The sequence below is a fragment of the Bacillus sp. KICET-1 genome (genome assembly GCF_027721405.1).
Lineage (GTDB): Bacteria > Bacillota > Bacilli > Bacillales > Bacillaceae > Bacillus > Bacillus velezensis.
Genome location: NZ_CP113515.1, coordinates 2652038 through 2709708, shown reverse-complemented (window position 1 = coordinate 2709708; position 57671 = coordinate 2652038). Strand labels below are relative to the sequence as shown.

The following is a 57671-nucleotide window of genomic DNA, read 5'->3' as shown; positions in this document are numbered from 1 at the left end:
ACCGCGGTTTTTCCTTGAGCCGTAAATTTTGCGATCGTGCCGCCCATACCGATCTCGACATCATCACTATGGGCGCCGAACGCCAGAATATCAACGTGTTCAGACATTCGGCTCTCCTCCGCGCACAAGATTGCGGAAATCAAATGCCCCGCCATCCAGCGTCCGGACGAGGATTTCCGCTGTTCCCATATTTGTGGCGAGCGGGATCGCGTATACGTCACACAGCCGGATCAGCGCCGAGACATCCGGTTCGTGAGGCTGCGCAGTTAACGGATCGCGCAGAAAAATGACGAGATCCAGGGCATTTGCTGCAATCAATGCGCCGATTTGCTGATCTCCGCCGAGCGGGCCGGATTGAAAACGTTCAACAGACAATCCGGTCGCTTCCTGGATTTTCAGGCCTGTCGTACCCGTCGCGTATAACTCATGATGGCTCAGTATATCTTTATATGCGGTCGTAAACTGAACCATATCCTGCTTTTTTTTATCGTGAGCAATCAAAGCAATTTTCATTTGATGTTCTCCCCCTTGCCGATTCAGTCGATAATATTTTCGAGTCCGTATACAAGCTGGTCGATTTTCATCACTTGCTCCACTGACAGCTTCACTCCTGACATAAAGGAAGCCCGGTTATAGGAATCATGGCGCAGTTTCAGCGTCTGGCCGTCCATGCCGAACATGACTTCCTGGTGGGCGATAAGGCCCGGCAGACGCACGCTGTGAAGGCGGATGCCGTTTAATTCAGCACCGCGGGCGCCCGGCAGAATTTCTTTTTCATCAGGATGGCCCTGCTGCTTTTCTGTACGGACGCTTGAAATCATTTCCGCTGTTTTCAGCGCCGTTCCGCTCGGGGCATCCAGCTTTTGATCATGATGAAGCTCAATGATTTCTACATCTTCAAAATAGTTGGCGGCCATTTGTGAGAACTTCATCATCAGCACCGCGCCCAATGCAAAGTTCGGAGCGATGATGGCGCCGATTCCTTTTTCTTCAGTCAAAGCTTGAAGCTCCTCTAAATCCGCTTCAGAAAATCCGGTCGTTCCCACAACGGGGCGGACGCCGTGTTCAAGAGCGGCTTTCGTATGTTTTTTGCCGATTTCAGGCGTTGTCAAATCGATCAGCACATCCGGTTTTGTTTCTTGGAAACATGCGCGGATATCCGTATAAATAAGAGCGTCTGAATCAGCTGACATCACTTCCCGCAATGTTTGCTGATCGTATGTATGGTCAATGGCGCCGACAAGCTCAAAATGAGGCGTGCGGACGGCAAGTTTTACGGCCTCCTGGCCCATTCTGCCTCTCGGTCCGGCAATGACGACTTTAATGGTTTCATTTGACATGGTTTCTCCTACTTTCCTTCTTCTTTTCTAGTCCAGCGGTCTTTATCACGTGTATTAAATTTATGCATGACGCGGTTATGAGCTTCCTCCAATGAAATATCAAGGGAGTTGGCGAGGCAGATCAGGACGAACAGCACATCGCCCATTTCCTCTTCCATGCTTTTCTCATTTTCCGTCGTTTTCTTCGGCTTTTCCCCATAATAATGGTTGACTTCTCTTGCAAGTTCGCCCAGTTCTTCCGTGAGACGGGCCATCATGGCAAGCGGGCTGAAATAGCCTTCTTTGAATTGGCCGATATATTCATCGACCTCAGCTTGTAAGTCTTTCATCGTTTTGTCACTCACTGTGCGAATACCTCCTGTCATCTCTTCCATGTTAGCTAATTCAAGTACATTTGACAAATGTTAAAAACGGCAGTTTGCTGTTTTCTTTTGTATCCACTATAATATTTACGCAATCTTATGGAAGGAAAAGGGGTTTGATGCAATGCTTGGAGAAATCAGAATCAAAAACATTTGCTTTATTTTAATCGGCGCCGCTGTTTTTTCATTCGGACTGGTTCACTTTAATATGCAGAACAATTTGGCGGAAGGCGGATTTACCGGCATTACGCTGCTTTTATATGCGTTATTCCACATCAGCCCTTCTATTTCCAACCTGGTATTGAACATTCCTATCTTTTTCATCGGCTGGCGTATGCTCGGCCGGACGATGTTTGTCTATACCCTGATCGGCACCGTTTCTCTTTCTGTTTTTCTGAGTGTTTTTCAGCGCTACGAAATTCATATGCCGCTGTCCCATGATTTAGCGCTGGCCGCCTTGTTCGCCGGTGTATTTATCGGCGCGGGTCTCGGCATTATTTTTAAATACGGCGGCACGACGGGCGGGGTCGATATCATCGCCAGGCTGATCAACAAATTTTTCGGAATCCCGATGGGCCGGACGATGTTTGCCTTTGACGCCTGTGTCATTCTGCTTTCTTTGTTTACGTATCTTTCTTACAAGGAAGCGATGTACACGCTTGTAGCCGTTTTTGTCGCTGCGAGATTGATTGATTTTATCCAGGAAGGCGGCTATGCCGCAAAAGGGGCAACGATTATTTCTTCGAAAAACGATTTGATCCAGCAAAAAATCATTGAAGAGATGGAGCGCGGTGTCACCGTTTTAAAAGGACAGGGATCATATACAAAAGAAGACAGGGACGTTCTTTACTGCGTCGTTCCGAAAAACGAAATTGTGCTTTTGAAAAGCGTCATCACTTCCGTTGACCCGCACGCCTTTGTTGCAGTAAGCGACGTCCATGATGTGCTCGGCGAAGGATTTACGCTTGATGAAAATAAAAATCCGATCAGACGATAATAAAAAGGCGGCTTTTGCCGCCTTTACTGTTCGTGTTTCCATTTGACAACCGGTGATTTTTTCTTTTTCAATCGGCGGGCGAATGCCGGACTGACATTGAGCGTCTGCTCGACGAAGCGCTGCGGCGTCAGTGCCAGCCATTGGTTTAAAGAGACGTCTTCGAAACGGTCGCTTTTGAAGATTTCCAGAAAGCGAAGCACGGTGTCACCGGTATTCTGAACATAATGTCCCATTGCAAAAGGAACATATCCTACGTCACCCGCTTGATAGTTAAATGTCCGCGCTCTTCCTTCCGCCGCAAACACCGTCATTTTCGCTTCTCCTGAAAGATAATACTGCCACTCGTCCGTATTCGGATGCCAATGCAATTCTCTCATGCCCCCGGGTTCGACCTCCACAAGAGCTGCGGCAATCGTTTTTGACACCTTAAACGTTTTTGAATCGACAATCTTTACTCTTCCCCCGCTGGTAACAAGGGGCTCCTGCCGGGAAAGCTTGTAGCTGAACGGCTCCAAAACGGTGCCTTCCGGGGAAGAAACTGCTGCCTGCTCGATAGGTGGAGGAGGTTCCAACTGGAACATGTAACGCTCTTTCTTGTGAATATAAGCCAACTCATATCCGGGAACACCGAAGTTCGCCTCCAGCACGCTGCGCGGGGTATGGGCAAACCAGTCCGTTACTGAAAAGGTGCTGTTTTCTGAAAAAGAGCCGTCATCAAAGACGAGCAAAAACTCACTTCCCTGCTCTAATCCTTGAATGGAATGAGGAATGCCGGAAGGAAAATACCACAGATCCCCTTCACTGACATTATCAATAAAATTCCGCCCATTTTGATCGACCGCAGTTAAACGGACTCCTCCGTTAATCACATATCCCCATTCGGCTTCTTTATGCCAATGAAGCTCCCGCACAGCTCCCGGCTTCAGTCTCATGTTCACCGCCGCGATGTTTTTGGATACCGGCAGTTCCCTGACCGTCACCTCTCTGGACCATCCTCCGTCTTCAAGCCTCATATGCGTATCAGAAAATGAGAATTTCAAATTTTGAACCGTTCCTGCATCCGTTGAAGGCGGAACGAGCATGTCAGGATTCTGGAAGTCACGCGGGAGGTTTCGCGGTCCTTCGTCAGTCGCCCCTTTTCTGCCTCTGATCGGCTGCGGGAGGTGTTTTGAAGCCAATTGCTGGATGAGTTTTTTCACTGGCTTAGCTCCTTTACAGCAATTTCTGTTTATTTAGACTTAGGATACTCACGCTTTTTCTCTTTCTTTTTTTCCGCTCTGTATTTTCGGTAGCCGACATATGTCAGCGCAGTAATAATGATACCGCCTGTTGTCAGAATGACCCAGAGCAGCGAAGGATCAGCGTCATCCCGCTCCACCTTGTCAAAAACCCGCTTTAAATCCTGCTGCAGGAGCGTCAGACGCTCAAGCTTTGTTCCTTTTGTCATCTGCTGAAACCCTTCCTGCTCAATTACCTCGATATGTTTCGCCACCGTATCAAGCTGGCCGGCCGACACATCCATTGTCAGGCTGGGATAAATTAAATCATATAATGATATAAATTCATTCCACTTTTCATTGAAATTTTCACTTCCGTTTCCGCTGACATCTTCTTTTAAGGCGCTGAATGTCGCCATAATCGGTCTTTCAAGCGAACCCCACAGCGGATCGGAGTGGTCTTCCATCGCATCCATTACCAACCTGAACTGGGCGGCTGCCCGGATTTTTTCGTTATCTGAGGCGTCTGCCTGTTTCAGAACGCGCACTAAATCATTGAAACCCAGAGTCACCTGCCTGACTTCGGCGCCGTTCAGTGAGTTTACGTGTGTCATTTTTTTCTTAAAGTAGCCAAGCACTTGCAGAGCCTCATCATACTGCGAATGCCGCGTCATTTGGAAAACGGTATCCGAAAGGTCGTTCAGTTCCTTGAGACCGCCCTCATCTTCAGCTTTGGCAGTTGTGATGAAACACATAAGAGCAAGTAAAAGACAGATCGTCAGCTTTCGTTTCATAGAGGTCCCTCCCACTCCTTCTCTTTACAGAATATGAGGAGCGGGACAAGGTTAGACCAAGATTCTATCAGTGTAAGTCAAGCTTTATCCGTCTTTTGGAAATCACCAAATAGTATGCAAGGCTGAGTGAAAATATGCTCAGCCAGAATGTAGCATAGCCGATCTCTTGCATATAGTCATTGAGCATTGAGTAGCGGGGCATCATGCCGAAAAGATAATCAATGACATCATTATGAAGCGTCCAAACAGCGGCAGCGGCAAGATGCCATAACCGGAACCGAAAATACGGGCTGTATAAAACGCCTTGAACGGCCATGGCAAAATGTGAAGCAATCAGCATGTACCCTTCCCAAGGCATCTGCCCCATTTTGGCCAGCACAAAGACATTCATTCCGACCGCCCACAGCCCGTATTTTACAAGGGTTACAAGAGCCAGCGCTTCAAACAGCGGCGCGTTTCTTTTCATGAGAAATGCCAGAAGCACGAACAGGAAGAAAAACGTCGCCGTCGGGCTGTCAGGCACAAATATCAGAAATCGGAACGGCGTGTCCGCAAGCTGAGGCACATACCAATAATAGCCGTACACCGTACCGATAAAATTAACGGCAAGAACAAGCAGAAGCATGCCGCGCAACCCTAAAAGATAAGAAATCCACCTCATACCATCAACTCTCAGTCCGTAAAAAGTATGTATCATGCAAAAAAAGCTGACATCCGGTCAGCTCTTTTCATAAAAGTATATCCTGTTATTGTCTGCTTCACAATACGTTATTTCGCTGTCGTTTCAGAAATGAACTTCGCCAGCTGATCAAGCTGTTTGTCATTCCCTTTAAAAATACCGGCTGGCATCTGCCCTTTCCCTTTGACGGCGATTTTTTTAATTTCTTCCGGGCTCAGCCCGTTATCGACCAGGGACGGACCGGCGCTTCCGCCTTGAAGATTATCCCCGTGACAGGAAATACAGCCTTGTTCTTTAAATACCTTATAACCGTCTGATTCAGTATCAATGGCGGCTTCTTTTTTGATTTTCCCTTGCTCCTCCGCCTTCGCCCAGTCATGCGTCGCGACTGACTGCCACGTTAAAAAGACCGTAGCGCAAAGCGCTAAAAGCATCATGCCGACCGCAACCGGACGCTTCCACGGCCTTCTTTCAGACCCCCTGTCGAGAAACGGAGCCAAAAGCAGCGACCCGAAGGCAAGACCCGGTATAATCATCGCGCCGATAACGGTGTAGCTCCCTGCGGCATATTCATATTTTAATAGCTGGTATAAAAACAGAAAATACCAATCCGGCAGCGGAATATACCCTGTATCCGTCGGGTCCGCCACCCGTTCCAAAGGCGGCTCGTGCACAATCGTTAAAACGAGAAATCCGACGAGGAAAACGGCCCCGACCATCCATTCTTTCAGCAGGAAGTTCGGCCAAAACGCCTCTGTCTTTCCAGGATACTCTGAATAGTCTTTCGGTATATTCGGTTTTTTTTCAGCCGGTATCCTTGAATCTCCTACAAACTTCATTCCTTTCCCCCGGTGCATGTCATCCCCTCCCTTTTATATCAGATTAGTATTAAAGCGGTCCTGAAATTCCCTGCTTGCGGATCATGACAAAGTGGGCGCCCATGAGCGCAAACAAAGCGGCAGGGAGAAAAAATACGTGAATCGCAAAAAATCTCGTCAGCGTTTGGGCGCCGACAATATCGTGGTGGCCGGCAAGAAGAGTTTTCACCTGCGCTCCGATCAATGGCGTCGCCTCCGCAATCTGAAGACCTACCTTTGTCGCAAACAGCGCCTTCATATCCCACGGAAGCAGATACCCTGTAAAACCGAGACCGAGCATCACAAAAAAGATCAGAACACCGACGATCCAGTTCAATTCCCGAGGCTTTTTATAAGCTCCCTGAAAGAAAACCCGCAGCGTATGTAAAAACATCATCACAATGACTAAACTTGCGCCCCAATGGTGCATACCCCTTACAATCTGCCCGAAAGCGACTTCATTCTGCAAATAATACACAGATTCCCACGCGTTTTTTATATCCGGCACATAATACATCGTTAAAAACATCCCGGACAGCACTTGGATAACGGTTACAAAAAACGTCAAACCGCCGAAACAATAGACAAAAGCCGAGAAATGGTGAGCGGGATTTACATGTTCCGGCACTTCATGGTCGGCGATATCCCGCCACATCGGCGTAATATCGAGACGTTCATCCACCCAGTCATAAATTTTATTCAGCATGTCACCCTTCCCCCCTAGGCTTTGCTTTTCCAAGATACAAAAAGCCGTCCTTTACTTTTTGCTCATAACGGTCAAGAGGCGCGAGCGGCGGCGTGCCCGGAACGTTCGTGCCGTCTTTTTCATACAGCCCGTAATGGCAGGGACAAAAGAATTTGTTCGGATTTTTAGGATCATTGTTCCAGTTTACGGTGCAGCCCAGATGTTTACAGATCGGAGAAAGCGCTATAATTTCATCCCCGTGCTTGTAAACCCAGGCTGACCTGGATTCTTCCGATTCGTACCAGGCGTCGACTTGATGAATTTTAAAATCAAACCGCTTCGGCTCCTTCGTCAGCTCATCCACACTGACAACCTGCACCATTTTTTGATCTCCCGTCGGTTTTAATACCGGGTCCAGCGCAAAACGGACCATGGGCATAAGCGCACTGGCGGCCATAAATCCCCCCACGCCGGTGAGCGCATAGTTTAAAAATTGTCTTCTTGATATATCTTGTTTTCCGCCCATCTCTTCCCCCCCTAAAGATTGACCAAAAATTAACTAAAATAGAAAATAATTCAGAGATTTGACACCCTCATAATATATGAATCTTTCAGCAAGGTCAACAGAGGCAAAACGGGTGTTTTGCGGGATGTATGGAGTTTTTAAGAATTGTTCCACTTCTGTAACAAAACGTTCAAAATTTCTCCGCACTTGTCATCCGCTATTTTTCTCTTTAAAGAGTCTTTCATATGTTCAAACGGAACGGCAGGTATGTATATGACATCAGACCCTATTTCAGAATCCTTCCATTTTTCGTCTGCCGTCAGGAACAAGGCGTGCCGGAAGTTGGTCATCACCTCTTCTTTGAGTTTTTGAAGCAGGGCGATTTGTGATTGGTCTATATCAACATATGTATAAGAGGGGAATAAATATACCCGTCCCTTCAATTGGCGCTCAAGCTCTTCAGAAAGCAATTGGGTGCTTTCCCCCTGTTCAACGGCCTCTTTTAAGCCTCCTGAAGATGTTATGGAAATTAACGGAATGACAGCGGTATCAATGTAATCCGCAGATTGTAAATAGGCATCGGCATCAGCGGCCCTCCATCTCATGTCTCGTTCCTCCTCTTTACGCAACAAGCCTTGCATACTCTGCAAGGCTGTCATTTATGTGAGCTGATTCAATTGGCGGGAAAGCTTTTCAAATGTTTCTTTGTCGTGGCGGTCCAGCGCCTCGTCTATATCTTTAAGCAGCTTTTCCCGCTGGAAAGTGGAAATGGCATGTTCTAATATTTTTTCAGCCATCCCCTGATCCTGTTTATTTTCAAACAGGTCTTTCGGCAGATGCGGATTTGATTCAAGAACAGCGGCATATTCCGGTGAGCTGTAGGCCGAACGGAAATTCAGCTGGATAAATAAATCCTGCTGTTTATTTAACCGGATGTCGTGAAAAGATTTTTCCGCGTCCGTAGTCATGACATTTTCTTTGTAAAACCTAAACGGCACCTCATCAACGCAATGAGTGGACATGATAATGCCTCGCGGGCAAAATTCGGCTTGTTCTACAAAATGGACTTTTTCCATTAATGAATCATGACTCATTAAATAATTTAAAATCCAGACGCACTCCCGGCGTTTAAGCTGATAATGATTTAAAAACCAACGGATAAAATCCTTTTTTTCATTGACAGAAACAGGGGTCTGCATGTAATTCCCTCCTCTATCGATCGTATAATCTGACATCACTTATACATTCAGCAAGCATGGTCCAAAATCCTGCTTATCTTAAAAATTCATCCTCTATCCGTAAGATTGTTTCTTCAAGCTCTTCGTTTGTTCCATCCATTGAAAGCACTTGTTTTAAAAGCGGCAGCGCTTCTTTCTGGAGACCCTCTTCCAATAAGAAGTGAGCGTATTCATATAAGAAATCCCGATCATCCTGATAATGGAGATACGCAGCTTCGAAGCTTTTTTTCGCTTCAGCGTATTGCTCAAGGCCTGTATAGGCACCCGCCAAATACCAATTGTATTTCGGATCTTCTTCTCCGTAGCCGCGGACTTCCTGAATCAGATCAATAATCTCTTCAAAGCTTTCTTCTTTATGATAGACGGCTAAAAGCGTATGGAGCGCTTCCACGTAACCCGGATCGAGCGCCAGCGCTTCCTGAAGAAGCTTTTTGCCTTCCTCTTCGTTGCCGAGCTTTAACGCCATTTTCGCCGCATAGAGAAAAAGCTCTTTATTGTATTCATCGTAAGTAATACCTTCTTTAGCGGTTTTTAATGCATCTTCATACATGCCTTCTGCCTCGTAGCTTTTTGCAAGCGGCATATAAAGCGATGAATAGGAAGGGTCAAGCCCTTTTAAATCAGACAGCTGCTTGATGGCTGTTTTGACCATTCCCGCCTGATAGGCTGTGAACCCGTACCCGAAAATCGTATTCGGTTCTGTATGTTCTGCCGCCGCTTTTTCATACCATGAAATCGCTTCCTCAAATTCACCCGCCGCGCTCAATGACTCAGCCAGCCTCTGATGAACATTTACGCCGCCGATTTCGTGCCGTTCTTTTGCCGTCTCTTCATAGTAAGGAACGGCTTTTGCGTATGATCCCTGAGTGAAGTATAATTCCCCCAGAGCGAAATCAATAACTGGTTCATCTTGTAACATCGCTTTCGCCTGTAACAGCTTTTGCTCACTTACTTCAAATAAGCCCTGCATCTGATACAGATCAGCCATTAAAAGAAGGCTTTCCGCGTAAGACGGATCTTCCGGAGAAATCGTCTCCAGCACCTCAAGAGCTTTTTCTTCTTCATCAATATCTATTAACAATTCGGCGTAAAAATTCGTCAGCTCAGACTCATCCGGATAAAGGTCATGCAGATCACTGATCAGCGCTAACGCTTTTTCGGCGTTTCCCCATTCATAGTAGAGCTGGGCTGCAATGGCTTTGTCTTCGTCATGAAGCTCTGTTTCAGCTTTTGAAAGCGCTTTGAGTCCCTTTTCGGTTTCACCTGCTTCAACTAATTTTATGGCTTCTTGAATCAATGTATTCAAATCAGACCGGTCCTTTCTTTTCCTATACCTCATCAACCAAATGAAAAGGGTTTTTATTCGGGTTATTCTTATCATAATTCAGACAGGGCCTGCCCGCAAATAAGATGCTTCACCCGGCATTATAGTTTATCAGAAAATGGTTAAGAGGAAAACGGCAAAAAAGGGGACGGCATCTTTATACGCAAACAGCGCAATTTGTTCCGGCTGTTTCTGTAACGAAAACGCATTCCCCCTTTCTGTTATTTTTCTGTTTAAGACAAGCTATGTCAAAGCCCAAGATTTTATGACACATGAAGAAAAAAGCCCGAAGAACAGTCTTCAGGCTTTTTTGGCTAATTGATCTAAATGCTCAAAAAATGTCGGATATGAGACATGGATCGCCTCTGTATCACGGATGTCAATCGGCTCTTCTGTCAGGCATGAAGCGATACCGAGCATCATGCCGATGCGGTGGTCGCCGTGGCTTGACACATCGGCTCCGCCCGCAAGCGTTTTTTTGCCGTGTATTTTCATGCCGTCTTCAGTCGGTTCAATGTCTGCGCCGATTTTCCGGAGCTCTGATACGACGGTGTCGATCCGGTTCGTTTCCTTCACCTTCAGCTCCGCAGCGTCTTTAATGACAGTTGTGCCTTCAGCCTGCGTTGCCAAAAGGGCGATAATCGGGATCTCGTCAATTAAACGGGGAATGATTTCTCCGCCGATTTCTGCCGCTTTCAGAGCTGAGGTTTCAATAACCAGGTCTCCGTAAGGCTCTGCGCTGTCCGCTTCTGAAGGAATCACTTCAAGTGAAGCCCCCATTTGCTTTAAGACATCAATCATCCCCGTGCGTGTCGGGTTCAGGCCGACGTTTTTCAGCACAATCCGGCTTCCGGGAACGACAGCGCCTGCCGCGAGGAAAAAGGCCGCTGAAGAAATATCGCCGGGCACGAAAATATCAGCCCCCCGAAGCTTCTGACCGCCCGTTACGGAAGCGCTCGTCTCCGTTTCCGCAAGCTCGGCGCCAAAAGCGTTCAGCATCCGTTCCGTATGGTCTCTTGATTTATGAGGCTCAGTGACGGTCGTCGTCCCTTCAGCCTGCAATCCGGCAAGCAGCACGGCGGATTTGATCTGCGCGCTTGCAACAGGGGAGACGTAATCAATGCCTTTCAATTGTCCGCCTCTTACGGATAAAGGCGTAAATCCTCCGTCCGCTCTTCCGTCAATCGCGGCTCCCATCTGTTTTAAAGGCTCCGTCACCCTCTTCATCGGACGCTTTGCAATACTTTCGTCGCCCGCTACCGTACTGTGAAATGGGCGTCCGGCTAAAATGCCGAGCATCAGGCGGATGGTCGTGCCGGAATTTCCGACATCAAGAAGGCTGTCAGGCTCACAAAGTGCGTCAATGCCCTTCCCGTATATCGTTACATCACTTCCGTTTTGTTCAATGGAGACACCCATTTTTCTGAAGCAGGCAATGGTGCTCAGACAATCGGCTCCGGGCAAAAAGTTTTTTACCGTTGTCGTTCCTTCCGCAAGCGCTCCGAACATAACAGAACGGTGGGAGATGGATTTATCCCCCGGAATATGAATTTCACCGTTTAAAGACGTCACTTTTTCTCTTTTCAATGTTTTCCACCTCAGTCAGCGTAAAATGTGTCATATTTAGCGCGGGATTGAATGCAGGTTTCCGCCCGCTTCCTGTCATCATCAGTCTGGAAACTGATTCTGAGAATTCCGTTAATATCTTCTCTTGTTTCGATAATGCGGATGTTGGTGATACTGATTTTTTCTTCTGCCAATATCGCCGTAATTTCCGAAATGACCCCCGGATGATCGGGAACATCGACATAAAGGTCATAAAAGGACGGGATCGCTCCTTTTTGACGGAGCGGCAGACCGTCGCGATAATCTTTCGCTTTTTTAAAATATCCGAACAGGCTGTCCGCATCTTCATTTTCTACATAAGATTCGATCGTGTCAATCTCCCGTTTCCATTCTTTGAAGCGGTCAAGCAGTTTATCTTTGTTATGAAGAAGTATGTCCCTCCACATCGCCGGACTGCTTGAGGCGATCCTGGTGATGTCCCGAAAACCGCCGGCTGCGAAACGTTTCAAAAACGGATAATCTTCTTCAGCATGATGAGCCTGATGTACGAGGCTTGCAGCAACGATATGAGGGAAATGGCTGATGACGCTCGTTACGCCGTCATGCTCCTCGGGAGTCATCTCCACAAAGTGGGCGTTTGCCGCTTTCAAAAGTTCCTTCAGATGCGTTACTGACTCTTTAGAAGTTGATTTTCCGGGTGTTAAAATGTAAAACGCATTTTCGAATAAAAATTCTTTCGCGGCAGCGGCCCCGGATTTATGAGATCCCGCCATCGGATGGCCGCCGACAAATTGATAGTGAGCCGGAAGCACTTTGTCGGCGTAGCTGACGACTTTCTGTTTCGTGCTGCCGACATCCGTAATCAGGAGTTCATGGGTGATGTCTGATTCGGCCAGCACATCGAGCATTTTCAGCGTTTGGGCGACAGGCGTGGCGATAATGACAACAGACGCTTGCTGCGCCCCTTCCGTAAATGAGCCGGCCCGCTCGTCAATAATTCCGAGCTTCAGCGCGGCAGTGAGCTGTTCTTCCGAAATATCCACACCGATAATCCGTTTATGCGGATGCTCCTTTTTGATGGCCAATGCGATCGATCCGCCGATCAGCCCGATCCCCGCAAGCAATATAGTATCCTTCATTTCACTCATTTCCTTTTTCAACTATTTTAATAGAGCAAAGAGGTGATGCCTGATCACCTCTTATAATATTGCAGCTAAAATTGTGAGAATTTCCTCATTCTGCTCTTTCGTACCGACCGTAATCCTTAACGCTGTCGGAAATCCGAGCGCCTGCCCTGAGCGGACGATATATCCTTTTTCCAACAGGGCTTGGAACAGTTCATCCGCCGGGCGGTTAAAATCAATGAGCACAAAGTTGGTTTGTGAAGGATAACAAGTTAATCCGTGAGTTTCTGCAAAATCATAATACTGCTTAAGGCCTGCTTTATTTTTCTCGACGCATTCCCGAATAAATGTCTGGTCATCAAGCGCTGCCAGTGCCGAAGCCTGACCGATTCTGCTCGTATTGAACGGCTCTCTCGCCGGTTCAATCTGGCGGATCAGCGCTTCGTCCGCAATGCCGTATCCGACACGCAGCGCGGCAAGTCCGTACGCTTTAGAGAAGGTGCGGAGGATCATGACATTCGCATATTGCTTTAAAAGCGGAATGCTTTCTGGGTAATCTTCCGCCGTGACATACTCGTAGTACGCTTCATCAAGTACAACGAGTATATGCTCGGGAACTCTGTTTAAAAAGGCAATTAGCTCTTGCTCAGAAGTATATGTCCCCGTCGGATTATTGGGGTTGCATACCCATATGACTTTCGTCTTGCCGTCAATTACTTCCAGCATCCGGTCCAAATCATGAGCCCCGTCACTGCGGAGCGGCACCTCGCGCACCTCAGCGCCTTCAATCACCGCATTGTGTCTGTATTGCGGGAAAGTCGGGGCGGCGGTAATCGTGTTTGCCTGATCATTTAATAAAGAACGGCAGATAATCTGCACAAGCTCATCAGAGCCGTTGCCGAAAATGATCGAAGATTCACTGACCTGCAGATGCTCACTGAGCCGCGTTCTCAAAGCGGCACTGTAACCGTCGGGATACAGCGCAAGCTGCTCAATCTCCTGATGCAGCGCATCTTTAGCGGCCTGTGAACAGCCGAACGGATTTTCGTTAGAAGCGAGTTTTACTACTTTCTCAAGCCCGTATTCCATTTTCACTTCTTCTATTGGTTTGCCCGGCTGATACGGTTTCAGCTGCCGCAGCTGTTCTTTAATCTGCAAATCCAGTCACCTCATTTTACACTGTACAGTCGTCCGAACGTCTTTGCGTATTCTTCAAATTCAAGAAGCGCATCAGCTCTTGTGCCGGGATTCACAAGCTTTGTTTTAAGCTCTTCAACTTTTTTGACAAGCGCGCTGCCGACAACGACACCGTCAGATATTTCATTCATCCTGTCAACCTGTTTGCGGTTTGAAATGCCAAAACCGACCGCCACCGGAACAGAGCTGAATTCTTTCACCTTACGAATGAAAGAGTATACAGACGGATCGAACTCGCTGCGTACGCCCGTCACTCCTAAAGAGGATACACAATACACAAAGCCGCAGGCCTGTTCAGTAATTATTTTCAAACGGTCTTCACTTGTCGGCGCAACCAGTGAGATATAAGCGATGTTCTCCTTTTTGCATGTCATTTGCAAAAGGGCGCTTTCCTCTAATGGAAGGTCGGGTACAAGCAGACCGTCTATGTCGTTTTCCCGCAGTAAAGCGAAAAAGCATTCTTTATCTAATTGTAACACAGGATTATAATACGTAAAGAGGATAATTGGAATATGAACACCGTTTTTTTTCATTTTGCCGCCAAGTTCAATTGCTTTTACGATATTCATTCCGTTTTCCAGAGCCCGTTTTGAAGCCCGTTGTATGACGGGTCCGTCCGCGAGCGGATCTGTGTAAGGAACGCCGATTTCAAGGGCAGAAGCGCCTGCATTCTGCAATGATATTGCCAGCTCAACAGAAATGTCAGGAAGCGGATCGCCAGCTGTAATAAAAGGGATAAATAATTTTTCAGAATCTCGCAGATTAAACATGTGTCTCCACCCCGTTTTCCAAAACATTCATCAGCGTATGAACGTCTTTATCTCCTCTTCCCGATAAACTGACGAGAATGATTTTATCTTTATCCATGTCTTTTGCCATTTCAAACGCTTTTGCCAGGGCGTGGGCAGATTCAATAGCCGGAAGAATACCCTCTGTTTCAGAAAGCAGACGTAACGCGGCAATCGCTTCATCGTCTGTCACGCTTTCGTACGTTACACGGCCGCTTTTATGCAGATAGGCGTGCTCAGGGCCGATCCCCGGGTAATCAAGGCCTGCTGAAATGGAATACGGTTCGATAATCTGCCCGTATTCATCTTGTATTAAATAGGTCATTGAACCGTGAATCACCCCGAGCGTCCCTTTTGCGATCGTTGCCGCATGCAGCGGCGTATCAATTCCTTTTCCGGCCGCCTCGGCGCCGATCAGCTCAGTATCTTCGTCTAAAAAGGCCTGAAAAATGCCCATCGCATTGCTTCCGCCGCCGACACATGCAACAACCTTATCCGGGAGCGTTCCTTCAACCCGGCGGAGCTGTTCTTTCGCTTCCTCGCCGATGATTTTCTGGAATTCGCGAACGATATACGGATACGGGTGCGGCCCCACTACAGAACCGATAAGGTAGAAATGATCTTCACAATGCTGGACCCAATACCTGATTGCCTCATTCGTCGCATCTTTCAGCGTGCCGTTGCCGCTTGTGACCGGCACCACTTCCGCGCCGAGCAGTTTCATCCGGAATACGTTCAGCGACTGGCGTGCAACGTCTTCTTCACCCATAAAAACCGTACACTTAAAACCGAATTTTGCGGCGGCTGTCGCGGCAGCCACACCGTGCTGTCCCGCACCGGTTTCGGCGATGATTTTCGTTTTGCCCATCTTTTTGGCAAGCAGAATCTGGCCTAGCGCGTTGTTAATTTTATGAGAGCCGGTATGGTTTAAATCTTCTCTTTTCAGATAGATTTTCGCCCCTCCCAAATACTCTGACACCCTGTCTGCGAACGTTAATGCGGTCGGTCTTCCGGAGTAATCAAACAATAGCTTTTTATATTCGGCATGAAAAACGGGATCATTCTTTAATTCTGTGAAAGCCGTTTCGATTTCCTCAAGGGGCCGCATCAATGTTTCAGGGACAAATTTGCCGCCGAATTCGCCGTATCTTCCGATTTCATTTGGATATGGATACATAGTGATTCATCCTTTCTTCTAAAAGCCGGATCAGTGTTTGATCCTTTTGTCCGTTTTTTTCAATTCCGCTGGCAAGATCTATACCGCACGGACGCGATCTCAGTAAGCCTGTAATCGTTTCAGGATTAACGCCGCCCGCGATAAAACAGCGCTTGTTTGCATTTTGAGCCTGCTTTCGGTACAAGGGGACACGGGCCCATGAAAACGCGATTCCCGTGCCGCCTCTCATTCCTTTTACTGAAGAATCAATGACATAGCCGTCGACAGCAGGTGCAAATTGAGCCATCTGACGGAGCGTCCCTTCCCCGTGATGGAGCGCTTTCCATATTTCCGAGCGCACAAGCGAACGGAGGCGGCGGGCATCCTCAGGCGATTCATCACCGTGAAGCTGGATGACGTCAAGTGCCAGATCAGAGGCGATTTGCGCGATGTTTTCTATCGTTTCATTTACAAATACTCCGACATGTTTCTTGTCTGTCCGGACCTGCTCTTTCCATTTCCGGACCTCATCCGGCGTTACTCTCCGTTTGCTTGCGGCAAAAATAAATCCCAGATAATCCGCTTCTGAAGCTGCCGCAAGTTCATAATCACGCTTCGATCGTATTCCGCAGTACTTTAACTCAGGCTTTTTCATATCGTCACTCCCCGAACAGTCCGCGGATCGCCTTTTGCTGCGAATCCTCTCTCATTAAGGATTCTCCGGCCAATACAGCCTGCGCCCCGTGCTTGTTGACAAATTGCAGGTCAGCCAAAGAACCGATGCCGCTTTCGCTGACCAGCAGGCAGCCGTCCGGTACAAGCTGCGCTATTTTTTCCGTTTGCGAAACAGAAGTACGGAACGTTTTTAAGTCCCGGTTGTTTATGCCGAGAATGTCCGGCTGAAACACTTGTAAAATCCGTTCAAGCACAGTTTCATCATGGACTTCAACGAGAACGTCCATGCCCTTCTCGCGGGCTTCCAGATAAAGCTCATGAAGCTCTGAAGGTTCCAGCGCTTCCCCGATCAGCAAAATGGCATCGGCGCCGATCCTGAACGATTCCTCCACCTGAAGGGAATCAATAATAAAATCTTTTCTCAGCACGGGAAGAGACACGGTTTGTTTAACATCTGTCAGAAATTGATTTCTCCCCTGAAAAAAACGGGTATCCGTGAGAACTGAAAGGGCGTCGGCTTTAGCCGCTTCATAATCCGCCGCAATCGTTTCCGGAACAAAATGCTCTTTAATCAATCCTTTAGACGGCGAAGCTTTTTTCACTTCGGCAATCAGCCCGATAAAACGGTTCGGGTTCAGGAGCGCTTTTTTAAAGGATCTCCGTTCAATTTGACAGGTTTCCGGCAGCACGATGGATTTGATTTCTTCTTTTTTCTGCTGAATGATTTGATCAAGCATACATTTCTTCCTCTTTCTGTTTCAGACGTTCGAGCTGCCTTTTGGCATCTCCGTTTTGAATCGCTTCTAAGGCGGTTTTCGTTCCTTCTTTCAGATCGTTTGCAAGACCTGCCGTATAAATGGCCGCGCCCGCATTTAAGGCGGTAATATGCAGAGCGGATGACGGAGCTTTATTTGCAAAAATATTCTGAATGAGGAGCGCGCTTTCTTCCGATGAACTCACTTGAATATCCTTCAATGAACCTTCTGCAAAACCGAATTGTTCAGGTGAAACGGAATATTCCAGACGTTCACCGTTTTTCAGTTCAATGATATCGGTCGGTGCTGAGATGGACAATTCATCTAATCCGTCACGGGCAGAGACAAGCATGACGTGTCTGACATCAAATTGTTCCAAAGCGCTTGCCATCAGGCGCGCTTTATCAAATGAATAGACGCCGATCACCTGCCGCTTCACCTGCAGCGGGTTGCTGAGCGGGCCCAGCAGATTAAATACGGTTCGGAAGCCAAGCTCTTTTCTTGCGGCGGCGACGTGCTTCATTGACGAATGAAACAGCGGCGCAAACAAAAATCCCATTTGTTTCATTTCAATGCTGCGTTTAACGCTTTCTGGAGTGGCTTGAATGGAAACCCCCAGCTTTTCCAGCACATCCGCGCTGCCGCTTTTAGACGAAACGGAGCGATTTCCGTGCTTGGCAACTTTAGCTCCGGCGGCAGAAGCTGTAATCGCCGCTGCCGTGGATATGTTAAACGTAGAAATCCCGTCTCCGCCTGTTCCGCACGTATCAACGACATCCGCCAAGCCACCTGATGTCTGTGCCCGCGCCCGCATCACTTTTACAAATCCGGCAAGCTCCTCCGCCGTTTCACCCCGGTGGGCTAATACCGATAAAATCCCGCCGATCTCAGACTGCGACATGTCCCCGTTCATCATCATCTCCATCAGCTTTTCGGCTTCTCCAATTTTCAGCGTACGGCCATTAACGCACGATTGCAGAAATTTGTTCATCCGTCTTCTCCTCCCCGCCAGAAAAGATGTCTTCTGCGATTTGAATCGTTTTTAAAAGCGCCCCCGCTTTGTTACAGCTTTCTTCATATTCGGCTTCCGGGACGGAATCGGCGACTATTCCTGCGCCCGCCTGCACCGACGCCGTACCGTTTTTGACACTCATGGTGCGGATGGTAATACACGAATCAATTGACCCGTCAAATCCGATATAAGCGATACATCCGCCGTAAGTTTCTCTGGAAGTCGGTTCTAATTCATTTAAAAGCTGCATCGCGCGGATTTTCGGAGCGCCCGTGAGTGTTCCTGCCGGGAATGCCGACATCAGCGCGTCAACGGGATGGACGCCCTGTTTTAAACGGCCGGTTACAACAGAGATGATGTGCATCACATGTGAAAAAGAAACGACCTTTGTGAATTCCGGAACGGCTACGGAACCGTACTCCGCAACTCTGCCGATGTCATTGCGCGCAAGATCGACGAGCATGTAATGTTCAGCTTTTTCTTTTTCGTCATTCATCAGCTCTTTTTTCAGGCGTTCATCTTCTTTTTTTCCGGCGCCCCTTCTTCTCGTTCCGGCAATCGGATGAATTTCCAGGTGCCTGTCATGCACGCGGATCAGACGTTCAGGCGAACTCCCGACAATGTCTCTGTCAGGCAGTTTGATATAGTACATATAGGGTGAAGGATTGATGATGCGAAGCACCCTGTACAGCTCAAATGAATGTCTGGATACCGGAATGTCAAACTTTTGCGAAAGCACCCCTTGAAAAATGTCTCCCGCTTTTATATATTCTTTCAGTTTATTGACGCCGGCCATAAACTCTTCTTTCGTATAATTGGATGTCACATCGGCAAAACTTGGCGTGTCAAACGTTTCTTTAGAAAAAAACGGCTCTTTCATATCTTTCGATTCTGTCAAAATACCGATAAGCTTACGAAGCTCCGCGCAATTTTCTTTAAAAACGGCCCGCTTTTCTTCCTCCGTCTCCCGGCCGTTAAGCTCCGCATATTGAATGAAATGCACTTGTTTCGTTTCGTGGTCGTACGCGATGATTTTCCGGCAGACAAACAGCATGCATTTTTCGAAATCTGTTTCTTTCGCGTGGCTTGGCACGGAAGGCTCAATCAAAGGAATCATGTCATAGCTCAGATAACCGACCGCCCCTCCCGAAAATGGGATATCAAGCTCGGGTGTTTTAATGCGGAAGCTCTCATTCATCCAGTCAAGCACGGCTTTTAATTCTCCGCCTTCAAACAGCGTATGCCCATTTGGATCAGCGGCAGTGAATGTGTCATGACTCTCTTTAATGGTGATAAAAGGATCGAGGCCGATAAAAGAGTATCTCGACCAGCTTGACGACTCATCCTTGCTTTCTAAAAGATACGTAATGTTTCTGTCCAGTTTTTCAACCATCTGAATGGGTGTGATCGTGTCGACCGTAAAAGTCTCTGCGATTGGAATGGTGCGGTGTGTCAGACTGTCCTTTAAAAATAAAGAAACATCCGATTGTAAATTCATGATTCTCCTCCTTACGGTAAGGAGAATGAGATGAAGAGTGAGAGGAGTCTTGCGTATAAGAAATAAACCCAAAAGAAAGGCTTCTTTTGGGCAGAATAAAAACGTGTTTATCTCAGCTCAGCTAAACTCATTCTCTGCTACCCTATTCTAAACTCAACTGTTCAATATCTTACTTACCAGCTCTATACACACTCTTGTGTATTTCTAAGCTTTGTTTATCGTATTACATGTCAGTATTTTTTGTCAATGATAAATCCGGCCTTAACACAACGGCTTTTTCTAAATAGACATGCTTGATTTCATCCTGAGGCGTATCCGTCTGAACCGTCATCAGGACACGGATACACTTTTGCAGAGCGCCGGTGACATCCATTTCCTGCATGCACGTCACCGGGACGTACTGCCACCCGGAAAGGCGGCGGACCGCTTTTGCCGGAAATACGGAATGGATATCAGGCGTGGCGGATAACAGGATCTGCACAACGTCTTCCGGCTTGCATCCATTTTGTTCAATGATTTTTTCAAGCAGCTGCTGTGTTTTTTCTAAAATTTCTTGTTCAGTGTCTTGTTCCACCGTTGTTGCTCCGCGAATGCCGCGTATCATCATGCTGTTTCCTCCATTCGCCATTTGTTCAGCAAATTTTCAAGCTCATCTTTTGAAAGCATGCAGTCCTGCGCTTCGCCTAATTCCTTTAACACGATGAACTGTGTCATGCCTCCGCGCGTTTTTTTATCATTCATCATCCGGGCGGAGAGAACCGGCGTTTCAATATCTTGTCTGATGCTTCCCGGGTAGCCGAGCCCAATCAGCCATTGTGTGAGTTCTTTCCTGTTCATCTTGCAACCCGCAACCTGTTCACTCACGTAAAGGGCAAACTGCATGCCGAGGGCGACCGCATCTCCATGTGTAATCCGGCCGTAGCCGTATTCCGCCTCAACGGCATGGCCGAGCGTATGGCCGAAATTCAGAAAAGCTCTTATCCCCTCTTCCTTTTCGTCCTCACGCACGACGGCCGATTTGATTGAAATTCCTTTATAAATCATTTCATTCAGCTCAGCGCTTGTCAGTCCTTGCAACGTGTCAAACGTGAGAAGTTTTTCTAAAAAAGCATGATCGGCGATAAACGCGTGTTTGATCACTTCAGCCATGCCCGATCTCAGCTCTTGTTCCGGCAGGGTTTTCAGAAGCTCCGTATCGTAAATCACCGCTTTCGGCTGATAAAACGCGCCGATTAAGTTCTTTCCGAGTTTATGGTTGACGGCCACCTTGCCGCCGACCGCGCTGTCATGGGCAAGCAGTGTCGTCGGCATTTGAATGAAATCAATTCCTCGCATAAATGTTGCTGCGCAAAAGCCGGCCAAATCACCCGTCACGCCGCCTCCGAAGGCGATCATACATGAGGAGCGGTCCATATGGAAAGCGATCGCTTCCGTTTGAATCCGTTCATACTCTTTTAGAGACTTCGCTTCTTCTCCGCTTGGAACGATTACTTTTTTCACGGGCCATGTTTCGCTTAAAAGCCGGAACATCTCATCGCCGTAAAGCCGGTCAACTTCAGCATCGATGACGAGAAGGATCTTTGTCAGCGGCCTGTTCAGTGAAGACAAAAGAGCAGCGGCCTGTTTCCTTATGCCTTCACCGATATACACGGGATATGCGGAGGAAGCTGTCCGAACCTCAAGCTCTTTCATCAGAATTCCCTCGATAGTTTTTTCATGTTTTCAACATTTTCTTTAATGCGGTCGATCTGGTCAAGCCCGAATTGCTCTACGACGGCATTTGCGATTTCCCAGGCCACTGCTGCTTCAGCCACTACGCTTGCTGCCGGAACCGCGCAGCTGTCTGAACGTTCAATGCTCGCTGTAAACGGTTCTTTCGTTTCAATGTCGACGCTTTTCAGTGGCTTGTACAAAGTAGGGATCGGTTTCATAACGCCGCGGACGACAATCGGCATTCCCGTCGTCATACCGCCTTCTAATCCTCCGAGCCTGTTTGTGGCGCGTGTATAGCCTTTCTCTTCATCCCATACGATTTCATCATGAACTTCACTGCCGTTTTTGCCGGCCGCTTCAAAACCGATGCCGAACTCTACGCCTTTAAACGCGTTAATCGACAGAACGGCAGCAGCAAGCTTGCTGTCCAGCTTACGGTCATAGTGGACATAGCTTCCGACACCGACCGGCATACCTTCGACGATCACTTCAACGATTCCGCCGATCGAGTCGCCGTTTGCCTTCGCTTCATCAATGGCTGCCATCATTTGACGGCCAGCTTCTTCATCGTAGCATCTGACCGGTGATTCTTCCGTTACCCGTTTGAGATCCTCAATGGATGTGTAATCGGTTTTCTCTGCTTTTACGCTGCCGATTTGCAGGACATGCCCGGCGACTTTAATGCCAAGCTCCGCTAAAATCTTTTTAGCGACGGCTCCGGCAGCCACGCGAACCGTTGTCTCACGCGCGGAAGATCGTTCTAACACATTTCTCATATCACGGTGATTATACTTAATAGCACCGTTCAAATCTGCGTGTCCCGGTCTCGGTCTTGAAATCTGGCGTTTCATTTCACTTTCTTCTTCTTCTGTAATCGGTGCGGCGCCCATGATTTTTGTCCAGTGAGTCCAATCTTTATTTTCTACAACGAGCGCGATGGGTGAACCGAGTGTCCGGGCATGCCGCACGCCGCTTGTGATCTTCGCTCTGTCCGTTTCAATCTGCATACGGCGTCCGCGGCCGTGCCCTTTTTGACGTCTGGCAAGCTCAAAATTAATATCTTCTTCAGTTATATAAAGCCCCGCAGGCACACCTTCTATAATTGTCGTCAGCTGCGGACCGTGTGATTCTCCGGCTGTTAAGTATCTCATTTCTTTCTTCTCCCTTCATCGCATTAACGCTTTTAAGTAAAACTATACCATAAGTTTTCATTAAATGTCTTCTATCTTTTTTGATAAAAAAATGTATCAGTGCTCTCAAGGCCGAATTTTTCCGGGCTGAAAATCTGCTCTGTGCTTCCGACAAACAGAATTCCGTTCTTTTTCAGGCTGCCCGCCATTTTCACATACAGCTCTTCTTTTGCTTTTTCAGTAAAATAAATAAAGACGTTGCGGCAGACGATCAGATCAAAATCCTGTTCATAGCTGTCGGCGAGCAGGTTGTGCCGCTTAAACCGGATGTTTTTTTGAATCTCTTGTTTTACTTGATAACTGTTGTCAGCCTGCTTGGTGAAATAACGGCTTTTCACGGAAGCCGGCACCTCTTGCAGCGAGCGTTCCTGATAGATGCCCCGCTTGGCTTTGCTTAGCGCCTTTTCATCAATATCTGTAGCCAATATATCAAATCCGGCCAGCCCCGTCTGCTGATTGAGAATCATGGCCAAAGTATAGGGTTCCTCCCCCGTTGAACAGGCCGCACTCCATATTTTTAACGGTTTGTTATGCTTTATTAACGGAAGAATTGAGGTTTCAAGAACTTCCCACCGTTTATAATTTCGGTAAAATTCAGAAACATTGATCGTCATTCTGTCCAATGTTTCATTTAATAAAAGCTTGTCTTTCTCCAAAGCGGCGGCAAATTCCTGAAAATCTTTGAATCCCTTTTTTTCATAAAGGGACGTCAGCCGCCTTTTCATTTGTGCTTCTTTGTATAAAGATAAATCAACACCGGTTATTTGTTTCCACTTGGTGATAAAAATTTCGTAAGGCTCCATTGCTTCTCTCCCAATCTCGCTGTCTTTTGTCCTAGTATAGCCTGTTTTCTTTCTAATTTGTACGATTTCAATAAAAAAATCAGCCCGCAGGCTGATTTGTGAGAAATGAAAAGACAGGGCAGCGCAGCCTCTGTCTTTCTTAAAATATGTAAACCTTTTCATAACAAGAGAAAAAGAAAGGCTGACGGCTTAGTACACCCAGTCGGCCATTAATTTTTGATACGGTACAAGCTCTTCCTGTTTGAAGAAAATGTCAATTTCCCGTTCAGCGCTTTCTAAGGAGTCTGAACCGTGAATGATATTTTTGCCGACAAACATGCCGTAGTCACCGCGGATCGTGCCCGGCAGTGCATCTTTCGGGTTCGTTTTCCCGATCAGCTGTCTTGTGATCTCTACTACATTTTCCCCTTCCCATACCATTGCAAATACGGGTCCTGATGTAATGAATTCCACAAGCTCGCCGAAAAACGGCTTCCCTTTATGTTCAGCATAATGGTTTTCAGCCATCTGTTCTGAAACTTGCATTAGCTTGGCTCCTGCCAATTGTAAGCCCTTACGCTCAAATCTGGATAAAATCTCTCCGATCAGCTGGCGCTGTACGCCGTCCGGTTTTACCATGATAAAAGTTTTTTCCATAAGATTCTCCACCCCATCATTATGTATAGGCTTTCAAGTTGCACACCGAAATCGTAACATCTTTCTGACAATTAATCAATCCAGGGCGGAGAATGTTCACATCTTGTTCGTAAAAGGAATTTAAAATTTCCGTTTGCCGATATATTTGGCGATGGCGGCCAATGATGAGCGCGCACGTCCTCTCGGCAGTGTATTCAGTTTTTCAAACGCTTTTTTTAAGTACCTGTCACTGACGGCCATTGATTTTTCAATCGCGTCTGTGCGTTTAATATTTTCAATAATGGGGGCGAGCTGCTCCTGTGTTGTTTCACTGTTAATTAATTTCAGCTGATTTTTCAATTCAGGCTGACGGAGCGCGTACAAAACGGGCAGAGTGACATTTCCTTGCAGCAGATCCCCTCCGACCGGTTTTCCCAGTTCCTCTTCCGTTGAAGTGAAATCAAGAATATCGTCAATAATCTGATAGGACATGCCCACGTAATAACCGAACCAATATAATGCTTTATGAATCTTCTCATCAGCTCCCGAAGCGATGGCGCCGAGCTGGCAGCTGACGGCAATGAGAAGAGCCGTTTTCCGTTTGATGCGGCGCAAATAGGTTCTGAGGTTTTGCTCCATATTGTATTTATCTCTGATCTGTTCAATTTCTCCGAGGCATACTTCTACGATGGTTTTGGACAGGATCCGGTGGGCTTTCGGCTCATCCAATCTCGTCATCATCTCAAGTGAGCCCGCAAGCATATAATCACCGGTATACATGGCGATGCGGTTGTCCCACTTGGCTTTGATGGTCGGTTTTCCCCTCCGCAGCTCGGCGTCATCAATGACGTCGTCATGCACGAGGGACGCCATATGAATCATTTCCAGCGTCACCGCAACATATTTTATTTTATTAATGTCATAGTCGCCGAACATGCCGGAAAGCAATACGAAAACGGGGCGGATCCTCTTGCCTCCCGCCTGGAGCAGATGGAGCCCGGCTTCACTCAGCAAGGGATAGTCTGACCGCACCGTTTGCTCAAGCTCCCTTTCGATCACATCAATATCGTCATTTAAAAAAGAATAGGCCATTTTAAATTTCATATCATTCACCCAAACATCTGTATATTCATCATTTCCAACCGATATGCGTAGCGGCCACTCCGCCGGTAAACGAATGGTATTTGACATTCGTCAGGCCCGCTTCTTCAAACAGACGCGCAAGTTCTTTCATACCGGGAAATTCTCTTGCCGATTCTTGAAGCCAAGAATATTCTTTATAGCTCTTCGCAAACATTTTTCCGAAGAAAGGCATGATGTATTTAAAATAAAGAAAATATGCCTGTCTGAATCCGAACATTTCCGGCTGGGATGTTTCCAGACATACGACCTGCCCGCCCGGTTTGACGACCCGCCGCATTTCTTTCAGCACGGTCAGATAGTCGGGAACGTTTCGCAGCCCGAAGCCGATGGTGACAAAATCAAAAGAATCATCAGCGAAAGGAAGCTCCATCGCATTTCCGTGCAAAAGCTCAATTTGGCTGTAACCGCCCTCTTTCACTTTTTTCTCACCGATGCTCAGCATATTTTTGCTGAAATCCAGTCCTTTGATTTCGCCGCTTTTTCCGGCCGCTTCTGCGAGGGCAATCGTCCAGTCAGCCGTTCCGCAGCAGACATCAAGCGCTTTTGCGCCTTCTTTAACATTCATGATCTGCATCGTTTTATCGCGCCATTTTTTATGCTGCTGAAAACTGATAACAGAGTTCATTTGGTCATAATTTTTATAGATTTTTTCAAACACGCCGTGTACGCGCTGTTCTTTTGACTCCTGCATGTTGATTACCCTTCTTCCACTTTCTGATGATATGTTTTGTCCTGGCTGATCGCCTTAAGCCGGTTCAGCATTAGGTTTTGGATTGGTGAATTAAGCGGCAGCAGCGTTTCAATGCTTTGCTTTGCCTTTCGGAAGCTATCTTCCATTATGTCAGCCTTTGATTTCCCTGACTTTACAATATTGCCGATGACATCGAGAAATATAGCATTGCCGTTCATCAGCCGCTTATATACAAAAAAATCACTCGCCAGCTCTTTCCAGCGCGGAAGATTAAAGTGGTCTGACACTCTGTGAAACAGGGCCGCTTCCACAATCGCCATGCTTTCGATCAATTGATTCAAGTCATTGACAGACCGATCGTACAGACGGATTTTATGCTCATTGATTTCTTTAATTGCCGTAGCGAGCGTCCGTATCATATAGATATCCTTCATTTCAGATAAAAGCGAATAATACAGTCCGCTGAAATAGTCGCCGGCAAGCACGGTGAGCTGCCGGTTTTTATTTTCGTCTCGCTTTAACGCTCTGGCTGTTGTCACTTCATCGTGGGTATCAAGGGCGCTTTGGACAAGCATCGCAGTTACTATGTAATTTTCTCTGTCGTTGTTCTTAATGTCCGCCTCTTCAAACAAAGCGTGAAAAAGAAGAAGCTTATCCTCATCGATTTTAGGCGCAGAAATATGTTTCGCTAAATAAGGATGAGACAGCTTTTGTTTTAATTTCGTATTTAGATTCGCTAAAGTTCCGTAGATGTCTTGCAAAAATATCACCCTTGTCCCCAAATTCACATTTATTCTAATATGTATGAGATTTACTCGTCATTATTATACGCAGGTATCATTATAGCATAAAAAAAAGAAATTGGCTGTATTCTCCCGCCGTTTGCGGGCATTTGGCAAAAGCGGGAAACAGCCGGCTTATTTTTTTTCGCTGTTCATTTCTCCGTAAGCGGTCTGGATGAGGGCGTTGCCTCTCACTTTGATGGCAGAGGTATGCTCAGTAAACTGAGCGATAATTACTTCGCCTTTGTCCAGTTTTTCGGAATGGTGAAATTTCGTATCCGTTCCTCTCGTTAAACCGATGACGTTCACGCCGTCCTCGACCGCTTTAATGACGACAAAATCACTTGAATGCTTTGAATTCATATCTGCACCCTCTATCATTATTAATCCGCACGTTTAATATGTTCTAACACTTCGGAACGCGCCGCTGCGTCATCTTTAAAAATACCTCTTACAGCGGAAGTCACTGTTTTTGCACCCGGCTTTCTTACGCCCCTCATCGTCATGCACATATGTTCAGCTTCGACGACAACCATGACGCCGTGGGGATCTAAGGTCTCTACGATGCTTTCGGCAATCGTTGAAGTGATGCGCTCCTGCAGCTGCGGGCGTTTTGAGACGGCTTCCACCGCCCGCGCCAATTTACTCAGGCCCGTCACTTTGCCGCCGCGCGGAATGTAGGCAATATGCGCTTTTCCGTAAAAAGGAACAAGGTGATGTTCACACATGGAATGAAACGCGATATCTTTTACAAGAACAAGCTCCTCATGGTCTTCTCCGAAAACGGTTTTAAAGTGTTCTTTCGGGTCTTCATTTAATCCCGAGAATACTTCCGCGTACATTTTTGCCACGCGTTTCGGCGTATCTAAAAGCCCTTCCCGGTCCGGGTCTTCTCCAATCGCCTCTAAAATCTGGCGAACCGCCTGTTCAATCTGTTCTTTATTAACTTCTTTCATTGTCTGTGTCCTCCACCATTGAATACATTTAATTTCGATTCTAGCACATTTGCCGCGCCAAAAGCAAAACGAAAGTCCTGCCCGGTGACCGAGGCTGCTTAAATATGAAAAGCCCCTTTATCAAGGGGCTTTTCTGTGAAGAAACAAAGTGTATGTATCAGATGCATACACGATCTATATTCACAATTATTTACCTGCAACAGCGTCTTTAAGAGCTTTACCTGGTTTGAAAGCAGGTACCTTGCTTGCAGGGATTTCGATTTCTTCACCTGTTTGCGGGTTACGTCCTTTACGTGCAGAGCGCTCGCGCACCTCAAAGTTACCGAAACCGATCAGTTGGATTTTATCACCGTTTTTAAGTGCATCTAAAATCGTATCAAAAACAGAATCAACTGCTTTTGTAGCGTCTTTTTTAGACAATTCGCTTGCTTCAGCAACCGCATTGATTAGTTCTGTCTTGTTCATGCCTTTCACCTCCTCCCAAAAGGGTATCAAATCAGCAGTTTATTATCATTTCTTCACAGTTCAGCCTGATTCTAAACCTGTCTGATAAAAAATCAAAGCAGGGAAGAACAGACAAGTAAACGGCTTTTCATAAGAAAACAGACACTTTGAGGAATGTTTGTCCAACAAAGTGAAGATTTTCTGTATGTAGAGTAACACATATAAAAAGCCATATCAAGCATTTTAAAGCCTCAATCCCTTGCTCGTCAAGGTTTTCACGTGTTTTGCCGAACAAATATTCCTTTTTTTGCTTTTTTCCTCCTAATCCTTGATTGATTTCCAGTATCTAAAAAGAATAAAAAAAGACCCCCCGTTTCAGGAAGAGGTCCTTCAGCTTACAAAATAATGGCGATCAGGCCGCCTGAGCCTTCGTTAATAATTCTCTCCAGCGTTTCTTTCAGTTTATATCTCGCATTTTCCGGCATGAGTGACAGTTTTGCGGAGATTCCTTCTCTTACGATAGAGCTCAATGATCTGCCGAAAATATCGGAGTTCCAGATAGAAAGCGGATCATCTTCAAAGTCCTGCATTAAGTAGCGGACAAGTTCTTCACTTTGTTTTTCCGTCCCGATGATCGGCGCGAATTCACTTTCCACATCCACTTTGATCATATGAATGGACGGAGCGACCGCTTTGAGCCTTACTCCGAACCTTGATCCCTGTCTGATGATTTCCGGTTCATCAAGGCTCATATCGGTTAAGGCCGGGGCGGCAATGCCGTAGCCGGTCTGTTTCACCATTTTCAGCGCATCTGATACCTGATCATATTCTTTTTTCGCGTGGGCGAAGTCCTGCATTAATTCAAGCAGGTGGTCTTTCCCGCGGATTTCAACGCCGACCACTTCTTTTAAAATCTGGTCATATAAATGATCCGGCGCATACAAATCAATTTCTGCGACACCCTGGCCAAGTTCGATTCCGGCCAGACCGGCGCTTTCAATAAACTCAAATTCACTGAAGTGGCCGACAACCCGGTCGACATCGCGCAGGCGTTTAATATCTTTTACGGTTTCTTTCACTGATTCCTGGTAGCTCTCTCTGAGCCAGTGATTTTCCTTCAGCACCATGACCCAGCTCGGAAGGTTTACATTGACTTCCAGAACAGGGAACTCGTAAAGCGCTTCTCTGAGGACGCTTAACACATCTGTTTCCCGCATGCTTTCAACACTCATGGCGAGGACGGGAATATCATATTTCGCGCTTAATTCAGCTCTGAGCGCTTCTGTTTCCGGGTGGTACGGTTTTACCGAGTTGATGACCATAATAAACGGTTTGCCGACTTCCTTCAGCTCGTCGATGACTCTTTCTTCCGCTTCCACGTAATCGCCCCGCGCAATATCGCCGATTGAGCCGTCTGTCGTAATGACGACCCCGATTGTGGAGTGTTCCTGGATGACTTTTCTCGTACCGATTTCCGCTGCCTCATGAAAGGGAATCGGTTCTTCGTACCAAGGTGTATTGATCATTCTCGGGCCGTTTTCATCCTCATATCCCTTCGCCCCGGGAACCGTATATCCCACACAATCCACAAGACGGATGTTGACATCAAGTCCTTCTGCGACATGAACGGACATGGCTTGATTCGGGACAAATTTTGGTTCTGTGGTCATTATCGTTTTTCCTGCTGCGCTTTGCGGAAGCTCATCCTGCGCCCGCGCTCGATCGGCCTCATTGCTGATATTCGGGAGCACCACGAGCTCCATAAATTTTTTAATGAATGTAGATTTCCCTGTACGGACAGCGCCAACGACTCCTAAGTATATATCGCCCCCTGTTCGTTCAGCGATATCCTTGAAAATATCGACCTTTTCCAAGTGATCCCCTCCCGGACTTCCTATCCTTATCATTTTTCATTCACCATTCTCCAATCAAATACAGGACACTATATGTGTATGACGTTGTCCTATTTCAATATGACATCTTTAGAAAATTTTCAGGCAGTCTTTTCTATCAAAATCAAAAAAACCTTTCTCCCTATTTGTATGCGCGGGAAAAAGGTTCATTCCTGTTTCGTTTGACTTTCTAAAAAAACGGGTTCCTGTTTTTCATTTACGGTGTATGTGACTGAAAAGGCCGGGACGAAAGGAGTCTCTTTCCATAAAATATCCTGAATTTCCGCGCCCGGTTTGATTTTCTTTTTGTTTTCCTTCAGGCAGCGGGCGAGATCGACGCGATAGTCGGCATAGATTTCTCCGTCAGCGCCGATTAAAAGCGGCAGAGACGTGCCTGAAACCGGACTTTTGACTGAAGGAGAGTCTTTCATGCCGAGCTTTTTTTTATTTAAAGTGAACAGCCCTTTTGAAACGGCGTCCTCATAGGGAGGATATGTATGCTTTTCCTGATACATTTTGACACGCAGCTTCATGTCGCGGATTGCTTCCGCCATTTGGAGATCGACCAGCTTGACGGTCGGCTTATTTTCCACATCGACAAGCACGTATTGGTACATTCCTCCGCTTTCATAAGCTGAGGCCGGCGGCTCCTCTATGTATCTGGGCGCGAGCCGCTTAAAATCTATCGGATATTTTTGATAGAGCGGTGTTTTCATATCTTTTGTCTGAATCGGCAGAAGTCCGCCGTTCGCCTTTTTAAATTCATCCACTGCCGCTTGCACCTGCTGAAGCTGATGTTTGTAAGATACTTTATTTTCAGTTTTTTCCGCTTCAGGGTACAGACAGCCGGACAGCAGAAGCACCGCCATTGCCGTTATGACGGCCATTTTAAACTTATGCATTCCGCGCCCCCTTTTTGCTTTATTCATTGACAGGCCCGCTGAAAACGACCATTAACACGATCAATCCCGAGATGACCATGCAGGCATAAGCGAGTGAAGAAACCGCTGCTTTTATCAGTTTGTTTTTCACTTTGTACCTGCTGACATAAATAGAGGCCACCGCAACAAACATTAATCCCATAGCACCAAGCGCAAACCACATTTTCATCAATGCCACACTCACGTTCGTGCCCCCCGTCCCATCATTGTAAGCGTTATATTTCATTTTAATATACAAATGTTGAAAAGATCAACAGGTTTTCCATCTATTGAAAAAACAAAAAACTGAAGCAAAGAGGGGGACTTTGCTTCAGTCAAGTTGACTATATTCACCTGTACGTCTGAGATACACTCTCTTGGACTTCGATGCTATAGTATGCGCAGATGCGTACGTCTGCATCCTCTTCTGCCTAAACCAGCAAATGTTTTAAGCGATTTCAGCCGGAGAGTTCTGCGTTTTGGACTTTCGTCACTTCAGAATATGCTGACGGCATGTTATTGTCACTTCACCCGGTTTTCGAATGTGTTGACCAAGTCTTCCATCTCATGGGTTTTCACTCTGGCCATTAAGGATTCTACGGCCGTTTCTACCTTCTGCCCGTTAAATAATACTTGGTGAAGCGCCTCTGTGATCGGCATTTTCACTTGGTATTTTTGAGACAGCTGATACGCAGCTTTCGTCGTCCGCACGCCTTCAACAACCATCCCCATCTTATCCAGGACAGCTTCCAGCTTATATCCTTTGCCGAGCAGGTTGCCGGCGCGCCAGTTTCGGGAATGAACGCTTGTACACGTCACGATTAAATCGCCTACGCCGGTCAGGCCGGAAAAGGTGAGCGGATTTCCGCCCATCTTTGTGCCGAGTCTGGCGATTTCAGCAAGACCTCGGGTGATTAAGGCCGCTTTTGCATTATCTCCGTACCCCAATCCGTCTGTAATCCCCGCTGCAAGAGCGATGATATTCTTTAACGCTCCCCCTATTTCAACACCGATCATATCCGGATTGGTATAGACGCGGAAATGCTGGTTCATGAATAAATCCTGAACCGCTTCTGCAGCCTTGATATTTTTTGAAGATGATGTAACAGTCGTCGGGTGTCTTAATCCGACTTCCTCAGCGTGGCTCGGCCCTGAAAGCACGACGATGTCTTTTCTGTACTCCTCAGGCAGCTCCTCTTCCATTAATTCTGAAATACGGAGAAGCGAATCCGGCTCAATTCCCTTGCTGACATGAACAAAAATCGATTGTTTCGGGATGTACGGCAGAGCCTTTTTCAGCACTTCCCGAATGGCTTTTGTCGGAACTGCCACAATGATGAAGTCCGCTCCTTTTAAAGCCTCGTTTAAATCAGCTGTACCGATGATAGAACTTGATAGCTCCACCCCCGGCAGGTAATCTTTGTTTTCATGCAGTTCGTTGATTTGATCGATCAATTCGGCACGGTGTCCCCACATCATAACTTGATGTCCGTTATCAGCCAGCACTAAAGAAAGTGCAGTGCCCCAGCTTCCCGCTCCAAGCATTGCCACTTTTTTCATCTCTGTATCACACCTTTTTATTTTCTTGCTCTTGCAAATATTTTAATTGGCGTACCTTCAAATCCGAAAGCGTCCCGGATTCGGTTTTCTAAAAAGCGTTCATAAGAAAAATGCATCAGTTCCGGATCGTTGACAAAAACAACGAAGCTCGGCGGCTTAACAGCGACTTGAGTCGCATAATAAATTTTCAGACGGGAGCCGTTGTGCGTCGGAGTCGGATTCATGGCGACCGCATCCATGATGACATCATTTAAGACATTTGTCTGCACGCGGAGAGAGTGGTTTTCACTCGCTTTAATAATCGCAGGCATGAGTGTATGAATCCGCTTTGTCGTCAGTGCCGACATAAACAGCACCGGCGCATAATCAAGAAATTGGAAATGTTCCCGAATATTTTGTTCAAATTCTTTCATCGTGCGCTCGTCTTTATCAACGGCATCCCATTTGTTTACGATAATGACGACGGCTTTCCCGGCTTCATGGGCGTATCCGGCGATCCGCTTGTCCTGCTCAAGGATGCCTTCTTCTGCATTCAGCACAACGCCGACGACGTCTGAGCGGTCAATGGCTTTTAACGCCCGCAGCACACTGTATTTTTCTGTTGTTTCGTATACTTTACCCTTTTTTCTCATTCCCGCCGTGTCAACGATTACAAATTCCTGCTGATTGTAGGTGAACGCCGTATCCACTGCGTCTCTAGTCGTTCCGGCTACGTTGCTCACGATAACCCGCTCTTCGCCGAGCATCGCATTGACAAGGGATGATTTTCCGACATTCGGGCGGCCGATCAGGCAGAATTGAACGACATCATCACTGTACTTCGTCTCCGGAATGTTTTTAAAATGCTCGGCACAAGCATCGAGCAAATCTCCCAATCCTAAACCGTGTGTGCCCGAAATCGGATACGGTTCTCCAAAGCCGAGCGCATAAAAGTCATAGATGTTCGCTCTCATTTCGGTATTATCTAATTTATTAACGGCTAATACGACCGGTTTTTTCGTCCGGTACAGTATTTTTGCCACTTCTTCATCCGCAGACGTCACACCTTCGCGGCCGTTCACCATAAAGATGATCACATCAGCCTCGTCCATGGCGATTTCAGCCTGCTGGCGGATCTGTGTCAGAAACGGTTCGTCTCCGATATCAATTCCGCCCGTATCAATCAGGTTAAAATCATAATTCAGCCATTCCGCCGAACTGTATATCCGGTCCCGCGTCACTCCGGGGGTATCTTCTACTATTGAAATTCTTTCACCCGCAATCCGGTTAAAGATTGTGGATTTTCCCACATTCGGTCTTCCGACAATGGCTACGACAGGTTTACCCATAGTACCCTTCCTTTCAATCCAGCCGCTTACATTTTCACAAAAAATTGTTCAACCGGTTATTAAAAATCATCTTCGCTATGAAAAGAACCCTTCAAACAGAAGGGCTTAACTCATTTATTATATCAGTTTTCACTGAGATCACAATGTATTCTTCAAAATGTTTCGCATTCATGTAACAGTCTTCGTCTGTTTTCAAGACATTTTTGTCGCTCCTTTGCCCTGCTTTTTGCTTTTTTGGCTGATGCGCGCCGCAAGCTGTTCATATGTAGTCAGCCCGACGAGCAGAATCACTCCCGCCGAACAGCCTGAAAGCCATTTATAATCACCGACGGCTGCCGCACCCGCAATGTTGCGGATGACCGCAGCATACAATAGCTCCCCCTGGCACATGCCGAGAACAAAAAGACAAAGCCTCTCAGGGAACCGCCCCTCAACGGAAAGCGTAATAACGGTAAGCAGTATAACCGCCGCCCATTCAGGTTTTATGATAAACCAAACAGGGTCATATAATGCAAAAAGAAAAATAAAGCCGTATGCCGCAGACGCCGTCAGATGAATCACAATATGACGGAGCCGTTTATGCATGCCGAGGCTTCCCGCATAAACAAATGCCGCAGCAAAAAACATGACATATGCCGCATTCAGCGTAAAATAAGCCGTTATCTGATGTATGCTTGCCATCATATTAGTCAAAATAAAGACTGATACGTAAAACCGGCTTTTTGTTTTGGCAAAAATAAAAGTCGCAAGTATCCATAAAAACCACATTGACCAGTAATAATAAAACGGTTCCATAATCGCTCCTCCTCTGACCAGTATGGAGCGGGAACGCATTTTTTAAACCAATTATGCCTGAAAGGAGCGGATAAGGATGGGAAAAGACAGACAGGAGAAAAAACTGAAAGCCTCCCGCCGGGTGGAATCTGATCGCGATGATTCGATTCACCATAAAGGAGCGACAAGCCTTGAACAAAACGGTGAATTCCGAAAAAGAAAATCGTAAAAAACAGAAAAAGGCATGCGTGTTCGCATGCCTTTTAACGTCTGCTGAAACGGGATGTGTCAATTCCCCGTTCAGAAAGCCAGTGATGTGTGTCACCTTTTATGACCAAAGGCGCCTTTTGCAATTGGGCAACCGATTGGCATCCGAGGGCGGTCATAATCATTTTCAGCTCTTGTAAAAGCGCCGTCATCTCGTCAAACAGCCCCTCTTCTCCTTTGGAGGTGAGAGCTTTCAGGAAAGTGCCTGCCATTCCCGCGCTGGAAGCGCCGAGGGCAATCGATTTGGCGACATCCAGGGCACTTTGCAGCCCGCCGGATGCGATAATTGATTGATCAGCGGAGAGCGAGTGGATTTCCGCTAAGCTTGCGGCAGTGGAAATTCCCCACGTATTAAAAAATTGAAGCGCCTTCTCTCTGCGCATATTTTCAATCTTAGAGAAATTTGTACCGCCGTATCCGCCGGCATCAACTGCTGCCGCCCCGGCATCAAATAACTGCCGTGCCGATTCCCTGCTCATTCCGAAGCCGACTTCTTTGACAAAAACGGGAACTCCCGCTTCCGCCGCAATCCGCTCAATACGGCCGAGAGCGCCGGTAAAGCTTCTGTCTCCCTCTGGCATGACGATCTCCTGAATCACATTTAAATGAATCTGGAGGGCATCCGCTTGAATCATATCAATTGCCCTTTTCGCCTGCTCGGCATCCGCCTCGCTGCCTAAATTGGCAAATATCAGCCCGTCCGGATTCTCTTTTCTGACGATCTCGTAAGAATACCGTTCGGAGGGATCTTTTAAAGCTGACATTTGCGAACCGACAGCCAGCGGCATGCCGGCTTTGCGCGCGGCTCTTGCCAGCGATCTGTTAATTTCGTATGTAAGCTGTCCGCCGCCGCCTGTCATCGCATTGATAAAAATCGGCGAACTGCTTGTGAGTCCGCCGATTTTCGTTGATATATCCACTTTTTCCAATGCTAGGTTCGGTAGGCTGACATGAACAAACGTAATATCATCAAGCCCCGTTTCCCGGTTTTGACCGGTAGACAGCGCATGATTTATATGTTCTCTTTTTCGTTCTGCTCGTGTCACGTTTTATCACCAATTTATTTTAATTTATTAAGCTTGTCTCCGATTAAATCGCCAAGCTGGAAGCCGGTGCTCGGCTCTTCTTTCGCCTGGTATTGACGGAAGTCCTCCTGATCGGCTTTCGGCGCTTCTTCAAGCTCACGCATGCTTAAGGAAATGCGCTCTTCGCTTTCGTTCACGTCAAGCACTTTCACTTTAACAGTCTGTCCTTCTTCAAGCACTTCATGCGGCGTTCCGATATGTTTATTGGAAATTTGCGAAATGTGCACAAGTCCTTCCACGCCCGGAAGAATTTCAACGAAGGCGCCGAAGCTTACAAGGCGCTGCACTTTTCCTTCAAGCACATCTCCCTGTTTTACCTTTTCGCCGATCTGGCTCCAAGGTCCCGGCAGCGTTTCTTTAATAGATAAAGAAATACGCTCATTATCGCGGTCTACGGACAGCACTTTCACTTTTACGTCCTGACCTTCTTCCACCACGTCAGACGGTTTTTCGACGTGTGAATGAGACAGCTGCGAAATATGAACAAGCCCGTCAATTCCGCCGATGTCGACAAATGCGCCGAAATCAGTCAGACGCTGCACTTTTCCTTCAAGCACGCTTCCAACTTCAAGCGTTTGGAGAAAATCATGCTTTTTGGCTGTCTGTTCTTTTTCCACTACAGCCCGGTGCGACAGAATCACCCGGTTTTTATCACGGTCGAGTTCAACGACGATAAGAGAGAGGGTTTTCCCTTTATAGTCAGTGAAATCCTCGACGAAATGAGCTTCGACAAGTGATGCGGGAATGAAGCCGCGAACGCCGATATCAACGACGAGACCGCCTTTCACCACATCTTTCACTTCAGCTTCAAACACTTCTTTTGTGTCGAATTTTTTTTCAAGGTCTTCCCAAGCGCGGTCAGCATCAACGGCACGTTTAGATAAAATCAAAGCATCGTCTTCCACTTTTGTTACTTTCAGGTCAAGCTCGTCGTCAACTTTTACGACATCCGATGCTTTCTCTACATGAAGACTTGATAATTCACTGATTGGAATGATTCCGGACTGTTTGACATTGACAATTTCGACATCTACATGCTTGTCCTCTACCTTTGTCACAATCCCTTTTACTACATCTCCAACCTCTGGCACTTGAACATCAATTTGATTCATTTCCTCTGTCATTTGAATAACCTCCTTGGTCCAAACCTACACAGCTTAATTAATACGGTTTGAAAGCTGAACATGTGAATGTCCGCTTTTCAGCCGAATATGTATTAAAGAATCATCCAAAAAAGATTTTGAATGATCAATAAAAAGTTTTATTAGTATTAACTTCTAATAAATGGACTGGTTTGTCAAGCAATAACATCTTGTCTTTCGAAAAAAATTATAAAGCGCTCCGCCCGGGCTTAACGTGATTTCTGATCGACGATCTCCAGAATTTTTCCTGCGACTTCGGCAATGCTTAGTGACGTCGTATCGATTTCAATCGCGTCTTCCGCTTTGCGCAGCGGGGAAACTTCCCTCTCTGAATCGAGTTTGTCGCGTCTGGCAATTTCTTCAATGAGCGTCTCGTAATTCACGTCATAGCCTTTTTTCTTATTCTCTTCATATCGGCGCTTCGCTCTTTCCTCTACGGACGCGAGCAGAAAAATTTTCACTTCGGCATCAGGCAGCACATGAGTACCGATATCACGGCCGTCCATGACGACACCGCCTTTTTCTCCGAGCTGCTGCTGTCTTTTGACCATTTCTTCTCTGACGCCTTTATGCTTGGCGGCGATTGATACTTGGTTGCTGACTTCGTCTTTTCGGATTTCTTCTGTCACATCTTCTCCGTTTACCAGAACGATTTGTCCTTCCGGAGCGGATACAAGCTCAATTTCCGTACGCTTCAGCAGCTCTGTAAGCGCGGCTTCATCAGTTAAATCGGCATTCTGCTTGAGCGCCGTATATGTAATGGCACGATACATCGCTCCTGTATCAATGTACACATATGATTTTTTCTCAGCCACTATTTTAGCAACGGTGCTTTTTCCGGCAGCGGCCGGCCCGTCGATCGCAATTGATAATTTCTTGTCCATAATCTCTCTCCTTGCTCTTTACTCCTCTATGGATTGTATCATGAACTGCCGGAAAAGGGGCGAAAAAATTGAGCTGATTTACCGCTTTACCGTTTCAATCCATTCTTTTTTCTCCATTTTATCAACTCCCTCATATTTCACAGCTTTCGAAATATAAGGTTCAATAGGCTGATAATGAAGCAAAAACTGCACCGCGCCCAAAATGATAAGCTGAATGCAGACCAATTTGACCAGCAGACGTTCAAACGTTTTCATACACGCGCACCTCCATTAGAATTAGTATGGAAAAGTGCGCTGCTGTTTATTCCGACAGACTGTTTCTTCTCTGCTGCAGCTGCGCGCGCATACAATATTGGAGTAAAAGCTGCTGTGAAGCGGGAGCGATTTCTGCAAATTCAAGCGTCATTTTTTGTTTATCCGCCTTTTCATCATAAAAAATCCGCTGGATAACAGCCTCGGCCGTAATATCCGCCGTATTTTCCTTGCCGGGAAGAGAAAATGCGACATACAGCTTTTCACCTGGTTCCGCGGAAATATGCTCAGGCATCACAACAGCGATTCCGCCGGCGCTGATATTAGAGGAAACCGTTTGGAAAGCGGTTTTTTTCGCTTCCATTTTGACGGATACATCCAATACTGCGTCTGCACGGACGTATCGGCGTCTTTGAATCCGCTTCATTTCCTCCTGAGGGGGGATGTCCAATCCGATCATCGGGATGGGGTCTTTTTTCTTTCCTTTGATTATGCTTTTAAATTGATACGGCACTTGGCCATTCCCCATAAATTCCGCTGTTATTTCCAATCCTTTATGCAAAAAGACCGTCCGTCCCGAATCCAGATCGACGGGATATGAGATGTGCAGTTCGCCGTTTTCAACGCTTACTGCTTTGCTCCTCGCTTTTTTGGGCTCATTGTTCTCTATGTATTCAATCCAAATGTAATCTCCGACAGCTATCATGGGCCTTCACTCTTTCATTATTTATGCTTTTATTAAAGCATGTAACGAAAAAAAGGAAAAGACTTTTAGTCCTTTCCTCCTTTATTTTTATAGGTCTTTATATATAGGTTCTGCACTTTTTAACTTTTCTATTTTTTCCTCTTTTCCGTCGTCCGCATTGATGAACATTTGATACGTGTCTTTCCCGATCGTTCCGAGCATTTCGTAGCAAAGCACTTCCTGACCGAGTTCATTCGTGATCAGCGCCTGCCGGGTCTCCCGCACTTCAACATTTTTATTCAGCTTCGCTTTCGCTTCATCAGCTGACAAAGCGGGAGCCGGAATCGTTCTCGTGCGGTGCGCCGCCAGGTAATCACGCGCGGAAAAACCGACGACTTCACCATCATCCAGCGCCACTTTCATTCGGATGGCTTCCGGATAAATGCGGACATTTTTCTCTACTGGGATAAAAGAAAAGACGCCGATGTTATTATATTGCGCGCTTTCATCAATTTCGAGGCCTTTTGTTTCATATCCATTTTTCTTTAAAAACGCGACGGCCCGGTTAGATGCTTCATTGAGGCTGATCTTTTGTTTCTTCACGGCCCGTTTTTGAATCAAATAGACCGGATGTCCGCCTTTTTGGGTAATATCCATATAGATAAAAGACTTGTTGTCGGCGTCTTTCATGCGGATGCTGTATACGTCCCGATTCGTCTTCCTGCCGCTTTTGACCACTTTAATTGAATAATTATGATCAGGCGCAAACCGTTGTGCGATTTTGACCGCTTCTTTTTCTGTAATTTGTTTTCCTTTCAGATGCGTAAAACCTTTTCGTTCTGTATTTGCTCCCGTAAATGTGGGGCTGATGCTGTCTTCAGAAAAAGCGCCTACATTTTTTTCGACTGTTTTAAAGCTGTCGACAATTGTATTATCGCTTTGTTTTTTGTCAGAGGCGAGCGCCATCTCAACATCCATCCACCGTAAATTTTTGCTCATGACGAGATGCTGAACGCTGCGGAGCTGGTTTTGAATGTTCTCCGCCTGTTTGTACAGGCTGTTCAGTGTTGTATATTCTTTCTTATCAAGCGGTTTTTGATCTAAATCCCGGACGGATGTTTTATAGCTGAAATCTCCTATGTTTGATAAAAACTCCTCCGTCTTATTAAAAGGCATGAGAGTCAGCGGCAGCTGGCTCACATTGTTATGAGCTTCAGATGTTATTCTCCATACATCAATGAGCGCCGGAGACAGAGATTTTTTACTGTTCATCGCAAGCGTCGTCCCGATTTTGTCGTGAAGCTGATCTACATGGTACGTCAATTCATGAAAAGCCCTCTGATAATTATTTTCCGCATGCAGAAGGACCGCATCTTTTTCCTGATGTTCTTTATATCCCCAATATCCGGTTGCGGCGATCGCGACACCGAGAACAGCGATAATGATTCCTCTAATCATGTTAACACCTCATTTTGCGTACTTTTACTCACAGAAAATGTGTTTTCCGATTCTTTTTATCTGCGGACGTCCCCAAATCCATTTGCTTGTCGCCGTATCAGGATTGAAATAATAAATCGCGTTTTCAGAAGGGTCCCAGCCGTTGATCGCATCAAGAACCGCTTCTTTTGCTCTTTCATTCGGCTGCATATATATTTGGCCGTCGGCAACAGCGGTAAACGCGAGCGGTTCGAAAATGACGCCTGCCACCGTATTCGGAAATAACGGGCTTTTAATACGGTTTAAAATAACCGCGGCGATGGCAACCTGCCCTTCAAACGGCTCACCGCGCGCTTCCCCGTACACAGCCTGTGCCAGAAGATTGATGTCGTTGTTTGAGAAACCGCCAGGCATATTGGCCGCTGTCGTATTTTGCTTTTGATTTGACTGGCCGCCGGTATTGTTTTGCGGTTTTTGAGCAGGCTTATTCGTTCCCGCCGTCTTCTGCGTTCCGGCTCTCGGTTTTGTTTGGTTTTCCAATGGGACGTTGCCATAATGAGTGAACGTATTCCCTTTTTGGATCTGCTCCATTACATATTCACGGTAATATTTTGATTTTGAAACCAGCACCTGTTTGGTTTTCGCGCCAACAAGGCCGTCAACCGGCTTCATGCCGAATTTCTCCTGAAAATTTCTCACGGCCCAGTATGTGGTCCAACCGTAAACTCCATCGATTTTCCCGTTATAAAATCCGTTATATTGAAGACGGGCCTGCAATTCTATAACATCATCACCCGTCGCGCCTCTTTGAATCACTTGATTTGAAAACGCATGAACCGTTTCATGATGATCGAAGAAAGCGGCGGCGAAAGAAAATAGAATGAGACATGCCATAAAGGCTCCTTTGCACTTCATCTCTTCAAGCCTCCTACTGCAAAATTTAAAGTGTACCCGTATTGTCTGTCACGCGGATATTTTTATACACCGTTTCCTTCTTATCCCTCATCAAGGCATAAAAAAAGAAACCGCACGCGACGCGCGGTTTCTTCACACTTGGATCATATTGACGGAGCGTGCTTTTTTTGCCTTTCGCAGCCCGAACCACCATAAAAACAGCATAAACGGCAGCATATAATATACCCAATGATTGAGGGCGGTAAGAATAAAATCGTACGAACCGTGCAGACATGAAGGCACGGCCAGCGAAATCACAAGCCATTTGACACGGGCTTTTTTCTGCGAAAAGCGGGCTTTTCCGAGATAAAACCCCATAATCACTCCGATCAGCGCATGGCAGGAGACCGGCAGAAGCGCCCTTATGAAAGCATGCTCAACGCCGTGGCCGAATAAATACAGAATATTTTCAAGCGTGGCAAAGCCTAAAGACACACTGGCCCCGTAAACGATTCCGTCATAATGCTCATCAAAATGAGCATGCGGGTACACACTGATCATCAGAACGAACCATTTCACCGATTCTTCCAAAAATCCCGAAGACAAAAACGAAACGAAAAAGCTTCCTCCCCCCACATGCTCTTTTTCAAGAACATATTGGATAAACATGGTCGGAAACACAAGGACAACCCCGAGAAAAAAAGACCTCAGCACCATATGTACGGGTTCATTGTCATACTGATCTTTTAAATAAAAATAGCTTAATAGCGCAATGCCGGGAGCAATTCCTGCAGAGATGATTGCAAACATCAGGCAACCTCTTTCCTTTATATTCCTATATCTATGGTACCATGTTGTTTATATTTTTACATCTTTCAATTTTTTCAAAAAAGAGCATATGAATGATCATATGCTCTCTGCACCCAGCCGTTTTGATATTTCATTTGCGATCAAGCCGCCGTGAAAACGGCCGTTCTCGATAAAAATTTCATTGGCGTTATTTCCAGCCGCAATGACTCCGGCGACAAAAACACCGTCAACATTTGTTTCCATCGTTTCTTCCCGGAAAAACGGCCGGCCTGATTCCGCATCAATCCGCACACCGATTTTTTCGAGGAAACCGTGATCGGGATGGTATCCCGTCATGGCAAATACGAAATCGTTTTTCAGCCGGACCGTCTCATTTCGGCCGGAGCGGAAAATGATTTCATCTTCCGTCACTTCTTCAAGACAAGCGCCGAATTCCATCCGGATTGTGCCGTTTCTGACAAGGGCCTCAAACTCAGGCAGAATCCATGGCTTGATGCTCGGGGAGTACTCATGTCCTCTGTAGAGCACCGTGACGCGCGCACCGGACTTCACGAGTTCCAAAGCCGCGTCCACACTTGAGTTTTTCCCGCCGATCACAGCAACATCTTTATCAAAATAAGGATGGCCTTCTTTAAAGTAATGAAATACCTTAGGAAGCCCTTCACCCGGTATGTTCATATAATTCGGATGATCATAATATCCTGTCGCAATGATACAAAACGGAGTGAGGTAGCGGTCTTTTGACGTTTCTACAAGAAAACGGCCGTCTTCCTGTTTCGTTACGCGCTCCACCGTTTCAAAGGCGTTTACGCGCAGCTCTTTTCTTCTGACAACCTCTCTGTAATAAGAGAGAGCCTGTATTCGGACCGGTTTTCTGTTTTCCGTAATAAAGGCAACATCGCCGATCTCCAATTTTTCACTTGAACTGAAAAAAGTTTGGTGGGTCGGATAGTTATAAATGCTGTTTACGACATTCCCTTTTTCGATCACAAGCGCGTTCACGCCAATTTGCTTCAGATGTATAGCCGCCGATAATCCGCAAGGACCTCCGCCTATTATAATTGCTTTTTCTTCTGTCATGTCCTTCAACTCCTGCGATTGGCATTTCCAGCATAAGTTTCCACTCATATAAAAAATCTCCTATATTATCATAGGAGATTTTTTTTGTTTATGCAAACGATTGGTTTATATCCAGCCTCTGAAACGCGAAGCCTCAGCCATTTTCCGCACGCCGACCATGTAAGCCGCAAGCCTCATGTCAATCCGGCGGTTTTGGGACATTTCATAAATATTATTAAACGATTTTATCATCATATTTTCCAGTTTTTCCTCGACTTCTTCTTCACTCCAGTAGAAGCCCTGGTTGTTTTGAACCCATTCGAAATAAGAAACCGTTACACCGCCGGCGCTCGCCAGAACATCGGGAACCAGCAGCGTTCCTTTGTCTGTCAGGATTTTCGTTCCTTCCAGTGTCGTCGGTCCGTTTGCCGCTTCTACCACAATTTTCGCTTTGATGCGGTCAGCGTTTTCTTCTGTAATTTGGTTTTCGATCGCCGCCGGGACAAGTATATCACAGTCCAGCTCAAGCAGCTCCTGATTCGTAATGGTGTCATTGAAAAGCTTCGTCACCGTTCCGAAGCTGTCTCTGCGGTCAAGCAGATAATCAATATCAAGACCGTCCGGATCGTAAAGGCCTCCGTACGCGTCAGAAATTCCGACAACTTTCGCGCCGGCGTCATGCATAAACTTAGCCAGATAGCTGCCCGCATTTCCGAAACCTTGTACGACGACGCGCGCGTTCTGAATATCGAGACCTTTTTTCTTGGCCGCTTCTTTTATGCAGATGGTGACGCCTTTTGCCGTCGCTGATTCCCTGCCGTGGGATCCGCCGAGTACAAGCGGTTTTCCCGTAATAAAGCCGGGTGAGTTAAATTCATCAATTCTTGAATATTCATCCATCATCCAAGCCATAATCTGTGAGTTTGTAAATACGTCAGGTGCCGGGACGTCTTTAGTCGGTCCGACAATCTGACTGATTGCTCTTACATATCCCCTGCTCAGCCTTTCAAGCTCTCTGAATGACATATTTCTCGGATCACAAACAATTCCGCCTTTACCACCGCCATAAGGAAGATCAATAATTCCGCATTTTAAACTCATCCAGATGGAAAGTGCTTTCACCTCTTTTTCAGTTACATTCGGGTGAAAACGAATACCGCCTTTTGTCGGACCTACGGAATCATTGTGCTGCGCACGATAGCCTGTAAATATTTTCACAGACCCGTCATCCATCCGAACAGGAATTTTAACCGTTAATAATCTGAGCGGCTCTTTCAGCAGTTCATACACTTCTTCTGGATACCCCAATTTTTCCAGAGCTTTATGTATTACGGTTTGGGTTGATTTTAATACATCATGTTTGTCTTCTTCATTATGACCGGTGAATCGATCGGCTGCCATTTGAGTTAACCTCCTAAAATCTTCTGTTTCTCTCATGCTCCCTTTCAGTGACTAGTATACACCTTCAATATCTCCGTGCATAGAAGAAAGACAATGATTTTTCCATTATTTCGCTTAAAAAAGACGGCCGCTGAAAACAGCTGCCGTTTCAAATCTTTTTTATGAAAAATGTTTCTGGATGGTCTCCACAGCATTGCCGTCCATGATGAGTTTTCCGTACTCATGGAGCCTGTAAATCGTAATCGTCGCCGGGTGTCCGTATTCAGCCAGCACCGCGATGACGCCTTCGGCGGAACGGGAGCCGAGGTCTTCAAGGCTTACATAGTATTGGTTCTCATAGTGGTAGACGGTGCCGCCGGTAATCCCGATTCGGTGAAGGCTTCCGGCAAGCTGAATGATATCTTCAAACGAATGGAACTGATAAATAATATCCGGGCTTTCGTCAAGTTTGACCTGCATCTCGATATAATCATCGTCATATTCGTCATCTTCTGCGTCCGCGTCATGATTTTTCGTTACAATCACAACCATGCCTTGTGCCTGAAGAGAATATACTTCCACCGCGATCGGACCATTCGCTTCAAAGCCGAGCTCTGTATTTGCTTCATTCATCATATCTTTAAATAACTGGTGGACTTTAAACGAGTCCTTCCAGAGGTCTTCTTTTGTCAGTCCCCGATCAGTCAGATCGTCGAGGGTTAAAAAGATTTTAATCTTATTATAGTTCAGACGCTCAAGCCGCATAATGTTCCCTCCTGCCTCTTCTTGCACACAAATCATATAACACAGTATATGAATAAATGAGTCATAGGTTCTTAATTTGTTATCAGTTTACACCGTGTACAGCGGGAAGACAAGCAGAATGCCGTTTTTTATCACAGCGGCCGGGTTTGTTTCAGGAAGACGGCTCATCCGGTCCGCACAGCGTAATCATATGCGTCTCCGGTTTCGCCCCGAGCCTCAGCGGAACTTTTGTCGTCCCGTAGCCGTTGCTGATCAGGTAATGCGCTTTTTTTACCGTTCCCGTCCCGCCCAATTCGTACGGCCCGAACCGGCCGAAACGGATTTGGCCGCCATGCGTATGGCCGCTGAACACAGCGTCAATCCCGTCTGACTCCCTCATCTGCTCATGGATGTCGGGGTTATGGCAAAGCAGGAGGTTTACTTTGTCAGCATCCGTATATCTGATTGCAGAATCGTAATCATCCATCATCATCCTGATATCATCCACCCCGCATATTGTAACGGTTTCCCCTTTATAAGCAAACTGAACCGATTCATTTCTCAGCGGGATCACTTTATATGCCCGTAAAAGAGAGAGCAGTTTTTGCTGGCTGACCTCGTAATCGTTATTCCCCCACACATACATGACAGGCGCGAGAGCCGTCAGACGTTTGATGTTTTCTTCAATTCTGGCGTAAGGAACTCCGCCCTCCGCCAAATCACCGCCGAGCAAAACGGCATCCGGCTTATAACCTGCCGCTTCGCGGAGAAGCTTTTCATCAACTAAACGGCGGTGCACGTCAGATATAAAGAAGATGGTGAGCGGCTTCATCCCCTTCATTTTATCAAGCGTAAATGTATGTGTTTTCAGATGGCTGCCGTTTGCCGTTTTGTACATAACGGCCGCCATAACCGCAGCCGCTCCCGCCAATGTGCCGAGAATTCCCGCTGTAAGCTTCATAAACGCACTCTCCATTCTGTCATTGTCTTACATTAGACGGACAAACAAAAAAAGACGTTTCTATCCTTTCCGGAAAACGCCTCATTTTATTTGCTTTCAAAATAAAGATTGATATCATACCGATGTTTCATCAAGTGAAAAACAGATTCTCTCGCCCTCCATTTTTCAGGCTGGGGCCATAAATCCGTGCTTTTTTGGATAATTTCACATCTCAGTTTATGAAATTCACCCTCAGCTTTTTCTTCCTTTTTTTTAAAATAATAAGAAGTGCAGTACGCAAAAGCGGAAGCCATAATCCAGCACAAATAAACCGTATGGCCTAATATTTCCTGCAGAATCAGCTGCGGAGAGGCTTGGGGGGCATTAAAGCTTTTAAACATCAGCAGTATACACATCAGGGAAAAACAAACGAGGGACGCCCACTGCCATCTTCGGCATTGTGCGGCATAATTTTCGTATTTTAATTTCCGTTTCACCAGCGCCTGAAGCATTTGTTTCGTCGGTCCGTCAGCAAATCGGTCTAATTGCTTCCATAAAGAATCCATGCGCTTCACACCTTGTCCGTTTTCATTGGTACACTATATGAAAAACACGGTGAAAACATGCATTTATTTTAATCAGACAGCGGAATGTTCAGAACCTGGCCGGTGTACACGTCGTTTCCGTTTAATCCGTTGTAGCTGCGGATTTTCTCTTCGCCCGCCCGGCTTTTATAATATTTCATTGAAATGCGGTAAAGCGTTTCTTTCGGCTGTACAGTATGCTGTACGGTTCGCACATTTTTCGGGACAGTCCCGGCTTGATCACTCGCGGCAGCCGGAGCCGCTTTTTCACGGACAGCCGGCGGAGACTGCTGTTTTGTCTCCGCGTATTCGGTGTCTGTCGGCTTTACTTGTTTTTCTGAGGGCGTTTCCGTTTTTTCAGGTGTTTTTTCACTTGGTTTTTCTTTTGTTTTTTCAGATGCAGCCGCTTCTTTCTTATCTTTGTCGTCAGACTTTTTTTTCGGTTGTTCTAAAAGAGCGGTTTCTGACGTTTCTTTCTGAGCGCCTTTCGGAATAACGGCAGGCGCGCTTTCACTGTGGTCAATGAAGACATCTTCATAGTCCTTCGGGTCAAATCTGCTGCTGTTCGTCATATAAAGAAGACCGAAAAAGACACCGATTGTTACGATAATGAACAGGACGGTCAGAAAAGTGAACAGCGGCGTTTTTGTTTTGGTTTTTTCCTTCACCTGCTCTTCCTTTTTTTTACGCTCCTCTTTTACAGATTGTCTTGTCGGGAGGCTGTCTTCAAGATATTCAATTTGTTCATCCGCGGCCGCGGCAACCTGCTGCTCGGCACGCAGCTGAGCTTTTCTTCTTTCAACTCTTGACATTTCCGTCATAGAAACCCCTCCTAACATATTGAAAACGGATCTGACAGGCAAATACCGCATCAATAATAAAATGCGCTGTAACCGGAACGAATAAATTGCCGGTCCATTCGTAGATAAGCCCCAGCAAAAGACTGATGCCCGCAACCATCATAAACAGAAGCCACTTCGCCATGTATCTGAAATGAAGCACGGTAAAAATGAAGCTGGCGGCCCATAAGCCGATATGTGTCTGCAGAACGCCTCTGAACAAAATCTCTTCGCTGAACGAAATGAGAAGCGTCAAAAATAAAATGTGCAGAACCGGCCTGTTCTTAAAAAGCAATACATTAATGCCGCCGTCATCATATAAATGCGAAGGACACCATTTCATCACCGCCAGATCGGCAAAAATGACAAGGACGGCAAGAGTTACACCGTACCATATGATATTATCGTCACGTATATGCCACAGCTTTAAAAAATCGTGAATGTCGGTGAAAAAGAAAAAGCCGATAACAGCTGAAACCGCCAATATGAGCAATTGGGTGGCATACAGCTGTATCACAATCTCCCGGTCTGAGAGCTGCTGGATCAATTCGCTTTGCCGTCTCAGCTGAACTCACCCGCAGACTCTGAACCGAAAATCCGGCCTAATTCCAGCTTCCAATCTTCAAACCGTTCCATGTTTTTCCGTTCTCCTTTTTGCTCGTACGGAGCCAGATCAAGTCCGCAGCTGCTGCAGCATTGTCCGGTTTGACCTTCAGGCTCATACGATTCATCAAAATAAGACAGCAGCGCTTCTCTTATACATTCTTTCCGCTCTAATAACGCCGAAAAACAGTTCATTTTACGCAGCTTCTTTTCCACGCGGTATGTCAGTTCTTCCTGCAGCTGCTCTTTTGTGGTTTTTCCTTGCAGATACAGATGGACGGCCGTTCGCGCCTGTGTTTCCTGGACGCCCTTGTTGATCAGAACGTCCCGAAGCTTTCGCTCATCACCCGTACCGGCATCCCGTATGACGGCCAGAATGCCTTCCAGATCATAATCAGACAGGCTTTCTGTCTGAATAATCTGCTGCTGAAGCTCGGTATCGCCGGGCGCCCTCAGCAAAATACTGACACTCGGGCTGCCGTCGCGTCCCGCTCTGCCGATTTCCTGCATAAAGGCCTCGGCCGTTTGGGGAGGATAAAAGTGAATGACAAAGCGGATATCTGACTTATCCACACCCATGCCGAACGCATTGGTACAGCAGATGCAATCAAGCTGGTTATGGATAAATTGCTGCTGGATCAAGATTCTGTCCCCTGTATCCATTCCGCCGTGATAATAATCCGTCCGCTTTCCCGTTTTTTCATTCAGCTCAGCCGCAAGCTCTTCCGCCCATTTCCTGGTCGGACAATATATGATACCCGGGCCTTCAAGCTTTTCGGCAAGCTCCGTGAGCCTGCTTATTTTTTCGGCATTATCAGCCAAATGTTCTGCCGCCAGGAGAATATTCGGCCGGTTGACTGAATAAAGATGACGCACAGCATGCTCAAGTCCGAGCACATCCGTCACGTCTCTGAGCGTTTCTTTTGTCGCTGTTGCAGTCAGCGCCAATACAGGCGGCTTTCCGAGTGCCTGTCTGAAAGGCCCGAGCTTCGAATAATCAGGCCTGAAATCATGTCCCCATTCCGATATGCAATGAGCTTCATCAATAACAAATAAACTGACCGAAACGTTTTTCAAACGGTTCAGTACATAAGGTGAAGAAAGGGCTTCAGGAGACATATAGAGAAATTTATACCGGCTGATGTTGCTGAGAATAAAATGCCGCTCTGCGGAATTCAGCATGCTGTTTAATGCCACAACCCGCTTTTCTCCTTTCGCTTTCAGCTGCTGCACCTGATCTTCCATTAATGAAAGAAGCGGTGAAATAATCAGCACCAGCCCGTCCATCATGTAACCCGGGAGCTGATAGCATAATGATTTTCCCCCGCCGGTCGGAAGCATGGCGATCGTATCTTTTTTTTGGAGCACGCTAGTCATAATCTCTTCCTGCCCTTTTTTAAAGGAATGCAAACCAAAATACCTGGATAAAGCTTTATGCAGCTCAGTCATGCTGATTCACCGTCTTTGCCAGCGCCAGCCTGATCTGAAAATAGCTGAAGCGCATCTGCATTCCTTCGCGAATCCGTTTAATTTTATTCGTTTGATGCTGTTTTGCAAATGCCGTTATCATACGCTGTTCCTCTTCAGAAAGATACTGTTCTATAAAAAATGCAGGTTGGTGCAATGATATTTCTACGATATGATCTTCGATTGTGGCGGTTTTTAAATTTCTGACCGCGGCGATCCGTTCAATCGGAAACCCTTTTTCCAACAGCTCAAAGGTTTTTCTGGCAGACTGTGTCAGCGCGCTTTCCGCCTGCAGATCGGACAGCAGCTCGCGCAGAGCGGGATATGCACATTGCGGAAGCGATTGAATAACATAATGTACCGCTCCCCAAAACTGGACGGACACATACCATTCATCTTCGTTCAGCTGGAGAGCGAGCTGCTTATTCGTTTTGCCGATTCTGTTGAATGAAGTTAAAGAATAGACAAAAATAAGCGCCTGCCGTTCACTTACGCCTTGCAGAAGCTGAAACAGCGCGTCATGCATTTGGACGGAAAGCTCTTTAGCATCTCTGTTTTTCCGCATGAACCGTTTGATCCATCTCAGCGTCTGCACATCGTTGGTAACCGGGATATATTGACTACATTGATGCTCTTTGTTTGACAGGACTTGAATGAGCAGGGAAAGCCGCCTCCACAGGGTGCCAGCAGGCGTTTGATAATTCGCGCCGTGGCAGTCCTTCGGCCAAGGCCGCTCGGCAAACGCCCGTTCAAGCCTTTGAACGCCGCGCGCAGTCACTTTCCACGTTCCCTCTTCTTTTCCGGCTGTAATGTATGAGTTCTCGGTGAGTTTATGCAAAGAAGCCGTAATATCGCCGCGTTCACACTGTGAAGCCATGCCGAAATATTTAGCGATCTGAAATAAGCCGGCATCCTGAATGGTTTGAGACGACTTTTTTCCTTTTAATAAATGAAACACAGCACTCGGAGTCCGTTCGCCGTCTATTTTGTCCAGACAGTCGAGAACCACGGTATCAAAGTAGTTTATCGCCAATCTAAACACACCTACATTTCTTCTGTGACAAGTTTCGTTTTTTGGTTCTTTTTATTTTAACAGATTTTCATATAAATTTGACGTTTAAAGTCATCTTTTAGGGGGAAGTGCTAAAGAGAATCCCTTATGTGATAAGCATTCTCAATCATTTTTCTGTTGAAATTTGACACTAACATCATTACAATAAGTAAGAGGAATAGGTGTTATATTTAAAAATATATAAGGTAAACCATTTGTTCCAACACGAACAATCTGGGAGGTTTTATTCATGGCAAAGTACACAATTGTAGATAAAGATACGTGTATTGCATGCGGCGCCTGCGGAGCTGCGGCACCAGACATTTATGATTATGATGATGAAGGCATTGCGTTCGTTACGCTTGACGAAAATAAAGGCGTCGTCGAAGTTCCGGAAGTTCTGGAAGAAGATATGATTGACGCATTTGAAGGATGCCCTACTGATTCAATCAAAGTTGCGGATGAACCGTTCGAAGGCGACCCGCTGAAATACGAATAAAAAAGCCCTCCCCGTGAGAGGAGCTTTTTCGTCCTGAATAAGACTCCGGCTGTTATCGGCCGGAGTCTTATTTTTTGCGATCAGCATAAACAAAAAAGCGTCCGGCTGTTTTCACAGAGCGGACGCTTTCAGTCTTTATTGTGTTTGGATGCTGCGTTTTTGTTCAATCCAAGGTTTCAGCTTCGTAAAGATGAACGTAAAGACGATGGTGATGATAATGCCTTTTACAATGTTAAACGGCAGAATTCCTGCGACAACCGCCGTTTTTAACTGGCTGTTTGACAGTGCCGGTGAATGTAAAAACCAAGTATACGCGGGCAGGATAAGAATATAGTTCAAAATACTCATCAGCACGGTCATCGCCGCGGTTCCGGCCAGAAGGCTCACCGCAAGACCTTTTGCAGAATTGAGCTTTTTAAACATAAACGCCGTCGGCAGAATAAACAGCGTTCCCGCGATAAAATTGGCTGCCTGCCCGACAGGCACGCCGGCCATGCTTCCTTGAATGATATACTGCAGAATATTTTTAATCGCTTCAACCGCAATCCCCGCCGCAGGCCCGTAAACCAAAATGGCGATAATTGCAGGAACGTCACTGAAATCAATTTTCAAGTAATCCGGCAGACCCGGAAACGGGAAATTTAACAGCATAAGCACAAAAGCAATACTGCTAAGCATACTGATGACAACTAATTTTTTTACTTTCACAATGCTCTCTCCTTTTCGATCAAATCTCTCGAAAAGAGGAAAGGTTCTTTTGCGCCCCAATAAAAAAACCGCTTTTGTTAAAAAGCGGGAGCTTACTAAGGCTTGGCAAAGAAACGTTTGATATAAGCATCAAAACGTCTGCTGAACCTCCATCTTCTCCCATCCAGACTATACTGTCGGCTCCGGAATCTCACCGGATCCTGCCGCCGAAGCAGCTCGCGGGCTTAGAGCATGATGCTCATCACCGCCGGTAGGGAATTTCACCCTGCCCCGAAGATTGATCTTATGAATTTATTCACATTATATATGATCAAATTGCAATTGTATAGAGAACTGCTCAAATTTAAATAAAATATTGGGGAAGCCCCATTTTCAGCTGATTCCGCGGTTTCCTTTTCTCCTTTACTGCGTCAATACACATTGACACTCTATTGAGAATATGATAAATTATCAGATATTTAGTCAGCTAAACTAGGAGGAAATCTAACAATGTTTCGAGTTTTGGTCTCAGATAAGATGAGCAATGACGGCTTAAAGCCGCTGATGGAATCAGACTTTATAGAAATTGTTCAAAAAAACGTCGCGGATGCAGAAGATGAATTACATACCTTTGATGCCCTGTTAGTCCGCAGTGCCACGAAAGTAACCGAAGATTTGTTTAAAAAAATGACTTCTTTAAAAATCGTCGGCAGAGCCGGTGTCGGCGTAGACAACATCGACATCGATGAGGCCACAAAACATGGAGTTATCGTGATAAACGCGCCGAATGGAAACACCATTTCAACGGCAGAGCATACATTCGCGATGATTTCTTCATTAATGAGACACATTCCGCAAGCCAATATCTCAGTAAAATCAAGAGAATGGAACCGGACGGCTTTTGTCGGGGCGGAGCTCTACGGAAAGACTTTAGGCATTGTCGGTCTGGGCCGGATCGGAAGCGAGATTGCCCAGCGCGCCAGAGCGTTCGGTATGACGGTTCATGTATTCGATCCTTTCTTAACCGAAGAGAGAGCCGGCAAAATCGGCGTAAACAGCCGGACATTCGAAGAAGTGCTTGAAAGCGCGGATATCATTACCGTCCACACGCCTTTAACAAAGGAAACAAAAGGACTGCTTAACAGAGAAACCATTGCCAAAACGAAAAAAGGCGTCCGCCTTATCAACTGCGCAAGAGGCGGAATTATTGATGAAGCTGCGCTTTTGGAAGCGCTGGAAAGCGGCCATGTCGCAGGCGCTGCCCTTGACGTGTTTGAAGTGGAACCGCCAGTTGAATCAAAGCTTCCCGACCATCCGCTGGTGATCGCCACACCTCACTTAGGCGCTTCAACGAAAGAAGCACAGCTGAATGTCGCGGCACAGGTTTCTGAAGAAGTGCTGCAGTTTGCAAAAGGTCTGCCTGTCATGTCAGCGATCAATCTGCCTGCGATGACGAAAGATGAATTCAAAAAAATCCAGCCTTATCACCAAATTGCCGATAAAATCGGAAGTCTCGTGTCACAATGTATGAAGGAACCCGTCAAAGATGTTGCGATTCAATATGAAGGCACCATCGCCAAACTTGAAACATCATTTATTACAAAAAGCCTGCTGTCCGGTTTCTTAAAACCGCGTGTAGACTCAACGGTCAATGAAGTGAACGCCGGCGGTGTAGCAAAAGAACGCGGAATCAGCTTCAGCGAGAAGATTTCCTCCAATGAATCAGGATATGATAACTGCATCAGCGTAAAAGTGACCGGAGACCGGAGCACATTTACGTTAACGGCTACGTATATCCCTCACTTCGGTGAACGAATCGTTGAACTGAACGGCTTTAATATTGACTTAAATCCTGCCGGCCACCTCGTTTATATCCAGCACCAGGATACGACTGGTGTAATCGGACGCGTCGGACGCATCCTCGGCGATAACGATATCAATATCGCTACCATGCAGGTAGGCCGTAAAGAAAAAGGCGGAGAAGCCATTATGATGCTTTCTTTTGATAAACATTTAGATGATAAAGTCGTCAATGAGCTGACTTCAGTTCAGGATATTGTTTCCGTTAAACTGATTGACCTTCCGTAACCAACAAAAAACCCAAAACATTCATATGTTTTGGGTTTTTTTACGTTTAATGGCTTGGAAGAGGATTAGGCGCGGCAGGCACAGCGATAGGTTTTGTCACATCATAATTACCGATTTTCTTTGTATGCGCATGTGTGAACAGCACCTCAGAATAACCGAATTCCTTCGCAGTTAACAGAAGCCCTTCGATCATTAAAATCCCTTCCAGCGAATCTTCAACCGTATGTTTTTCGGACAATTGAATCCGCAGCTGCTCGCCGTCTTCCCTTTCCGATACCGATGCAATCGCATCTGCTTCTATAATGCTCGCGGTCTGTGAGCCTCCGTCTGTTGTCTTCATCCCGTCAATAGCCTGATATACTGAATAATAGGTTTGTTCAGACGGGATGAGATACTCTTGTCCCAGACTGTCGCTGTAAGAAAAATACGCCCGGTTTGTCTGTTTATGTACGGACATCTCAGCGGAAATGCCATAAGATTTATAAAAATCCTGTCCGGCTCCGTTTTGAACCTTTTTCAATTTAATCCGCTCGTAAGGACTCCATGTCAAAGTCTCTTTCAGCATCTTTTTCAATAAGTCAGCATCGGCAACTGATTCGATAGAAAGCCGTCCGTTTACCTGCACAAGCAAATCCTTCTTATCCGCCGTTACCTGCACACCGTCCAAAAGGTTCGGCACAGAAAGGAAGGATTCGGGCACTTCTAGGTTTTCCGCTTCGGATAAAGCCTCTGATACCGATTCATCCGGCTTCTTTTTTTCAAAACTGACCGGAATGACGGCGGATGTTTCTGAATCGGCAAATGCCAAAGTAATGTAATTGTTTTTGTTTTGGTTTGAGACGACGAACGTCTTCTGATCCGGCGGCTTGACAGAAGCTGACTGACTGGCTTTTTCAGTCTGGCGGCTGTCAGCGGTCAGATCACCGGAAGATTTGTTTGTCATCAGGTGAGGAGATATAATCAGAGCGATGCACAATGCGCAGACGCCGGCTGCGGCGGGGCCGATCCAGCTTCGGGCCGGCTTTTTCCTGTACGGTTTACCCGTTTCAATATTCCGGTAAATGGCCTCGGGTGAACGATGATCTCTAACCGCCGGAAGTTGTCTTAACAACTCCTCTACTCTTTCTTCGTTCCAATATGACTTCATCATCCATTAGCTCCTCCCTCAAAAGCTCCATCTGTTTCCGAAGTATTTTGAGCCCTCTGTGTTGGGTCGTTTTGACTTTGCTTTCCGAGAAGCGGAGAGCGGCGGCTGTTTCCTGAATGGAATATCCCTGAATAAATCTCAAGATAATAACAGCTCTTTGATCAATGGTGCAATGATCAAGCGCGGTATAAATTTCCCGGACGTTTTCATGCTGTACGGCGAGTTCGTCCGGAAGCAAATGCTGATCTCTGACATCTTGTGTATCCCAATCAAACGTACCCATAATACGCTGTCTGATCGTCTGCTGCTTGCGGAACCAGTCAATCGCCACATGGCGTGCGATGGACAACAGCCATGTTTTTTCACTGCTTCTTCCTTCAAATGTATGATAGGAATTCAAGACGCGGATATACACTTCCTGCGCCAAATCTTCAGCCTGCGACTTATCTTTTACCATATAAAATAAAAATTGATATAAATCTTGATGGTATGCATCATATAATATCTGAAAGGTTTCTTCCATGGGAAACCCCTCCGTTCACTTTTTTGTCGTAAAAATGCGTTGAAAAGTTACATTACAACTATATTACGAGAAACTGGAATTTGGAAGGGAATTTATATTAACATATTCTTAAATTTTTAAAGGAGAAACAAATAAAAAACACCCGCAGAACATGCGGGTGTTTCGTATGGAACAAGATTGTTCGTCAATTTCAGACGTCATCCTGCACTTTTGTCGGAATATAAAATGTAAACGTCGTCCCTTTATCGATGCTGCTGTGAACCGCAATTGAGCCGCCGTGGGCTTCCACGATATTTTTTACGATGGCGAGCCCGAGCCCGGTCCCCGCCCTGCCTCTTGTTCTTGCTTTGTCCGCTTTATAAAAACGTTCAAAAATAAAAGGCAGGTCCTCTTCCGGTATTCCCGAGCCGGAATCTTTGATATCGATTTTCAGTCCGTCTTTTACGGTCTGAGCCGCGATATGAACGCTTCCGCCTGACTCCGTGTGGCGCAGCGCATTATCTATAAGGTTGGTAAACACCTGTTCCATTTTATCTTCGTCAAAGACACACTCCGGCTGAGACACCGAGATGTCTTCTGTGAGCGAAACGCCTTTTTCCTTCGCTACCCCGGAAAATTTGCGGGAGATCTTCTCCAGAAATTCATGCAGGTTTACCGTTTCATAGTGCAGGCCCGTATGTCCGGATTCCATTCTGGCCAAATCCAGCAAATCATTGACGAGCCGGCCCATGCGAAGAGATTCATCATAAATGATCTGCGCGATTTCTTTTTTCTCCTCTTCGGTGCTTGCAATGTCGTCCACTATTGCTTCGCTGTATCCCTGCAGCATAGAAATCGGGGTTCTGAGCTCATGACTGACATTGGCAATGAAGTCTTCACGCAATTTATCGAGCCTGCGCTCTTCGGTCATATCACGGAGCACGGCCACGGCGCCGCGGACGTGTGATTCCGCATAAAGAGGCGACATCAATAAAACCCATGACCTTCCTTGAAGCGTCATTTCAATCATTTGCTCTTTTTCCGTGTTCACTGCATTTTGAAATAGCTCTTTTGCTTCAGGGGGAAGGTTGTCTCCTTCTTTAATGTTCATGTTCTGCTCATAATACCATGCCTGCAGAAAACGTTCGGCCGGCGGGTTGGTCACCAAAATGGTGCCGTCGATATTAATGGTGATGACCCCGTCTGCCATACTGCTTAAAATATTGGACAGCTGTTCTTTTTCCTGATTCAGCGCGTTAATATGGAAATTGAGCTGCCGTCCCATCTGATTAAAGGCAATGGCCAGTTCCCCGATTTCATCTTGGGTCAGAATCGGAATTTTTGTATCAAACTTTCCTTTCGCCAAGTCTTGGGCGCCTTCCCGCATTTTCCGAAGGGGATATGTCACCCTGCTGGATAAAAAGAACGCGAAAAACGTTGTCAAGACGATGGCAATGCCCGCCGCAAGAAAAATATAGCGTGTCGTATGTTTCGTCGTATCTTTGACGGCAAGCAGCGATTGGGATAAAAAGACCATGCCTTTTTTGCCGTCTTTTTCATACGGCACTCCGACGATCAGCCGTTCGTTATCCGAACCGGCATTGTTGGGGACCGCGCGTTTGCTTACTTTTTTGCGGTCTGTCAGCGCCTTGTGCAGATCCCGGTCATGTTTGATCTGCTCTAATGTAATAGAGGATAAATGATTATCGTCATTGGGCGAATACCAGACATGCTTATCATCCTGAATGATCGCGATGCTCGTTAAATTGTCCGCCAGTTCCCACGTGATGGATCTGGCAAGCGGCTGGTCTTCATGATTTTCTATTATGACCGCAATTTTGTCGGCAAGCTGCGTTAAATCTTTTTCCGCTTCTTCAACGTGGTAATTTTCTATAAATTCCAGAAGCAGCACCGTTAAAATAAATAAAACAATTAACACGAGTGAAAGAATGGTAAACCAAAGCTTTCCTACTACGCTTTTCCAAAACTTCATTCAGCGCCTACCTCAAATTTGTATCCGACTCCCCATACGGTGACGATTTTTT

65 protein-coding genes and 1 riboswitch (2 of these 66 running past the window's edge) are annotated in these 57671 nt (G+C 46.3%); of the genes, 4 read left to right on the top strand and 61 right to left on the bottom strand.

Annotated features, from left to right (window positions below):
• The 4 genes in view from bshB1 to OVA33_RS13865 are tightly spaced (at most 23 nt apart) and all read right to left on the bottom strand, a layout consistent with a single transcriptional unit that may run on beyond the window.
• Positions 1–107 carry the start of a bacillithiol biosynthesis deacetylase BshB1 gene (bshB1, locus tag OVA33_RS13880; RefSeq protein WP_003153501.1) on the bottom strand. 607 nt of this gene lie to the left of the window's left edge, so the window shows 107 of its 714 coding nt (coding positions 1–107); its start codon is at positions 105–107; its stop codon lies beyond the left edge, outside the window.
• Positions 100–513, bottom strand: coding sequence for a methylglyoxal synthase (gene mgsA, locus OVA33_RS13875; RefSeq protein ID WP_003153499.1), 414 nt, complete (start codon positions 511–513; stop codon positions 100–102). Before mgsA ends, bshB1 begins: the two co-directional genes overlap by 8 nt.
• Before the next feature lie 23 nt (positions 514–536).
• On the bottom strand, positions 537–1340 hold the full coding sequence (gene dapB, locus OVA33_RS13870; protein ID WP_003153497.1) for a 4-hydroxy-tetrahydrodipicolinate reductase: 804 nt from the start codon (positions 1338–1340) through the stop codon (positions 537–539).
• Between the two features lie 8 nt (positions 1341–1348).
• Positions 1349–1684 carry a nucleotide pyrophosphohydrolase gene (locus OVA33_RS13865; protein WP_003153495.1) on the bottom strand — a complete coding sequence of 112 codons (336 nt, stop codon included), beginning with the start codon at positions 1682–1684 and terminating at the stop codon, positions 1349–1351.
• A 142-nt stretch (positions 1685–1826) separates the two neighbouring features.
• Between OVA33_RS13865 and OVA33_RS13860 the strand changes: the two genes are divergently transcribed.
• Positions 1827–2699, top strand: a complete 873-nt coding sequence (locus OVA33_RS13860; protein ID WP_003153493.1) for a YitT family protein — start codon at positions 1827–1829, stop codon at positions 2697–2699.
• Positions 2700–2722: 23 nt separating this feature from the next.
• On the opposite strand, the gene OVA33_RS13855 is transcribed toward OVA33_RS13860, so the two are convergent.
• The 35 genes from OVA33_RS13855 to OVA33_RS13685 all read right to left on the bottom strand — a co-directional run bounded on the left by OVA33_RS13855 (position 2723) and on the right by OVA33_RS13685 (position 34601).
• Positions 2723–3898, bottom strand: a complete 1176-nt coding sequence (locus tag OVA33_RS13855) for an oxalate decarboxylase family bicupin (RefSeq protein ID WP_014418246.1) — start codon at positions 3896–3898, stop codon at positions 2723–2725.
• A gap of 29 nt (positions 3899–3927) precedes the next feature.
• Positions 3928–4710, bottom strand: a complete 783-nt coding sequence (gene ypjB, locus OVA33_RS13850; RefSeq protein WP_025649791.1) for a sporulation protein YpjB — start codon at positions 4708–4710, stop codon at positions 3928–3930.
• Between the two features lie 67 nt (positions 4711–4777).
• Positions 4778–5371, bottom strand: coding sequence for a lipoprotein heptaprenylglyceryl N-acetyltransferase LhaT (locus OVA33_RS13845; RefSeq protein WP_014721418.1), 594 nt, complete (start codon positions 5369–5371; stop codon positions 4778–4780).
• A gap of 107 nt (positions 5372–5478) precedes the next feature.
• Entirely contained in the window at positions 5479–6246 is a 768-nt protein-coding gene (locus tag OVA33_RS13840) for a menaquinol-cytochrome c reductase cytochrome b/c subunit (RefSeq protein ID WP_007409471.1), read from the bottom strand.
• A gap of 31 nt (positions 6247–6277) precedes the next feature.
• Positions 6278–6952 (bottom strand): menaquinol-cytochrome c reductase cytochrome b subunit, encoded by a 675-nt coding sequence (gene qcrB, locus OVA33_RS13835; protein ID WP_003153485.1) that lies wholly within the window; start codon positions 6950–6952, stop codon positions 6278–6280.
• 1 nt (position 6953) lies between these two features.
• The gene (locus tag OVA33_RS13830; protein WP_003153484.1) at positions 6954–7457 is read right to left on the bottom strand and encodes a Rieske (2Fe-2S) protein; all 504 of its coding nucleotides are present in this window, start codon (positions 7455–7457) and stop codon (positions 6954–6956) included.
• Between the two features lie 137 nt (positions 7458–7594).
• Positions 7595–8041, bottom strand: a complete 447-nt coding sequence (locus OVA33_RS13825) for a YpiF family protein (RefSeq protein ID WP_003153483.1) — start codon at positions 8039–8041, stop codon at positions 7595–7597.
• A gap of 54 nt (positions 8042–8095) precedes the next feature.
• Entirely contained in the window at positions 8096–8635 is a 540-nt protein-coding gene (locus OVA33_RS13820; protein ID WP_003153482.1) for a ReoY family proteolytic degradation factor, read from the bottom strand.
• Between the two features lie 73 nt (positions 8636–8708).
• A complete protein-coding gene (locus OVA33_RS13815) occupies positions 8709–9980 on the bottom strand; it encodes a tetratricopeptide repeat protein (RefSeq protein ID WP_025649792.1) in 1272 nt (423 codons plus the stop codon).
• A 318-nt stretch (positions 9981–10298) separates the two neighbouring features.
• A complete protein-coding gene (gene aroA / locus OVA33_RS13810) occupies positions 10299–11585 on the bottom strand; it encodes a 3-phosphoshikimate 1-carboxyvinyltransferase (protein WP_003153479.1) in 1287 nt (428 codons plus the stop codon).
• A gap of 11 nt (positions 11586–11596) precedes the next feature.
• A complete protein-coding gene (locus OVA33_RS13805) occupies positions 11597–12712 on the bottom strand; it encodes a prephenate dehydrogenase (protein ID WP_025649795.1) in 1116 nt (371 codons plus the stop codon).
• A 51-nt stretch (positions 12713–12763) separates the two neighbouring features.
• Positions 12764–13846, bottom strand: a complete 1083-nt coding sequence (gene hisC, locus OVA33_RS13800; RefSeq protein WP_025649796.1) for a histidinol-phosphate transaminase — start codon at positions 13844–13846, stop codon at positions 12764–12766.
• A gap of 11 nt (positions 13847–13857) precedes the next feature.
• Positions 13858–14655 carry a tryptophan synthase subunit alpha gene (trpA, locus tag OVA33_RS13795; RefSeq protein WP_025649797.1) on the bottom strand — a complete coding sequence of 266 codons (798 nt, stop codon included), beginning with the start codon at positions 14653–14655 and terminating at the stop codon, positions 13858–13860.
• Complete coding sequence (gene trpB / locus OVA33_RS13790) at positions 14648–15850, bottom strand: tryptophan synthase subunit beta (protein WP_014418255.1); 1203 nt, start codon at positions 15848–15850, stop codon at positions 14648–14650. Before trpB ends, trpA begins: the two co-directional genes overlap by 8 nt.
• Entirely contained in the window at positions 15831–16484 is a 654-nt protein-coding gene (locus OVA33_RS13785) for a phosphoribosylanthranilate isomerase (RefSeq protein WP_021494238.1), read from the bottom strand. Before OVA33_RS13785 ends, trpB begins: the two co-directional genes overlap by 20 nt.
• Positions 16485–16488: 4 nt before the next feature.
• A complete protein-coding gene (gene trpC / locus OVA33_RS13780) occupies positions 16489–17241 on the bottom strand; it encodes an indole-3-glycerol phosphate synthase TrpC (protein WP_017418037.1) in 753 nt (250 codons plus the stop codon).
• Entirely contained in the window at positions 17234–18250 is a 1017-nt protein-coding gene (gene trpD / locus OVA33_RS13775; protein WP_017418038.1) for an anthranilate phosphoribosyltransferase, read from the bottom strand. Before trpD ends, trpC begins: the two co-directional genes overlap by 8 nt.
• Positions 18222–19769 carry an anthranilate synthase component I gene (trpE, locus tag OVA33_RS13770; protein ID WP_017418039.1) on the bottom strand — a complete coding sequence of 516 codons (1548 nt, stop codon included), beginning with the start codon at positions 19767–19769 and terminating at the stop codon, positions 18222–18224. Before trpE ends, trpD begins: the two co-directional genes overlap by 29 nt.
• A gap of 223 nt (positions 19770–19992) precedes the next feature.
• Positions 19993–20376 (bottom strand): chorismate mutase, encoded by a 384-nt coding sequence (gene aroH, locus OVA33_RS13765; RefSeq protein ID WP_003153463.1) that lies wholly within the window; start codon positions 20374–20376, stop codon positions 19993–19995.
• Positions 20373–21461 (bottom strand): 3-dehydroquinate synthase, encoded by a 1089-nt coding sequence (gene aroB / locus OVA33_RS13760; protein WP_017418040.1) that lies wholly within the window; start codon positions 21459–21461, stop codon positions 20373–20375. The genes aroH and aroB overlap by 4 nt, the downstream gene beginning before the upstream one ends.
• Positions 21461–22633, bottom strand: a complete 1173-nt coding sequence (gene aroC / locus OVA33_RS13755) for a chorismate synthase (RefSeq protein WP_003153459.1) — start codon at positions 22631–22633, stop codon at positions 21461–21463. The genes aroB and aroC overlap by 1 nt, the downstream gene beginning before the upstream one ends.
• Positions 22634–22704: 71 nt before the next feature.
• The gene (locus tag OVA33_RS13750; protein ID WP_017418041.1) at positions 22705–23475 is read right to left on the bottom strand and encodes a protein-glutamate O-methyltransferase; all 771 of its coding nucleotides are present in this window, start codon (positions 23473–23475) and stop codon (positions 22705–22707) included.
• A gap of 189 nt (positions 23476–23664) precedes the next feature.
• Positions 23665–24111 (bottom strand): nucleoside-diphosphate kinase, encoded by a 447-nt coding sequence (ndk, locus tag OVA33_RS13745; RefSeq protein WP_003153455.1) that lies wholly within the window; start codon positions 24109–24111, stop codon positions 23665–23667.
• 120 nt (positions 24112–24231) lie between these two features.
• Positions 24232–25194 carry a heptaprenyl diphosphate synthase component II gene (gene hepT, locus OVA33_RS13740; protein ID WP_003153454.1) on the bottom strand — a complete coding sequence of 321 codons (963 nt, stop codon included), beginning with the start codon at positions 25192–25194 and terminating at the stop codon, positions 24232–24234.
• Positions 25195–25222: 28 nt separating this feature from the next.
• Entirely contained in the window at positions 25223–25924 is a 702-nt protein-coding gene (menG, locus tag OVA33_RS13735) for a demethylmenaquinone methyltransferase (protein WP_003153453.1), read from the bottom strand.
• A 5-nt stretch (positions 25925–25929) separates the two neighbouring features.
• Positions 25930–26685, bottom strand: coding sequence for a heptaprenyl diphosphate synthase component 1 (hepS, locus tag OVA33_RS13730; protein WP_007409455.1), 756 nt, complete (start codon positions 26683–26685; stop codon positions 25930–25932).
• A gap of 156 nt (positions 26686–26841) precedes the next feature.
• Entirely contained in the window at positions 26842–27069 is a 228-nt protein-coding gene (gene mtrB / locus OVA33_RS13725) for a trp RNA-binding attenuation protein MtrB (RefSeq protein ID WP_003153449.1), read from the bottom strand.
• Positions 27070–27089: 20 nt separating this feature from the next.
• Positions 27090–27662 (bottom strand): GTP cyclohydrolase I FolE, encoded by a 573-nt coding sequence (gene folE, locus OVA33_RS13720; protein ID WP_003153448.1) that lies wholly within the window; start codon positions 27660–27662, stop codon positions 27090–27092.
• 186 nt (positions 27663–27848) lie between these two features.
• Entirely contained in the window at positions 27849–28127 is a 279-nt protein-coding gene (hbs, locus tag OVA33_RS13715; protein WP_003153447.1) for a non-specific DNA-binding protein Hbs, read from the bottom strand.
• 374 nt (positions 28128–28501) lie between these two features.
• Positions 28502–29980 (bottom strand): stage IV sporulation protein A, encoded by a 1479-nt coding sequence (spoIVA, locus tag OVA33_RS13710; protein ID WP_003153438.1) that lies wholly within the window; start codon positions 29978–29980, stop codon positions 28502–28504.
• A gap of 185 nt (positions 29981–30165) precedes the next feature.
• Entirely contained in the window at positions 30166–30900 is a 735-nt protein-coding gene (locus OVA33_RS13705; RefSeq protein WP_014418263.1) for a hypothetical protein, read from the bottom strand.
• Between the two features lie 19 nt (positions 30901–30919).
• A complete protein-coding gene (locus OVA33_RS13700) occupies positions 30920–31123 on the bottom strand; it encodes a DUF2768 domain-containing protein (RefSeq protein WP_003153435.1) in 204 nt (67 codons plus the stop codon).
• A gap of 317 nt (positions 31124–31440) precedes the next feature.
• Positions 31441–32478 (bottom strand): NAD(P)H-dependent glycerol-3-phosphate dehydrogenase, encoded by a 1038-nt coding sequence (locus OVA33_RS13695; protein ID WP_014418264.1) that lies wholly within the window; start codon positions 32476–32478, stop codon positions 31441–31443.
• Between the two features lie 17 nt (positions 32479–32495).
• The gene (der, locus tag OVA33_RS13690; RefSeq protein ID WP_003153433.1) at positions 32496–33806 is read right to left on the bottom strand and encodes a ribosome biogenesis GTPase Der; all 1311 of its coding nucleotides are present in this window, start codon (positions 33804–33806) and stop codon (positions 32496–32498) included.
• Between the two features lie 192 nt (positions 33807–33998).
• Complete coding sequence (locus OVA33_RS13685) at positions 33999–34601, bottom strand: YphA family membrane protein (protein ID WP_017418044.1); 603 nt, start codon at positions 34599–34601, stop codon at positions 33999–34001.
• A 76-nt stretch (positions 34602–34677) separates the two neighbouring features.
• On the opposite strand from OVA33_RS13685, the gene OVA33_RS13680 reads away from it, so the two are divergent.
• Positions 34678–34809 carry a YpzI family protein gene (locus OVA33_RS13680; RefSeq protein WP_003153429.1) on the top strand — a complete coding sequence of 44 codons (132 nt, stop codon included), beginning with the start codon at positions 34678–34680 and terminating at the stop codon, positions 34807–34809.
• A 34-nt stretch (positions 34810–34843) separates the two neighbouring features.
• On the opposite strand, the gene fni is transcribed toward OVA33_RS13680, so the two are convergent.
• The 17 genes from fni to OVA33_RS13595 form a co-directional block, all read right to left on the bottom strand.
• Positions 34844–35893: a type 2 isopentenyl-diphosphate Delta-isomerase gene (gene fni / locus OVA33_RS13675; protein ID WP_025649799.1), complete on the bottom strand. Its 1050-nt coding sequence runs from the start codon at positions 35891–35893 to the stop codon at positions 34844–34846.
• A 14-nt stretch (positions 35894–35907) separates the two neighbouring features.
• A complete protein-coding gene (gene rpsA / locus OVA33_RS13670; RefSeq protein WP_003153426.1) occupies positions 35908–37056 on the bottom strand; it encodes a 30S ribosomal protein S1 in 1149 nt (382 codons plus the stop codon).
• 227 nt (positions 37057–37283) lie between these two features.
• Complete coding sequence (gene cmk, locus OVA33_RS13665; protein ID WP_017418046.1) at positions 37284–37958, bottom strand: (d)CMP kinase; 675 nt, start codon at positions 37956–37958, stop codon at positions 37284–37286.
• Positions 37959–38036: 78 nt separating this feature from the next.
• The gene (locus OVA33_RS13660; protein ID WP_003153420.1) at positions 38037–38213 is read right to left on the bottom strand and encodes a YpfB family protein; all 177 of its coding nucleotides are present in this window, start codon (positions 38211–38213) and stop codon (positions 38037–38039) included.
• A 46-nt stretch (positions 38214–38259) separates the two neighbouring features.
• Entirely contained in the window at positions 38260–38916 is a 657-nt protein-coding gene (locus tag OVA33_RS13655; RefSeq protein ID WP_017418047.1) for a flagellar brake protein, read from the bottom strand.
• Positions 38917–39003: 87 nt separating this feature from the next.
• A complete protein-coding gene (gene ypeB, locus OVA33_RS13650; RefSeq protein ID WP_007409448.1) occupies positions 39004–40353 on the bottom strand; it encodes a germination protein YpeB in 1350 nt (449 codons plus the stop codon).
• Between the two features lie 24 nt (positions 40354–40377).
• Positions 40378–41247: a spore cortex-lytic enzyme gene (gene sleB / locus OVA33_RS13645; protein WP_017418048.1), complete on the bottom strand. Its 870-nt coding sequence runs from the start codon at positions 41245–41247 to the stop codon at positions 40378–40380.
• A 132-nt stretch (positions 41248–41379) separates the two neighbouring features.
• Positions 41380–42036 carry a glutamic-type intramembrane protease PrsW gene (prsW, locus tag OVA33_RS13640; protein ID WP_003153415.1) on the bottom strand — a complete coding sequence of 219 codons (657 nt, stop codon included), beginning with the start codon at positions 42034–42036 and terminating at the stop codon, positions 41380–41382.
• A gap of 96 nt (positions 42037–42132) precedes the next feature.
• On the bottom strand, positions 42133–43116 hold the full coding sequence (locus tag OVA33_RS13635; RefSeq protein WP_063636683.1) for a YpdA family putative bacillithiol disulfide reductase: 984 nt from the start codon (positions 43114–43116) through the stop codon (positions 42133–42135).
• Between the two features lie 105 nt (positions 43117–43221).
• Positions 43222–44496: an NAD-specific glutamate dehydrogenase gene (gene gudB / locus OVA33_RS13630; protein ID WP_003153413.1), complete on the bottom strand. Its 1275-nt coding sequence runs from the start codon at positions 44494–44496 to the stop codon at positions 43222–43224.
• Between the two features lie 159 nt (positions 44497–44655).
• On the bottom strand, positions 44656–45240 hold the full coding sequence (locus OVA33_RS13625) for a genetic competence negative regulator (RefSeq protein ID WP_003153412.1): 585 nt from the start codon (positions 45238–45240) through the stop codon (positions 44656–44658).
• Positions 45241–45391: 151 nt separating this feature from the next.
• Positions 45392–46180, bottom strand: a complete 789-nt coding sequence (locus tag OVA33_RS13620; RefSeq protein ID WP_025649800.1) for a metallophosphoesterase — start codon at positions 46178–46180, stop codon at positions 45392–45394.
• Positions 46181–46266: 86 nt separating this feature from the next.
• Positions 46267–46725, bottom strand: a complete 459-nt coding sequence (locus OVA33_RS13615; protein ID WP_007409443.1) for a YpbF family protein — start codon at positions 46723–46725, stop codon at positions 46267–46269.
• Positions 46726–46793: 68 nt separating this feature from the next.
• Positions 46794–47564: a LysM peptidoglycan-binding domain-containing protein gene (locus OVA33_RS13610; protein WP_063636684.1), complete on the bottom strand. Its 771-nt coding sequence runs from the start codon at positions 47562–47564 to the stop codon at positions 46794–46796.
• Positions 47542–48129, bottom strand: coding sequence for a CPBP family intramembrane glutamic endopeptidase (locus OVA33_RS13605; RefSeq protein WP_025649801.1), 588 nt, complete (start codon positions 48127–48129; stop codon positions 47542–47544). The genes OVA33_RS13610 and OVA33_RS13605 overlap by 23 nt, the downstream gene beginning before the upstream one ends.
• 14 nt (positions 48130–48143) lie before the next feature.
• Positions 48144–49634, bottom strand: coding sequence for a RecQ family ATP-dependent DNA helicase (locus OVA33_RS13600; protein WP_025649802.1), 1491 nt, complete (start codon positions 49632–49634; stop codon positions 48144–48146).
• A complete protein-coding gene (locus tag OVA33_RS13595) occupies positions 49627–50685 on the bottom strand; it encodes a YpbB family protein (protein WP_017418053.1) in 1059 nt (352 codons plus the stop codon). The genes OVA33_RS13600 and OVA33_RS13595 overlap by 8 nt, the downstream gene beginning before the upstream one ends.
• A gap of 268 nt (positions 50686–50953) precedes the next feature.
• Here OVA33_RS13595 and OVA33_RS13590 point away from each other — a divergent pair, with 268 nt between their 5' ends.
• Positions 50954–51202, top strand: a complete 249-nt coding sequence (locus tag OVA33_RS13590; protein ID WP_003153403.1) for a ferredoxin — start codon at positions 50954–50956, stop codon at positions 51200–51202.
• A 135-nt stretch (positions 51203–51337) separates the two neighbouring features.
• Here the strand turns inward: OVA33_RS13590 and OVA33_RS13585 are convergent, their stop codons facing one another.
• Positions 51338–51910: a riboflavin transporter FmnP gene (locus OVA33_RS13585; RefSeq protein ID WP_003153402.1), complete on the bottom strand. Its 573-nt coding sequence runs from the start codon at positions 51908–51910 to the stop codon at positions 51338–51340.
• 147 nt (positions 51911–52057) lie between these two features.
• Positions 52058–52192: riboswitch (FMN riboswitch) on the bottom strand.
• Between the two features lie 207 nt (positions 52193–52399).
• Between OVA33_RS13585 and serA the strand changes: the two genes are divergently transcribed.
• Complete coding sequence (gene serA / locus OVA33_RS13580) at positions 52400–53977, top strand: phosphoglycerate dehydrogenase (RefSeq protein WP_017418054.1); 1578 nt, start codon at positions 52400–52402, stop codon at positions 53975–53977.
• A 46-nt stretch (positions 53978–54023) separates the two neighbouring features.
• Here the strand turns inward: serA and OVA33_RS13575 are convergent, their stop codons facing one another.
• The 4 genes from OVA33_RS13575 to resD form a co-directional block, all read right to left on the bottom strand.
• Positions 54024–55088, bottom strand: coding sequence for a hypothetical protein (locus OVA33_RS13575; RefSeq protein ID WP_063636685.1), 1065 nt, complete (start codon positions 55086–55088; stop codon positions 54024–54026).
• On the bottom strand, positions 55063–55647 hold the full coding sequence (gene sigX, locus OVA33_RS13570; RefSeq protein ID WP_014418276.1) for an RNA polymerase sigma factor SigX: 585 nt from the start codon (positions 55645–55647) through the stop codon (positions 55063–55065). Before sigX ends, OVA33_RS13575 begins: the two co-directional genes overlap by 26 nt.
• A gap of 190 nt (positions 55648–55837) precedes the next feature.
• Positions 55838–57619 (bottom strand): ATP-binding protein, encoded by a 1782-nt coding sequence (locus OVA33_RS13565; protein ID WP_007409435.1) that lies wholly within the window; start codon positions 57617–57619, stop codon positions 55838–55840.
• Positions 57616–57671, bottom strand: the end of a protein-coding gene (gene resD / locus OVA33_RS13560) for a DNA-binding response regulator ResD (protein ID WP_003153397.1). Its footprint extends 667 nt past the window's final position; 56 of the gene's 723 nt are visible here — the last part of the coding sequence; the start codon falls outside the window, past its right edge; its stop codon occupies positions 57616–57618. The genes OVA33_RS13565 and resD overlap by 4 nt, the downstream gene beginning before the upstream one ends.

Coding starts and splice junctions, on each gene's coding strand:
- mgsA (WP_003153499.1), bottom strand. CDS start 513: ATGAAAATTGCTTTGATTGCTCACGATAAAAAAAAGCAGGATATGGTT.
- dapB (WP_003153497.1), bottom strand. CDS start 1,340: ATGTCAAATGAAACCATTAAAGTCGTCATTGCCGGACCGAGAGGCAGA.
- OVA33_RS13860 (WP_003153493.1), top strand. CDS start 1,827: ATGCTTGGAGAAATCAGAATCAAAAACATTTGCTTTATTTTAATCGGC.
- ypjB (WP_025649791.1), bottom strand. CDS start 4,710: ATGAAACGAAAGCTGACGATCTGTCTTTTACTTGCTCTTATGTGTTTC.
- OVA33_RS13845 (WP_014721418.1), bottom strand. CDS start 5,371: ATGAGGTGGATTTCTTATCTTTTAGGGTTGCGCGGCATGCTTCTGCTT.
- OVA33_RS13840 (WP_007409471.1), bottom strand. CDS start 6,246: ATGCACCGGGGGAAAGGAATGAAGTTTGTAGGAGATTCAAGGATACCG.
- qcrB (WP_003153485.1), bottom strand. CDS start 6,952: ATGCTGAATAAAATTTATGACTGGGTGGATGAACGTCTCGATATTACG.
- OVA33_RS13830 (WP_003153484.1), bottom strand. CDS start 7,457: ATGGGCGGAAAACAAGATATATCAAGAAGACAATTTTTAAACTATGCG.
- OVA33_RS13825 (WP_003153483.1), bottom strand. CDS start 8,041: ATGAGATGGAGGGCCGCTGATGCCGATGCCTATTTACAATCTGCGGAT.
- OVA33_RS13820 (WP_003153482.1), bottom strand. CDS start 8,635: ATGCAGACCCCTGTTTCTGTCAATGAAAAAAAGGATTTTATCCGTTGG.
- OVA33_RS13805 (WP_025649795.1), bottom strand. CDS start 12,712: ATGAGTGAAATGAAGGATACTATATTGCTTGCGGGGATCGGGCTGATC.
- trpA (WP_025649797.1), bottom strand. CDS start 14,655: ATGTTTAATCTGCGAGATTCTGAAAAATTATTTATCCCTTTTATTACA.
- trpB (WP_014418255.1), bottom strand. CDS start 15,850: ATGTATCCATATCCAAATGAAATCGGAAGATACGGCGAATTCGGCGGC.
- OVA33_RS13785 (WP_021494238.1), bottom strand. CDS start 16,484: ATGAAAAAGCCTGAGTTAAAGTACTGCGGAATACGATCGAAGCGTGAT.
- trpC (WP_017418037.1), bottom strand. CDS start 17,241: ATGCTTGATCAAATCATTCAGCAGAAAAAAGAAGAAATCAAATCCATC.
- trpD (WP_017418038.1), bottom strand. CDS start 18,250: ATGAACAAATTTCTGCAATCGTGCGTTAATGGCCGTACGCTGAAAATT.
- trpE (WP_017418039.1), bottom strand. CDS start 19,769: ATGAATTTACAATCGGATGTTTCTTTATTTTTAAAGGACAGTCTGACA.
- aroH (WP_003153463.1), bottom strand. CDS start 20,376: ATGATGATACGCGGCATTCGCGGAGCAACAACGGTGGAACAAGACACT.
- aroB (WP_017418040.1), bottom strand. CDS start 21,461: ATGAAAGAGCTTGAGGTTCGGACAGCTTCCTCCGCATATCCCGTGTAT.
- aroC (WP_003153459.1), bottom strand. CDS start 22,633: ATGAGATACTTAACAGCCGGAGAATCACACGGTCCGCAGCTGACGACA.
- OVA33_RS13750 (WP_017418041.1), bottom strand. CDS start 23,475: ATGGAGCCTTACGAAATTTTTATCACCAAGTGGAAACAAATAACCGGT.
- ndk (WP_003153455.1), bottom strand. CDS start 24,111: ATGGAAAAAACTTTTATCATGGTAAAACCGGACGGCGTACAGCGCCAG.
- hepT (WP_003153454.1), bottom strand. CDS start 25,194: ATGAAATTTAAAATGGCCTATTCTTTTTTAAATGACGATATTGATGTG.
- menG (WP_003153453.1), bottom strand. CDS start 25,924: ATGCAGGAGTCAAAAGAACAGCGCGTACACGGCGTGTTTGAAAAAATC.
- mtrB (WP_003153449.1), bottom strand. CDS start 27,069: ATGAATTCAAAGCATTCAAGTGATTTTGTCGTCATTAAAGCGGTCGAG.
- folE (WP_003153448.1), bottom strand. CDS start 27,662: ATGAAAGAAGTTAATAAAGAACAGATTGAACAGGCGGTTCGCCAGATT.
- hbs (WP_003153447.1), bottom strand. CDS start 28,127: ATGAACAAGACAGAACTAATCAATGCGGTTGCTGAAGCAAGCGAATTG.
- OVA33_RS13705 (WP_014418263.1), bottom strand. CDS start 30,900: ATGCATAAGTTTAAAATGGCCGTCATAACGGCAATGGCGGTGCTTCTG.
- OVA33_RS13695 (WP_014418264.1), bottom strand. CDS start 32,478: ATGAAAAAAGTGGCAATGCTTGGAGCGGGAAGCTGGGGCACTGCACTT.
- der (WP_003153433.1), bottom strand. CDS start 33,806: ATGGGTAAACCTGTCGTAGCCATTGTCGGAAGACCGAATGTGGGAAAA.
- OVA33_RS13685 (WP_017418044.1), bottom strand. CDS start 34,601: ATGGAACCGTTTTATTATTACTGGTCAATGTGGTTTTTATGGATACTT.
- OVA33_RS13680 (WP_003153429.1), top strand. CDS start 34,678: ATGGGAAAAGACAGACAGGAGAAAAAACTGAAAGCCTCCCGCCGGGTG.
- rpsA (WP_003153426.1), bottom strand. CDS start 37,056: ATGACAGAGGAAATGAATCAAATTGATGTTCAAGTGCCAGAGGTTGGA.
- cmk (WP_017418046.1), bottom strand. CDS start 37,958: ATGGACAAGAAATTATCAATTGCGATCGACGGGCCGGCCGCTGCCGGA.
- OVA33_RS13660 (WP_003153420.1), bottom strand. CDS start 38,213: ATGAAAACGTTTGAACGTCTGCTGGTCAAATTGGTCTGCATTCAGCTT.
- OVA33_RS13655 (WP_017418047.1), bottom strand. CDS start 38,916: ATGATAGCTGTCGGAGATTACATTTGGATTGAATACATAGAGAACAAT.
- ypeB (WP_007409448.1), bottom strand. CDS start 40,353: ATGATTAGAGGAATCATTATCGCTGTTCTCGGTGTCGCGATCGCCGCA.
- sleB (WP_017418048.1), bottom strand. CDS start 41,247: ATGAAGTGCAAAGGAGCCTTTATGGCATGTCTCATTCTATTTTCTTTC.
- prsW (WP_003153415.1), bottom strand. CDS start 42,036: ATGTTTGCAATCATCTCTGCAGGAATTGCTCCCGGCATTGCGCTATTA.
- OVA33_RS13635 (WP_063636683.1), bottom strand. CDS start 43,116: ATGACAGAAGAAAAAGCAATTATAATAGGCGGAGGTCCTTGCGGATTA.
- gudB (WP_003153413.1), bottom strand. CDS start 44,496: ATGGCAGCCGATCGATTCACCGGTCATAATGAAGAAGACAAACATGAT.
- OVA33_RS13625 (WP_003153412.1), bottom strand. CDS start 45,240: ATGCGGCTTGAGCGTCTGAACTATAATAAGATTAAAATCTTTTTAACC.
- OVA33_RS13620 (WP_025649800.1), bottom strand. CDS start 46,180: ATGAAGCTTACAGCGGGAATTCTCGGCACATTGGCGGGAGCGGCTGCG.
- OVA33_RS13615 (WP_007409443.1), bottom strand. CDS start 46,725: ATGGATTCTTTATGGAAGCAATTAGACCGATTTGCTGACGGACCGACG.
- OVA33_RS13610 (WP_063636684.1), bottom strand. CDS start 47,564: ATGACGGAAATGTCAAGAGTTGAAAGAAGAAAAGCTCAGCTGCGTGCC.
- OVA33_RS13600 (WP_025649802.1), bottom strand. CDS start 49,634: ATGACTGAGCTGCATAAAGCTTTATCCAGGTATTTTGGTTTGCATTCC.
- OVA33_RS13590 (WP_003153403.1), top strand. CDS start 50,954: ATGGCAAAGTACACAATTGTAGATAAAGATACGTGTATTGCATGCGGC.
- serA (WP_017418054.1), top strand. CDS start 52,400: ATGTTTCGAGTTTTGGTCTCAGATAAGATGAGCAATGACGGCTTAAAG.
- sigX (WP_014418276.1), bottom strand. CDS start 55,647: ATGGAAGAAACCTTTCAGATATTATATGATGCATACCATCAAGATTTA.
- OVA33_RS13565 (WP_007409435.1), bottom strand. CDS start 57,619: ATGAAGTTTTGGAAAAGCGTAGTAGGAAAGCTTTGGTTTACCATTCTT.